The organism is Mycoplana sp. MJR14 (genome assembly GCF_029210525.1).
Taxonomy (GTDB): domain Bacteria; phylum Pseudomonadota; class Alphaproteobacteria; order Rhizobiales; family Rhizobiaceae; genus Mycoplana.
This window is the reverse complement of sequence record NZ_JARGEO010000001.1, coordinates 790,872-844,658: the sequence shown is the minus strand read 5'-3', so window position 1 is coordinate 844,658 and position 53,787 is coordinate 790,872. Positions and strand designations below refer to the sequence as shown.

Below are 53,787 nucleotides of genomic sequence, written 5' to 3'. Positions count from 1 at the left end.
TTTTCCCGCTGCGGCCGCGTCGATTCCTTTTTGCTTCCTGTTGCAGCCGTGTCATAAGGGCGCCCATGACCGAAGCCCACGCGACCCATCCGCTGCCGGACAAGGCCGAATTCGCCCATGTCAGGGACTGGGTGTTCGACCTCGACAACACGCTCTATCCGCATCACGTCGATCTCTTCGCCCAGATCGACGTCAACATGACCGGCTACGTCGCAGCCCTGCTCGGCCTGTCGCGCGAGGATGCCCGCGTCCTGCAGAAGCGCTACTACCAGGACCACGGCACGACGCTGAAGGGGCTGATGATCCACCACGGCATCGACCCGGTCGACTTCCTGGAGAAGGCGCATGCGATCGACTACGGCGTGCTGACGCCGGACCTCGCGCTCGGCGAGGCGATCAAGGCGCTGCCGGGGCGCAAGTTCATCTTTACCAACGGCAGCGTCAAGCACGCCGAGATGACTGCACGCGCGCTGGGCATCCTCGATCATTTCGACGACATCTTCGACATCGTCGCCGCCGAATATGTGCCCAAGCCCGCCGGCAGCACCTACGACAAGTTCATGGCGCTGCACCGGGTGGACACGACCCACGCCGCCATGTTCGAGGACCTGCCGCGCAATCTGCTGGTGCCCAAGGCGCTCGGGATGAAGACGGTGCTGCTCTTGCCGCGCGACGAGGGCCATGAGTTCACCGACGCCTGGGAGAAGCGCAGCGACGACGACGTGCACATCGACTACACGACGTCCGACCTCACCGGCTTCCTCGCCCGCCTGGTCGGCTGAGTTTGTGGCGCGACGGCCAATGTCGGTGCATCCTTTCCGTCATGCCGGACCCGATCCGGCATCCAGCGCGCGCAAGTCCTTGCGCGCAGGAAGTGCATCCTCTCACGCCGCCGACGCGGCGTGGCTGGATCCCGGCTCGGGGGCCGGGATGACGGTGGAGAGCGCGGCGGCGTCAGCGCATCTATAGAGGCCGGTGGTGCATTGCGCACGTCCGACAACGCGCCCGCCGTCACTTCGCGACCGCCACCGCCTCCGTGTCGAGCTTCTCGTAGAAGCTGTCGATGATCGCCCAGGCCTCCTCGGCGGTGTCGACGAAGTTCATCAGCTCGACGTCGCCGGGCGAGATCGTGCCGAACTCGGCGAGCGCCTCCAGGTTGATGATCGAGTTCCAGAATTCCTTCCCGAACAGGACGAGCGGCACCAGCGCCATGCGGCCGGTCTGCATCAGCGTCACCGTCTCGAACAGCTCGTCGAGCGTGCCGAAGCCGCCCGGAAAGACGGTCACGGCCTTGGCGCGCAGCAAAAAGTGCATCTTGCGCACGGCGAAATAGTGGAAGTTGAAGCTGAGTTCGGGGGTCACGTAGGCATTCGGCGCCTGCTCGTGCGGCAGCACGATGTTAAGCCCGATCGAGGGCGCGCCGACATCGGCCGCACCGCGGTTCCCCGCTTCCATGACGCCGGGCCCGCCGCCGGTGACGACGACGAATTCCTTGAAGCCGGTTTCCGCCGAGCGCTCCGAGCACAGCTTTGCGAACTTGCGCGCCTCGTCATAGTAGACCGACGCCGCCTCGAGGTTCTTGCGCTGCGTCTCGTTGCGGGCGGCCCATGCCTCCATGCCGGGGGCGGGGATGCGGGCGCCGCCGAACATCACGACCGTGGAATTGATGCCGCGCTCGGCGAGCATCATCTCGACCTTCAGCAGTTCGAGCTGCAGGCGCACCGGCCGCAGTTCCTCGCGGCAGAGGAATTCGTCGTCGACATAGGCGAGCCGGTAGGCGGACGACATCGATTGCGGTGTCTGGGGAACGACGGAAGCCCTGTGCTTGTCGAACGCGCTGTCTGCGAGCGGATCCCACACGCCGTCCTTGCGCCGCAGATTCTTCTTCTTCAGTCGTGCCATGTCGTTCTTCCATCATGCGGCCGGCGCCCGGTTGCGACCGTCGGCGCGGACCCGTTCTTCACTTTCGTTCGGGCGATGCCGGGCTGTAGCATCTTGCCGTCGCCGTCGCGACATCATCGGCCGGAAAAGGGCTTCAACTTTCCGGGATCATGCTCTAGGACTGCTGCCGACAATAGATGTGCCCCCTCCGGCGTCCCGATGGACCAGAATAGTGGTCGAAGTTTAAGGAATTCCGATGAACAGCTCCAATCTTGCCGCCCTGGAAACCACGATCGAACGCGCCTTCGAGGCCCGTGATCAGGTCAACACCTCGACGCGCGGCGAGGTTCGCGACGCCGTCGAAACGGCGCTGAACCTACTCGACAGCGGCAAGGCGCGCGTGGCGGAGAAAGGTGCGGACGGCAACTGGACGGTCAATCAGTGGCTCAAGAAGGCGGTGCTGCTGTCCTTCCGCCTGAACCCGATGGAGATCGTTCCCGGCGGCCCGGGCGCGTCCGTCTGGTGGGACAAGGTGCCCTCCAAGTTCGACGGCTGGAGCGTCAACGAGTTCGAGCGCGCGGGCTTCCGTGCCGTGCCGAACTGCGTCGTTCGCCACTCGGCCTACGTCGCCCCGAACGCCATCCTGATGCCGTCCTTCGTCAATCTCGGCGCCTATGTCGGCGAGGGCACGATGGTCGACACCTGGGCGACCGTCGGATCCTGCGCCCAGATCGGCAAGCACGTCCACCTCTCCGGCGGCGTCGGCATCGGCGGCGTGCTGGAGCCGATGCAGGCCGGCCCGACCATCATCGAGGACAACTGCTTCATCGGCGCGCGCTCCGAGGTCGTCGAAGGCTGCATCATTCGCGAGGGCTCCGTGCTCGGCATGGGCGTCTTCATCGGCAAGTCGACGAAGATCGTCGACCGCGCCACCGGCGAGATCACCTATGGCGAGGTCCCGCCCTATTCGGTCGTCGTCGCCGGCTCGCTGCCCTCCGACAAGGTCATGCCGAACGGCCAGCCTGCGCCGAACCTCTACTGCGCCGTGATCGTCAAGCGTGTCGACGCGCAGACCCGCTCGAAGACCGGCATCAACGAGCTGCTCCGGGACTGATGCATGAGCGATGACGCGGACCGGCCGCCAAGCCTCAGCTGGTTCTTTTTCGGCTGGTCCGGCCGCGTCTCCCGCATGCCGTTCGCACTTGGCTGGGGCTTCTGGCTCATGCTGGTGTCGGCCTTCCTGACCCGGCTCGTCATGACGCCGCAGGAAGAGCCGATGTTTGCCGTGTGGACCACGCTGTTCCTGGCCGTCGGCGTCGTTTCCTCCATCTCCACGGTCATGCTCAGCGTCAAGCGGCTGCACGACATGGCGCTGCCTTCGCCGCTGGTGCTGTGCCTGTTCGTGCCGGCCGTCTCGCTGTTCGCGCTGGTCGCCTTTCTGGTCTGGCCCGGCACGCCCGGCGCCAACGCCCATGGCGCGGTCACCAACCGGCCGAAAGAGTGATCCCAATTCGCGCCGGTATCGACCGAAGGCGTCGCTTTGATGGGTGATGACAGCGCTGGTCCGATAAGCTAGACCGGAAGGCGAGGCCGGCGACGCATTTCGCGCGTTGAACCCGCCGGCAGGCAGTCCATCCGATGACCACGATCGATCCCGTCGAAAATCTCGCCACCCTCATCCGCTGCCCGTCGGTGACGCCCGCCGAAGGCGGCGCGCTGGCGGCGCTCGAGGCCATGCTCGCCCCGCTCGGCTTCGCCGTCGAGCGCGTGGTCATGTCCGAGCCCGGCATGCCCGACATCGAGAACCTCTATGCCCGCATCGGCACGGATGGCCCGCACCTGATGTTCGCCGGCCATACGGACGTGGTCCCCGTCGGCGATGCGGCCGCCTGGACGCACGACCCCTTCGCAGCCGAGATCGCAGATGGGCAGATGTATGGCCGCGGCGCCGTCGATATGAAGGGCGGCATCGCCTGCTTCGTCGCAGCCGTCGCCCGCCACATCGAGAAGCATGGTCCGCCGAAGGGCTCCGTCTCCTTCCTGATCACCGGCGACGAGGAAGGCCCGGCGGTCAACGGCACCATCAAGCTGCTCGAATGGGCGGCCGCCCGCGGCGAACGCTGGGACGCCTGCCTGGTGGGCGAGCCGACCAACCCCGACACGCTGGGCGACATGATCAAGATCGGCCGTCGCGGCTCGGTCTCGGGCGCGTTCACCGTGTTCGGGGTACAGGGGCATGCCGCCTACCCGCACCTGGCCGACAATCCGGTTCGCGCCGTCATCGCGCTCGCCGATGCGCTGATGGATCCGCCCTTCGACGCCGGCACCGACGATTTCCAGCCCTCCAATCTGGAGGTGACGACGATCGACGTCGGCAATCCGGCCGTTAACGTGGTTCCCGCCAAGGCGCAGGCGAGCTTCAACATCCGCTTCAACGATCGCTGGACGGCGGACACGGTGAAGGCCGAGATCGTCCGGCGCCTCGACGCCGCCGCCGCCGACCAGCGCCTCAGGCCCGGGCGGGCGCCGATCCGCTACGAGATCCGCTGGGCCGAGCGGCCGAGCCATGTCTTCCTCACCCGCGACGACCGGCTGATTGCCTCGCTGTCCTCGGCCATCGAGGCGGCGATCGGCCGGGTGCCGAAGCTCTCCACCACCGGCGGCACCTCGGATGCGCGCTTCATCAAGGACTATTGCCCCGTCGTCGAATTCGGCCTCGTCGGCCAGACCATGCACATGGTCGACGAGCGCGTCGCCGTCGCCGATCTGGAAACGCTGACGGTCATCTACGAGACCTTCCTCGCACGCTGGTTTGCCAATGCCGGGACTTGACGAGGTCCTCTACTACCTGACCGGAATCTGGCATCTCGTCCGGAAGCGGCAGGACGGGTTCGGCTGGCTCGACCTCAGCTGGCGCGGCCTGGTGCGCTCGTTCTGGGCCTTCGTCTGGAGCCTGCCGGCGCTCGCCGTGATCTGGGCCTCGTGGCGGCTCTATTTCCTGGCCCGCATGCCGGAGGGAACGGGCGCGGGCATCGATTTCGTCTTCAAGATGTTCGTCATCGACGCCGTCGGCTGGATGCTGCCGCTGGCGCTCGTGGCGGTGCTGGCCCGCCCGTTGGGCTACGCCCATCAGGTGGCGACGATGATCATCGCCAGCAACTGGATCGGCGTGCCGTTTGCCTACGCCACCGCGATTCCCTTCGCCATATCGCTGGTGATCCCGGACTTTTCTGCCTTCTCGGGGCTTCTGCTCTACGCGGTCTTCGGCGCTTCCATCGCTTTGCAGTACCGGCTCCTGTGGATGTGCGTCGGCAAGCAGTCGCTGCTGGCAGCGACGCTGACCGCACTCTTCGTGCTGCCGCCGCTGCTCGCCGGGCAGGGCCTGCAGGTGCTGTTCGGCACCCTTCCCCCCTGAGGCCGGGCGGGTCCGCGGATCAGTAGTCGACCTGCAGGAAGTACAGGCCTTCCGGCGGCGCCACCGGCCCGCAGGCCTTGCGGTCGCGGGCTTCGAGCGCCGCGCGCACGTCCTCGACGCTCCATTTGCCCTCGCCGGCCAGCTTCAGCGTTCCCGCAAAGGAGCGGATCTGGTTGTGCAGGAAGCTCTGCGCGCTGGCGCGGATCTCGATCAGGTCGCCGGTCCGGGTCACGTCCAGCCGGTCGATCGTGCGCACCGGGCTGTTCGCCTGGCAGTGGGCGGAGCGGAAGGTGGTGAAGTCGTGCTTGCCGACCAGCACCTGCGCTGCCGCATGCATCGCTTCGTGATCGAGCGGCTTGGCCACGAACCAGGCGCGCTTCGCCTCCAGCGCCAGCGGCGCCCGGCGGGCGATGATCCGGTAGAGATAGTGCCGCCGCACCGCCGAGAAGCGCGCGTCGAAGCCCTCGTCCACCTGCGCGGCATCGAGAATGGCGACCCGCTCGCCGGCCTGCGCCAGATGCGCATTCAGCGCGTTGCGCAGCGTGTGATCCTTCCAGACGCGGGTCAGGTCGGCATGCGCGACCTGGCCCATGGCATGGACGCCGGAATCGGTCCGTCCCGCGCCGCGGATCGACACCGTCTCCCCGGTCAGGGACAGGATCGCTTTTTCGACCGCGCCTTGCACGGACGGCCCGTTCTCCTGCCGCTGCCAGCCGACATAGGGCGTGCCGTCATATTCGATGACGAGGCGATAGCGCGGCATCAGGCGATCACCGTGCCGGCGGGCACCTGAGTGCCGCGCAGGAAGTCGGCAACATCCATCGGCTTGCCGCCGGCCCTCTGCAGGCGCTTCAGCGCCACCGCTCCGTTGCCGCAGGCGACGACGAAGCCGTCGGACGAAAGCACCGTGCCGGGTGCGGCCATACCGTCGGCAAGGCTCGAGCCCAGCACCTTGATCCGCTCCGTCCCGCCGGCAGCCGGGAGTTCGAACCAGGCGCCGGGCAAGGGCGACAGCGCGCGGATGTGGTTATGCACCTCCGCGGCCGGACGCCGGAAGTCGATGCGGGTCTCGGCCTTGTCGATCTTGGCCGCATAGGTCATGCCGGCGTCCTCCTGCGGCGTCAGCGGCAGGTGCCCGGCCTCGAGCCGTTCCATCGCATCCGCCATCAGCGCGCCGCCGACCTGCATCAGCCGGTCGTGCAGTTCGCCGCCCGTCATGTCCCGCCCGATCGCGACACGTTGGGTGAGTGCGACCGGGCCGGTGTCCAGCCCCTTGTCCATCTTCATCACCATCATGCCGGTCTCGCTGTCGCCGGCCATGATCGCCCGCTGGATGGGGGCCGCACCCCGCCAGCGCGGCAGCAGCGAGGCGTGCCCGTTGTAGCAGCCGAGCCGGGTGCCGGTCAGGATCGCCTCGGGCAGAAGCAGCCCGTAGGCAACGACCACGGCGACGTCGGCATGATGCGCCCGGAAGGCGGCCCGATCCTCCTCCGCCTTGAAGTTCAGCGGCGTGAGGACCGGGATGCCGAGTTCCTCGGCGCGGCGGTGGACCGGTGATTTCTGCAGCTCCAGCCCCCGCCGCCCGGCGGGCCGTGGCGGCTGCGAATAGGCGGCGACGATCGTGTGCGCGGCCTCGAAAAGCGCGTTCAGCGTCGCCACCGAAAATTCGGGCGTGCCCATGAAGATGATACGAAGCGCCATGCCCCGATTCTCCCGTCAGGCGCATGGCCCGGGTCGGGTCCGTCGCCGGATCGGCGCATGCGCGGGTTCAAGTGTTACCGTGCCCCTTCAAACGGGTTTACGAGCTTCAGATCAAGCCCCTCGAAGTCTTTTACGTTGCGCGTCGCCAGCGTCGCGCCGTGATGGAGGCAGGTGGCGGCGATCATGGCGTCCGAGACGGCGATCGGCCGGCCGGCGCTTTCGCGCCGTGCCCGCAGCTTTCCAGTCAGGATTGCGGCATCGAGCGGCAGGCCGAGCACCCTGCCGCGAAAGAGGGCGAGCAAATCCGTCAGCGTGCGCAGGTATCGGTCGGAGCCGGTGCGGTGCAAGGTACGCTCTGCGCCGAAGCAAAGCTCCATCACCACGATGTCGCAGAGGAAGAGGTCCGTCTCGTTGGTCTCCTGCATCCAGAGGACAACTGCCGGATCGGGGCGTTCCTTAATGCCTTCCGAAATCACATTCGTGTCGAGCACGATCATTCCGGAAACTCGACCGCTCGCCCCGTATCCTTCTTCCGGTCGGCTTCGATCCCGCGCATGATCTCGGCGAACGCGTCATCCGATCCACCCGACATGGCGATTTTTCGAAGCGCCTCCCAGCCAGACCGCGCTCGGCTCCGCAGATCGGCCTGCTCCTGCCTTAGCCCTTGGCGAAGGAGGTCCTTCGCCTTGTCGGACAGGCTCACGCCCGCCCGCTCGGCGGCGGCCGCCAGTTCGTGTTTCATGGCATCCGGAATATTTCGCACCAGCAGGTCGCCCATGGGCAGCACCTCCGCCTTGATATCGGTGATATCATAGCGCCTGCGCGATCCGCTTTCAATGGCGCGTTCAGATCGCCTTGGCGCCGCGGGTCTTGGAGGCCTTGGTGAACTTGCGGATCACCATGTCGCGCTTCAGCTTGGAAATGTGGTCGATGAAGAGCACGCCGTTGAGGTGGTCGATCTCGTGCTGCAGGCAGGTGGCGAGCAGCCCGTCGGCTTCGATCGTCTGTCCCCTGCCGTCACGGTCGAGGTAGCGCACCGTGATGCCGGCCGGGCGCTCGACCTCGGCATAGTAATCCGGGATGGACAGGCAGCCTTCCTCGTAGACCGAACGCTGATCGGAAGAGGCAACGATCTCGGGATTGATGAACACCAAGGGCGTCTTCTCCTCGCCCTCTTTGGAGACGTCCAGCACCAGCATCCGCCGCGGCACGCCGATCTGGATCGCCGCCAGTCCGATGCCGGGCGCGTCGTACATCGTCTCCAGCATGTCGTCGGCCAGGCGCCGCGCCTCGTCGTTGATCGCCTCCAGCGGCTGTGAGACCTGGCGCAGGATGGGGTCGGGCAGGATAATCAGCGGTTTGATCGTCATGCGCCTCACTTAGCGGTTTGTCGGGCCGCTTTCAATTGTCTTGCGCCGCGCCGGGCCGGGAGGTCGGCGGCGGTTCGTTTGTTCACGTTATGATCTATCTTCCCCGGCAAATGCTGCTATGTTTGCCGCATGAATGCGGAACCTTCGCTCGACAACGCACTGATTCGGCTGGCAGACGCGCTGATGCGCGAGCCGGCGCTCCAGCTTGCGTGCATCATCGCGACCCTCGTCATCCTCGGCTGGGCGATCGCCGCCCGCCGCGCCGCCGTCCGCCAGCGCGAGACGGCGGCCGCCGCGGAGATGCGGCTTGGCGAGCTGTTGCGCGCACAGAACGAGATGCAGGGCCGCGTCGCGGCCATGGCCGAGGTCTTCGGGGCACGGCAGGCGGAGACGAACCAGGCGATCAACCAGCGTCTCGACGGGCTGACCCAACGGCTCGGCCAGTCGATCAGCGAGCAGACGCGCACGACCCACGAGAACCTGCGCCGCCTGCAGGAGCGGCTCGCCGTCATCGACACGGCGCAGGCCAATATCCAGTCGCTGGCGAAGGACGTCGTCGGCCTGCAGGCGATCCTCGCCAACAAGCAGACCCGCGGCGCCTTCGGCCAGGCGAGGATGGAGGCGATCGTCGCCGACGGGCTGCCGATCGGCGCCTACGAGTTCCAGGCGCAACTGGCAAACGGGATGCGCCCCGATTGCGTGATCCGCATGCCGAACGGCCAGCCGCCGCTGGTGATTGACGCGAAGTTTCCGCTGGAGGCCTGGAACGCCATGGGCGCCGCCGGCACGCCCGAGGCCGCCAAGGCCGCGGCCCAGCAGTTCCGCAGGGACATGGAGGTTCACATCCGCGATATCGCCGAGAAATACCTGCAGCCCGGCGAGACGCAGGATACCGCCTTCCTCTTCGTGCCCTCCGAATCGATCTTCGCCGCGATCCATGAGCGCTTCGAGGCGATCGTCCAGCGCGCCCATCGCGCCCGGGTCGTCATTGTCTCCCCCTCTCTGCTGCTCCTGTCGATCCAGGTGCTGCAGGCGCTGCTGAAGGATCAGCGCATGCGCGAGCAGGCGCATGTGATCCAGGGCGAGGTCGTGCGGCTGATGGAGGATCTCGGCCGCCTCGACGATCGCGTCCGCAAGCTGCACGGCCATTTCACCTCCGCCCAGAAGGATGTCGACCAGATCCTGACGTCGACGGAAAAGCTCGCCCGCCGCGGCGCGCGCATCGGCGAGATGGAATTCGAGGTCCTCGCCACGCAGGGCGCCACGGCGCCGTCGCCGCCGGTGGCCGAGCGTGCGGTCGAAAGCCGCACCGGCCAATTGAAGCTGAGAGTTGTTGACGAGGACTGAGGGCCTCAGGCAGTGTCGGCCGGAGCAATGCCGGAGGATACCTGCCCCATGATTACCGTCTTCGGATCCATCAACATGGATCTCATCGCCACGACCGCCCGCCTGCCGAGACCGGGCGAGACCGTGGCCGGACACAGCTTCACGACAGCAGCGGGCGGCAAGGGCGCCAACCAGGCGCTCGCGGCCAGGCGCGCCGGCGCCACGGTCCGCATGGCGGGCGCGGTCGGCGGCGACAGCTTCGCCGCGGAATCGCTGGTGCTGCTGACCCAGGCCGCCGTCAACCTCGATTTCGTCAAGATCGCCGACGAGCCGACCGGCACGGCGCATATCACGGTCGCCGACGATGGCGAGAACGTCATCGTCGTGGTCCCCGGCGCCAATGGCGACGTGACCGCGGCCGACGCCAGGGCGGCGGTGTCGCAGATGTCCGCCGGCGACGTCCTCATGCTGCAATTGGAAGTGCCGCCGGAGGCGGTCGAGGCAGCGCTGGATTCGGCAAGAGCGCGGCGGGTCACCTCCGTGATCAATCTCGCACCCTTCACCGCCGACGGCGCAAGGCTCGGCGCCAAGGCGGACATCGTGGTGACGAACGAGAGCGAATTCGAGCTCTTCGCCGGCAAGTCGGGCTTTTCCGATGCCCAGCGCGAGGCCGAGATGCGCGCCATTCACGAGCGGACCGGTCAGACCATCATCGTCACCCTCGGTGCCGACGGCGTCATCGCCATCCGCAAGGGCAACATCTTCCGTGCGCCCGGCCTGAAGGTCGATCCGGTCGACACCGTCGGCGCCGGCGACAGCTTCTGCGGCTATCTCGCAGCCTCCCTCGATGCCGGCCTTCCCTTTGCGGACTGCCTGCGCCGCGCGGCGGTCGCGGGTTCGCTCGCCTGCACCAAGCGCGGCGCCCAGCCCGCGATCCCGGATGCCGCCGAAGTCGACGCCCGCATGGAGGCGAGGGGCTAGGCGACGCCTGATCGGAGGCGCCGCCGGCACGGGCGGCGCCATCCGCATTGGACAGCCTCAGACACGCTCCAGCGCGATCGCGATGCCCTGGCCGACGCCGATGCACATGGTGGCGAGCGCCAGCCGGCCGCCGGTCAATTTGAGTTCGAGCGCGGCCGTGCCGGCGATGCGTGCGCCCGACATGCCGAGCGGGTGGCCGAGCGCGATCGCCCCGCCGTTGCGGTTCACGCGCTGATCGTCGTCGGCGATCCCCAGTTGGCGCAGCGTCGCCAGTCCTTGGCTGGCGAAAGCCTCGTTGAGCTCGATCACGTCGAAGCGGTCCTGCGTCAGGCCGAGGCGGGCCATCAGCTTCTGCGAGGCCGGCGCCGGGCCGATGCCCATGATCCGCGGCGGCACGCCGGCAGTCGCACCACCGAGAATGCGCGCGATCGGCGTCAGCCCATGCCTTCTGGCGGCCGCTTCGGAGGCGATCACCAGCGCCGCGGCGCCGTCGTTGACGCCGGAGGCGTTGCCGGCCGTGACCGTGCCGCCTTCCGCCCGGAAGGGCGTGCCGAGCCTGGCGAGCGCTTCCAGCGTCGTGGCGCGCGGATGTTCGTCCCGCTCGACCACGACCGGCTCGGCCTTGCGCTGCGGGATCGTGACCGGCGTGATCTCCCGTGCCAGCCGCCCGTTTGCCTGTGCTTCGGCCGCCTTCGCCTGGCTCCGAAGGGCGAAGAGATCCTGGTCCGCGCGGCTGATCTTGTAGTCTTCGGCGACATTCTCGCCGGTCTCAGGCATGGAATCGACGCCGTACTGCTTCTTCATCAACGGGTTGACGAAGCGCCAGCCGATCGTCGTGTCGTGGATCTCGGCCGTGCGGGAGAAGGCCGTCTCGGCTTTCGGCAACACGAACGGCGCCCGGCTCATGCTCTCGACGCCGCCGGCGATCATCAGGTCCGCCTCCCCGGCCTTGATGGCGCGGGCAGCGGTGATGACCGCATCCATGCCCGAACCGCAGAGACGGTTGATTGTGGTGCCGGACACGCCGACCGGCAGACCGGCGAGCAGCGACGACATCCGCGCGACGTTGCGGTTGTCCTCGCCCGCCTGGTTGGCGCAGCCGAAGACGACATCATCGACCGCCTCCCAGTCGACCGACTCGTTGCGCGCCATCAGCGCCTTGAGCGGGACGACGCCGAGATCGTCGGCACGCACGGAGGAAAGGGCGCCGCCGAAGCGGCCGATCGGGGTGCGGATATAGTCGCAGATGAAGGCTTCGCTCATGTCTCTCCCCTCAGAGCTCCGGCACGATGAGATCGGCCACGGTCCCTTCGACGTGCAGCGGGGCACCGGTCATGGACTGCAGCCTGTCGAGCGGCAGGCCCGCGAGCTTCTCGCGCAGCACGAACCGGCCGCCCCTGACGTCGATGACGGCGAGACTCGTGTAGATGCGGGTGATGCAGGCGACGCCGGTCAGCGGGAAGGTGCACGTCTCGACGAGCTTCGGGGCGCCGTCCTTGGTCACGTGTTCGGTGATGACGAACACCTGCTTCGCGCCATGGACCAGGTCCATCGCGCCGCCCACGGCCGGCACGCCCTTGCTGCCCACCCGCCAGTTGGCGAGGTCGCCGTTCTGGGCCACCTGGTAGGCGCCGAGGATGGCGACGTCGAGATGGCCGCCGCGCACCATGGCGAAGCTGTCGGCATGATGGAAGAAGGCGGCGCCCGGCTTCAGCGTCACGGCCTTCTTGCCGGCGTTGATCAGGTCCCAGTCCTCCTCGCCCGCGGGCGGCGCCTCGCCGAAGTCGAGGATGCCGTTCTCGGTGTGAAAGATCGCCTGCCGACCCGGCGGCTGGTAGCGCGCCACCATCTCCGGAAAGCCGATGCCGAGGTTCACATAGGCGCCATCCTCGATGTCCTGGGCAGCGCGCCAGGCGATCTGGGCGTTGGAGAGCTTGATGTCTTCGCGGGTATGGATCGTCATGCGTAGGCCACTCCTGCCCGGATGAGTTCTTCTTCCTGCTGCGGATCGGCGACCTCGACGACACGGTCGACGAAGATGCCGGGGGTGACGACGTGCTCGGGATCGATGCCGCCGAGCGGTACGATCCGCGAGACCTGGGCGATCGTCCTCTCTGCCGCCATGCACATCAGCGGATTGAAGTTGCGCGCGGCCTTGTTGTAGGTGAGGTTGCCGTGCACGTCCCCGACATGGGCCTTCACGAGGGCGAAATCGGCCTTCAGCCAGCGCTCCTGCACGTAGCTGCGGCCATCGAACGCCGCGATCGGCTTGCCTGCCGCCAGTTCCGTGCCGTAGCCCGTGGGCGTGTAGAAGGCGGGAATGCCGGCCCCGCCGGCGCGGATGCGCTCCGCAAGCGTCCCCTGCGGCACCAGCTCCAGCTCGATCTCGCCGGCCAGATACTTCTCGGTGAAGGCGCGCGGATCGGATGAGCGCGGGAAGGAGCAGATCATCTTCCGCACCATGCCGGCGTCGATCATCGCGGCAATTCCAATGCGCCCGTTGCCGGCGTTGTTGTTGATGACCGTGAGGTTTTTCGGCCCCCTGTCGATCAGCGCATGGATGAGCTCGATCGGTGCGCCGGAGCCGCCGAAACCGCCGATCATCACCGTGGCGCCGTCGCCGATCCCGGCCACGGCGTCCGCCAGGCGCGCGATTGTCTTGTCCATCTGGTTCTCCCGCTGTCGCGCCATCCGGCGCGGTCTCGAACGCCCTGTCGTCAAAACCGGGCGCTTCCCGTGCTTCAGACATAAGTCCGGGGGACCGAACCGGCAATCATTTTGTGCGATAATTGACATTTGTTCAAATATCGCACAAAATCGACCGATCATTGAGGAGAGGGCGACATGCGGGAAACGGACTTCGTCGGCGGCTTCGCCAAGGGCTTGAAGGTGATCGAGGCGTTCGACGAGGCGCAGCCGCGCCTGACGATATCGGATGTCGCCCGGACGACCGGGCTCGACCGGGCGACCGCGCGACGCTGCCTCTTGACGCTGGCCGAGCTCGGCTATGCGCATTTCGACGGCAAGTTCTTCGAGTTGACGCCGCGCATCCTCAGGCTCGGTCATGCCTATCTGTCGGCGACGCCGTTGCCGCGGCTGGTCCAGCCGCATCTCGACTGGCTGTCGGAGAGGGTGGGGCAGAGCGCGTCGGCCTCGGTTCTCGACGGCACCGAGATCGTCTATGTCGCCCGCGCGGCCCAGCGGCGGGTGATGTCGATCAGCCTCGTGCCCGGCTCGCGCCTTCCGGCCTATTGCGCCTCGATGGGACGGGTGCTGCTGGCGAGCCTGCCGGAGGCGGATGCGCGCGCCCGGATCGAGAACACCGACCGCAAGGCGAATACCGCGCACACGAAGACCGATCCGGACGAACTGATGGCGGAACTGGCACGCGTTCGCGCCCAGGGATTTGCCGTCATCGACCAGGAACTCGAAATCGGGCTGCGCTCCATTGCGGTGCCGTTGGAGAATGCCCGCGGCCGCGTGGTCGCGGCCCTCAACATCGGCGCACCGGCGGCGGCCGTGCCGGTCGAGGAGATGACGGCGCGCTTCCTGCCGGCCATGCGCGAGGTTCAGGCCACGCTCCGCTCGCTGTTGCCGTAGACCCTGCGCTTGACAGGCGTCAAGGGCCGGTGCTTGCTGCATCGCCGCAAGGAGAGCGACGATGGACGATGGTGACGGGGCTCCCGAAAGCAAGCTGACGCGGACCAAATGAAGCTGGGCCGAGCAGGGCAAGTTCCTGACCGGCCGCATCGTCGGACCGCAGACCGATCGCCTGCCGCCGGGCCAGCATCTGGTGAAAAACTGGCCGGTCCTCGATCTCGGCCAGCAGCCGGTGGTCCGGCCGGAAAGCTGGCGGCTCGACATCGCCGGCGAGGTGGAGAACCCGGTGTCGCTCGACTGGCGCGCCTTCCATGCGCTGCCGCAGTCCGACAGCCTGTCCGACATCCATTGCGTGACCACCTGGTCGCGCTACGACAACCGCTGGCAGGGCGTGTCCACCCGCGACCTGCTCGACCTGGTTATGCCGAGGCCGTCGGCCACCCACGTGATGCTGTCGAGCTACGACGGATACACGACCAATCTGCCGCTCGCCGATTTCGCCGTCGAGGACGCGCTGCTGGCAACCCACTGGGAGGGCGAGCCGCTGACGGGCGAACACGGCGGGCCCGTTCGCGTCGTCGTGCCGCATCTCTATTTCTGGAAGAGCGCCAAGTGGGTCAACCGCATCGAGGTCCTGACCGCCGACCGCGCTGGCTTCTGGGAGCGCAACGGCTACCACATGCGCGGTGATCCCTGGGCCGAGGAGCGCTACTCCGGCGACTGATCCGCCGGCTGCGCCCGCGGCGGCCTGTGCGCCTGTGCCTTGAGCCCCGCCATCGATGCCGCCTCCCGGATCGTCTGCATCAGGATCGACTGCGGCAGCGAGGGCACGGCGTCGGCGCGCACCGTCAGCCCCACCGGTCCCTTCGTCTCGCTGGTGTCGACCGAAAGCGCCGTCAGGTGCCCGGCCTCGATGTCGCCCGCCACCACCCCCGAAGAAATGATCCAGACCGCATCGCTCGCCTGCACGAAGGCGCGCCCGAAAGCGTCGGAGACGGTCTCGATCAGGTTCGGCAGTTCGGCGACGCCGTTTGCGATCAGCAGACGGTCGACGAAAGGTCGGATGATCGAGCCGCTGGTCGGCATCAGGACGGGAAAGTCGGCGAGCCCGGCGAAGACGGAGCGGCCGGGGGCCGTGAGCGGATGGCCGGCGCGGACGCAGAAGACGACCTGCTCGGAATAGAGATGTTCGAAGGAAAAGCCCGTCATCCGTTCCGGTGCCGCCAGCCGGCCGACGACCAGGTCTAGGTCGCCGACGCGCAACTGCTCCAAGAGCACCGCGTTCTCGCCGGTGACGATCTTGATGCGCACGCCCGTCTCCTCGGCCAGGAAGAGGGCGATCGCACGCGGCATGATCCGAGTCGAGACGGTGGGCAGCGCGCCGATGCGGATCGGCGGCGCCAGGCCGTGGCGCGCCTGGGAAACCGAATCGAAGCCCTGCCGGATTGCCGTCAGCGCCGCGCCGGCATGGCGCAGAAAGGCCTCGCCGGTGCGCGTGATCCGGATGCCGCGGCCGTCGCGCTCGAAAACCGCCACGCCCAGCACCTGCTCCAGTTCCCGAATGGTCTTCGTCACCGCCGGCTGGCTGACATTCAGCACGCCGGCCGCCTTCATCACGCTCTTCTGGCGGGCCACCTCGACAAAGGTCTGGAGATGGCGGAACTTGATGCGACTGTCGATCATCGCGCGCCTCGCTCAATGATAACCGTATGGTTATTCGGTTGCGCGGAAAATATCATTTTACCTAACCAGATCAAGAGATCACTCTGCGACGTCGGGAGGAGACACACTTGCAGTTCGCGCGCGTCAACGACATCACGCTCCATCACCAGGTCATCGGCGGTCCGGAAGGCCGCCCGGTGCTCGTCTTCATCAATTCGCTCGGGACGGACTACCGCATCTGGCGCGACGTCATCGTCCGCCTTGCCGGCGAGTTTCCGATGATCCTCTACGACAAGCGCGGCCACGGCCTCTCCGATGTCGGCCAGGCGCCCTATGCGATCGACGACCATGTCAGCGACCTCGCCGGCCTGCTCGAAGTCTACGCGGTGAAAAAGGCCGTCATCGTCGGCCTCTCCGTCGGCGGCCTGATCGCCCAGGGCCTCTATGCGGCAAGGCCGGACCTGGTGCGGGCGCTCGTGCTGTGCGACACCGCCCACAAGATCGGCACGGCCGAGCTCTGGGATGCGCGCATCGCCGCCGTCGAGCGCGACGGCATCGAGAGCATCGCCGACAATGTGATGGAACGCTGGTTCACGCCCGCCTTCCGGCGTCCGGAGAACACCGCCTATCACGGCTACTGGAACATGCTGGTCCGCCAGCCGGCGGTCGGCTACGCCGCGACCTGCGCGGCGATCCGCGATGCCGATTTCACCGAAGCCACTGCACGCATCAAGGTTCCGACGCTCTGCGTCGTCGGCGACCAGGACGGCTCGACGCCGCCCGACGTCGTCCTCGCCACCGCCAAGCTCATTCCGGGCGCGCGCTACGAGGTCATTGCCGGCGCGGGACACATCCCCTGCGTCGAACAGCCCGAGGCGCTGACGGCGATCCTGAGCGCTTTCATCGAACCGCTCGTCAAGGGAGAATAGCCACATGGCAGACGCGCAGGCTGGTTCCGACCGTTACCGCCAGGGCATGCTCACGCGCCGCAGAGTGCTCGGCGACAGCCATGTCGACCGCGCGCAGGCCGCCGCCACCGCCTTCGATCGTCCGTTTCAGGACCTGATCACCGAGGCGGCCTGGGGAACGGTCTGGTCGCGCCCGACCTGGACGCTGCGCGAGCGCTCCATGGTGACGATCGCGCTCCTGGCCGCCCTCGGCCAGGACGAGGAGGTCGCCATGCATGTGCGGGCCACGGTGAACACGGGCGCGACGCGCGAAGACATTCGCGAGGCGCTCCTGCATGTGGCAATCTATGCGGGCGTTCCCGCCGCCAATCACGCGATCAAGATCGCCAAGCGGGTCTTCGAGGAGATGGATGCCGCCGGGACGGCGAAGGACGAGACGGGGAGGTAGATGATGACGGACATCGCAAACCGCAGGCCGGAGACGGGGGCCTTCTTCCCGCGCGACCGCAACTGGCATCCGCCGGCCTTCGCGCCGGGCTACAAGACCACCGTCCTTCGCTCGCCGCAAAAGCCGCTCCTGTCCCTGGACGGAACGGTCTCGGAGATCACCGGCCCGGTGTTCGGCCACACGATCCTGGGCGAGCTCGACAACGACCTGATCCACAATTTCGCCAGGCCCGGCGAGAGCGCCATCGGCGAGCGCATCATCGTCCATGGCCGCGTCCTCGACGAGCGCGGCCGGCCGGTGCCGGGCGCGCTGCTCGAGTTCTGGCAGGCCAATGCCGGCGGGCGCTATCGCCACAAGAAGGAAGGCTATCTCGCCCCGCTCGATCCCAATTTCGGCGGCTGCGGGCGGGCGATCACCGACGAGGCGGGTGCCTATGCCTTCCGCACCGTCAGGCCGGGGGCCTATCCCTGGCCGAACGGCGTCAACGACTGGCGCCCGGCGCACATCCACTTCTCCGTCTTCGGCCACGGTTTCGCCCAGCGCCTGATCACGCAGATGTATTTCGAGGGGGATCCGATGATCTGGAAATGTCCGATCGTCATGACGATCCCCGACCGTGCGGCGGTCGAGCAGCTGATCGCGCCGCTCGACTGGGCCAACACCATCCCGATGGACGCGCGCGCCTACAAGTTCGACATCGTGCTGCGGGGCCGAAGGTCGACCCTGTTCGAGAACCGGCTGGAGGGCAACTGAAGATGGCACAGCCCCTGGACTACCTGAAGGAAACGCCCTCGCAGACCGCCGGGCCCTATGTCCATATCGGCCTCACCCCGAACGCCTGCGGCATCGAGGGGGTCTATGCCGAGGATCTCGGCGTCGCGATGGTCAACGACCGGACGCTCGGCCAGCGCATCACCATCACCGGCCGCGTGCTGGACGGGACGGGGACGCCGCTGAAGGACGCGCTCGTCGAGATCTGGCAGGCCGATGCGGCGGGCCTGTACAACAGCCCGTCGGAACTGCGCGGCACCGCCGATCCGAATTTCACCGGCTGGGGCCGCTGCGGCTGCGACGGCGTCACCGGCGAGTTCCGCTTCGAGACCGTCAAGCCCGGCCGGGTCCCCTTCAGGGACGGCCGCAAGATGGCGCCGCACGTCAGCTTCTGGATCGTCGCCCGCGGCATCAACGTGGGCCTCCATACGCGCATGTATTTCGGCGACGAGGAAGCGGCCAATGCCGAGGATCCGGTGCTGCTGCGCATCGAGCACCGCGTGCGCGTCCCGACGCTGGTTGCCGCCGTAGACGGATCGACCTATCGCTTCGACATCCATCTGCAGGGCGAGAAGGAAACGGTCTTCTTCGATATCTAGGCCGGCCCGCGGAGGACGCGAGACCGCATGCGCAGGGGACATCTTGATCGGCCGCAGCCATGCGCCATCTTTACCGAAAGAGCGCGCCTGGCGAAGCTGCGCAAGGCCGGTGGCTGAAACGACATTGTCAGGACGATAGCGATGACCGTATCTCCGTTCGACCACCCCTATCTCTCCGGCCTGTTGGGCGACGAGGAAATGGCGGAACTCTTCTCCGCAGCCGCCGAGCTCGAGGCAATGCTCGCCTTCGAGGTGGCGCTCGCCCGCGCCGAGGCGGCGGAGGGCATCATTCCATCGTCGGCGGCCGCAGCGATCGCCGAGGCGGCCCACCAGTTTTCGCCCGATGTCGTCCTTCTGCGCCAGGCCACCGCCCGGGATGGTGTCGTGGTGCCGGAATTCGTGCGTCAGCTGCGCCAGGCCGTCGGCGGCGAGGCGGCCGCCCACGTCCATTTCGGCGCCACCAGCCAGGACGTGATCGACAGTGCGCTGATGGTGCGCCTGACCCGCGTCGCCGCCATCCTCATCCACCGCATCGGCGCCATCGTCGACGAACTGAACGAACTCGAGGCCCGCCACGGCGGCCGCGTCCTGATGGGGCGCACCCGCATGCAGGCCGCCATCGAGATCGCCGTCGCCGACCGCATCGCCGCCTGGCGGCAACCGCTCGAGCGTCACTTCGAGGAGCTCGGACTTGCGGTCGAGCAGCGGTTCCCGGTCCAGTTCGGCGGTGCGGCCGGCACGCTGGACAGGTTCGACGACCGCGGGCCGGCGCTCCGCGCAAAACTGGCCGATGCGCTCGGCCTCGCCGACGTTCCGCAATGGCATAGCCAGCGCGACCGCATCGTCTCGTTCGGCGGCCTGCTGTCGCTGGTCACGGGCAGCCTTGGCAAGCTCGGGCAGGACATCGCGCTGATGGCCCAGGACGGCGGCGAGATTGTCCTTTCCGGGGGCGGGGCGTCATCGGCCATGGCGCACAAGCAGAACCCGGTCTCCGCCGAGGCGCTGGTGACGCTGGCCCGCTTCAACGCCACCGCGCTTGCCGGCCTGCACCAGTCGCTCGTCCACGAGCAGGAGCGGTCCGGAAGCGCCTGGACGCTCGAATGGATGCTCCTGCCGCAGATGGCCGTTGCTGCCGGCAGCGCCACGCGGCTTGCAGGCTCCGTCGTGCGGTCGATCGAGGACATGGGCAGCGTCCGATAGCGCCTTGTCCTGTCCCGGAAAATCCGCGGGGCATCGCCCGTTAGAGGTAGGCTGCCCTTCATCGACAGTACCGGCCGGCATCCGTATATTAGGCTTTCCTTATTGTTGGAGGATGGCCGATGGCAACCTACACGGTGTATTTTCCCGGCAGCAAGTATCCCCAGGGCTACAGCCCCGCGATTTCGGGCTTCGACTACAACCCGATGTTCGGCGAGCTCGTCGACTTCTCGCAAGCCGATGTGCTGAGCCGGTCGTCGAGCGTCTACAGCCTCAAGCTGGAGAACGGATTGAAGCTTCGCCTCGTCGGCACCGGCTTCACCTTCGACACGGCGGGGGCCGCGACGGGCGGGACGGTCACGCGGTTCGAACTGTTGAAATCGGACGGCACGACGCTCGTTTCGAAGCTGGAGGGCCTGAACCTGTCGCTCGAAGCGCTCGAGAACGCGGCCGACATCTACGATCCGTGGAACCTGCAGGCCTGGATCCTCAACCGCAACGACACGCTCAACGGGTCTGACGGCAATGACGACCTGGAAGGCTTCGGCGGCAACGACACGATCAACGCCAAGGGCGGCGATGACTTCGTCATCGGCGGAGAGGGCAGGGACAGCTACGACGGCGGCAAGGGCTGGGACAATCTCAGCTTCCAGGATGCCCGCCACAACCCCGATGCGTTCGGCGGCGTCGTCCTCGACGCGGCCGAGGGCAAGGTGAAGGATCCCTACGGCAACACGGAGGAGTTCCAGAATTTCGAGACCTTCCGCGGCACCCAGTTCAGGGACATCCTGAAAGGATCGGCACGGGACGAGGATTTCCAGGGGGTCGGCGGCCGTGACGCGATCGACGGCCGCGGCGGCTTCGACACGGTCAGCTATCACCGCGACGAGAACAACGGCGGCGCTGCCAAGGGCGTGACGGTCGATCTGAAGGACGGCACGGCCATCGACGGTTTCGGCAAGACCGATACCTTGAACAGCATCGAGGGGGTGCGCGGGACGGGCTATGCCGACAAGCTCACCGGCAGTTCGGGCGACAACTGGCTGCGTGGCGACGGCGGCAACGACACGATCGCCGGCGGTCTCGGCAACGATCAGCTCCGCGGCGATGCGGGCCAGGACTACTTTGTGTTCAACACCAAGCTCAGCACCAAGGACAACATCGACGAGATCGAGGATTTCAGCGTCGCCTCCGATACCATCAAGCTGGAGAACGGGATCTTCACCAAGCTGGTCGGAACCGGCACGCTGTCTGCGTCCCAGTTCGTGGCCAACGACAGCGGCACCGCCAAGGACAAGTCCGACCGCATCATCTACGAGAAGGACACCGGCAACATCTACTATGACAGCAACGGCAGCGCCTCCGGCGAGCGCAAGCTCTTCGCGATCGTCGCCGACGAGTTGAAGATCGCGGCCGACGACTTCTTCATCATCTGAGGATGCCGCCTGTCGGTTTCGCACGGCCCGGGGAGCCTCGTTTGCGCCCGGGCTACGCGCGGCCGCCTATGACGGCCATGGCGTCACTCGGCGAATGCGGTCTCGTAGGCATCCGGCTTGAAGCCGGCCAGCAGCTTTCCGTCGAGGTCGAGGATCGGCCGCTTGATCATCGACGGCTGCGCGAGCATCAGGGCCGTGGCCTTCGCTGCGTCGAGGTCGGCCTTGTCGGCCTCCGGCAGGGCGCGGAAGGTGGTGCCGGCACGGTTCAGCACCGTCTCCCAGCCGAGCGCATCGATCCAGCGACGGAGCGAGCCTGCATCGATTCCCTCCGCCTTGTAGTCATGGAAGCGGTAGGGAATGTCGCGGCTGTCCAGCCAGGCCCGGGCCTTCTTCATCGTGTCGCAGTTCTTGATGCCGTAGATCGTCACGGGCATGACGCTCGTCCTTTCGATTGCTTTGACCGGCATGCCGGCGCCGGTCAGAGGCTCAGAAATTTCTCGACGACGGTGTCGACCTCGGCCGTCTTCAACCCGGCGATGTTGATGCGGGCGGAGCCGGGCATGTAGATCCCGTGGTCATGGCGAAGCCGCAGCACGTCGGCCTCCGCGAGCGGCAGCAGCGAGAACATGCCTTCCTGCTCCGCCATCGCCGTCAGCACCTGCCATCGGCGCGCGAGGCCCGCCGCCAGCTTCTCCCTGATCGAGGCGACGCGGCGCCGCATCGTCTCAAGTTCGGTCATCCAGTCCGCCTTCAGCGCCTCGTCGCCGAGAATCGTGCTGACGATCGCAGCACCGTGATCCGGCGGCATCGAATAGTTGGCGCGGGCGAGGCTGACGAAATTGGTCCGGACCGTCTCGGCCGCCTCCTTCGAGGCGGCCACGCCATAGACCGCCCCGGTGCGCTCGCGGTAGAGCCCGAAGTTCTTGGAGCAGGAGACGGCCACGAGCGCCTCGGGGACGGCGGCGAGCACGCCACGGAGCCCCGCCGCATCCGCGTCCAGTCCCTTGCCGAATCCCTGGTAGGCGCTGTCGATCAGCGGAATCAGCCCGCGCTCGGCCATCAGCGCCGACAGCGCGGCCCACTGCTCCGGCGACAGGACGCCGCCGCTCGGATTGTGGCAGCTCGCATGCAGCAGCACCGCATCGCCCGCTTCTGCCGCCTTCAATGCCTCCGTCATCTGCTCGAACAGGATCGCCTGCGACGGCACGTCGAAATAGGGGTGCGTCGCGACTTCCAGCCCGGCCGCCTTGAAGATTGCCGGATGGTTCGGCCAGGTCGGAAGGCCGAGCCAGATGCGCTTGACGCCCATGCGCGCCAGAAGGTCGGCAGCCAGCCTGACGGCACCGGAGCCGCCCGGCGTCTGGATGCCGGCGACCGGCCGCTCCCGCGCTGCGGGGCCGGCGGTCAGCTCCCACAGGCGCTCGACGAAGACGGGGTCGCCCTCCGGGCCGACATAGGCCTTGGTCGCCTGGTTCTGCAGCAGCCGCTGCTCGGCCGCCTTCACCGCCCGGAAGATCGGCGTGGCGCCGTCTTCGTCGCGATAGACGCCGACGCCGAGGTCGACTTTGCCCGCCCGCGCGTCCGCACGGTAGAGGCCGATCAGGGCGAGCAGCGGATCGTCGGGCTGGCGTGTGAGCTTGTCGAACATGGCGGTCCTCCTCCTAGGCGTTGCGCTGGGTTTAGGCGAAAACGCGCGCGAATTCGAGCCCTGGTGCAGGCCGCCAGCGAATGTGTGACCAGAAACATTGCTGTGGGTTGGCACAAACATTCTTTCGCGCAGCCAAAGATTGATGGAAATCGTTTATGCAACTGTATTGTGTGAGTAAGGATTATGTGTTTTGATCCGCCTCGAAGGGGAAATCCGATCGGCTGCCGACAGGGCTCACGCGTTGTGAGAACGCATGCTCATGCCCGCAGGACCGATCGCATGAGCCGGCGCGGTACACGGCCCGCCGGGAGGGGCAGGATGCGGTATCGAGCAGGTATCATCTCTTTGTTGTTTCTGTTGACGGGCTGCGGGACCGGGCCGAGCACGAAGGACGTCGCAGCCTTCGGGGCCGCAACGGCAAATGCCGTGTCGGTCATTGGTGAAACCGCCAGCTTGGAACAGGATCTGGCCGTTGCCTATGCCACGGAGGTCAATGCCTGCCGTTACCTTCAGGGCCGGCCCTACGTCGTCGGGTCTCTCCGCATCGTCCCTCCTGTGCCACGCTTGGCGGAGCAGAAAAAGTTCCTCGCAGCACTGACCCGGTATGCGACAGCCCTTTCCAAGGCGACCGACCCCGCCGCAGTGGCCGAGCTTGAGGCTGCGGCCGGCAAGCTCACCGAGAGCGCATCGAGCCTCATCGCTGCTGCCACTCCAGCAAATGCTGTGGCCGCACCCGTGGTCAAGGCTGCGGTCAAAGGCTTGGTCTTCCTGTCCGAACAACAGCGCATGCAGAAAATCCGCACGATCATTGCCGATACTGATCCGTGGCTCTTCGACGCGATGTTCATCCTTCTGGAAAACGACGAGAACGATCGGGACCTGCTGGACCGGCGTCTTCGGGAATGGGAAGGGGCGGCGCGATGCACCATGCGTCAGGTCCAGCCCGCACGCGCCGGAGCCTACCAGCAGTTCATGGCGTCTGACAAAGCGAAGCGAGAATACCTGGAACGCGAACGTGCCGCCAATAGGCGTGTCCTTGCGGTAGGAACGCTTGCGGAAACGCACCGGCAGCTCGCGAGGGGCCAGATCGATCTCGCGGCGGCCACGGCCCAGATCAACAGTCTTCTGGATATTGTCGGCAGCCTCGAGGCGATCCGCACAGAGGAGGAGACCCAGTGACGACCAACGGCAACGCAGCAGAAGCGGTACGGGATGCAATCATGAAATTGGTCCTTGTCTATGATGGTGCCACCGGCAAGGAACGGCGGGCCCGCATCAAGGCCGTGCTGAAAAAGCTGAAAGCTGAATACGATGCTTTGAGGCATCGACAACCGGCCACCACCTACGTTGAAATCACAGGTGGAATTTCCAAGGCGGCCGATCGCCTTGAGGAAATTCGAAATGAGAGGGAGTCGCTGAAGAACAGCTTTGTCAGCGCCGCCGAGATCCTAGCGGTGGTCACGAGGGTGCTTGGCCTTCTTCAGGGCTAGGAGTGGAACCAACCTTTCCGTGAGACGGTTGCAGGGCGGGGGCGGGTCCCCTATCTTCCCTGCGCACAGTCGTGCGAGGGAAGGGTCCTTGAGAAAGCTGAACGAGAAGGTGAGCGCCGCCGCTCTGTCTGCGATCCGCAATCGGCGCGGGCACAGGCCGTTCTCCGCCAATCGTGACGGCGGCGACACCGTCATCGCGTCCTACAACGTCCACAAGTGCGTCGGCGTCGACCGCAGGTTCGACCCGGAGCGCGTGGCCGAGGTGATCTCCGAGATCGACGCCGATGTGATTGCGATCCAGGAGGCCGACAAGCGCTTCGGCGATCGCTCCGGCCTGCTGGACCTGGCCTCGCTCGAGCGCGACTGCGGGCTGGTGCCGGTGCCGATCACGACGCTCTCTTCCGGCAGCCACGGCTGGCACGGCAACATGCTGATGATCCGCAAGGGCACCGTGCAGAACGTGCGCCAGCTGAAGCTGCCGGGCGTGGAGCCGCGCGGCGCTCTCGTCGTCAATTTCGAGTTTCCGACCGGCCGGCTGCGGGTCGTCGCCGCCCATTTCGGCCTTCTCAAGCGATCGCGGGAACTGCAGGCGAAGGCGGTTCTGGCCTCCGTGGCCCAGGAGGAGGAGATGCCGACGGTGCTGATCGGCGACCTCAACGAATGGCGGGTCGGCCGCAAGTCCTCGCTGTCGCCGCTCTCGCCGGTCTTCGATCCGGCCTCCGGTGCGGTGCCGAGCTTCCCCTCGCGGTTTCCGGTGCTGGCCCTCGACAGGGTGCTCGGCCACCCGCACGACCTCGTGGCCGCGGTCGCGGTGCACGACAGCCCGCTGGCCCGCATCGCCTCCGACCATCTGCCGATCAAGGCGCACATCGATCTGCAAGCGATCTGGGAGCGATCCTACGGCAGCGATGCTCAGGTGAGGATGACGGCCGTTTCGTCGTAGGCCGCGGCGGGCTCTAGAGATAGGGCGAACCGAGCCAGGTGATCCGCTCGACCAGCCTGCGCGAGAAGGGGCGGGCGCGCAGCGCCTGCAGGTCCACAGGCTCGGACGACTTCAGCGTGCGGCCGATCTTTTCCTCGATCTGCGCTGCGAAGAAGGTGTCGAACACCTCGATGTCGATCTCGAAATTCAGCCGCAGCGACCGCGGGTCGAGGTTCGACGAGCCGATATAGGACCAGACGCCATCGACGACCGTGAGCTTGGAGTGGTTGAAGGTTCCGCCGGCCCGCCAGATCCTGCAGCCGGCCTTCAGCAGCTGGTCGAACTGCGCCGTCATCGCAAGATCGACGAGCTTGAGGTTGTTGGTACCGGGCACCACGATGTCGATGTGCACGCCGCGGCGTGCCGCCGTCGCCAGCGCGCTGATCAGGTCGCGCTCGGGCAGGAAATAGGGCGACATCATGCGGATGTGGTTCTTGGCGATCGAAATCGCCCCCATCAGCATGCGCTGGTTGGCCTCCAGGTTGCGGTCCGGCCCGGAGGCGACCGCGCGCGCCAGCAGGGCGGCGTTCGGCGCGGCCGCCGGCGCCTCCAGCTGCCAGGCCTCGCCGTCGAGCGCGGCCCCGCCGGAGAACCGCCAGTCCTCGTAGGCGACGTGGAAGATGTCGCCGACGATCGGTCCCGTCACGCGGAAATGCGTATCCTTGGCGACGCCCTCGCCGGAGAACTCGGTGGTGAAGGCGGCGCGGATGTTCAGGCCGCCGGTGAAGGCGATGCTGCCGTCGACGACGAGGATCTTGCGGTGGGTGCGCAGGTTGGCATAGGGCAGCCGCAGGCCCATGACGATGTTGCCGTTGAAGACGCGCGCGGAGACGCCGCCCTGGCGCAGCGTCTGCATGATGCTGGGCGTCGAATAGCGCGCCCCGACGGCGTCGATCAGCACATGCACCTCGACGCCGCGGGCGACCGCCGCCGAAAGCGCCTCGGCAAAGCGCATGCCCATGCCGTCGCGATCGAAGATGTAGGTTTCCAGCAGGATGCTGCGCCTGGCCCCCCTGATCGCCTCCAGCATGGCGGCATAGGCGGTATCGCCCGTCTCCAGCATCAGGATCGTGTTGCCGGAGGTCATCGGGAACCGGGAGACGGTGTCGCCGAGGTGCTTCATCGCCGTCAGCGCGCCGCCGTAGCGGCTGTGCACGATCTCGTCGGAGACGTCGTGGTGGACGGTATGGTGCCGCCCCTTCTTGGCGATGGGGCCGGCGCGCTGCAGCGTCAGCGTCTTCCGGCGGATGCGGTTGATGCCGACGACATAGTAGAGCACCGCGCCGATGACCGGCGAAAGCAGGATGACGCCGACCCAGCCGATCGCCGCCCGCACCTCGTCCTTGGTCATTGCGGCATGGATCGCCGCCGGCGTGCCGAGCAGTATCGAAAGCACGATGAGGACATGTGGCCAGTAGGCGGAGAAGGTCTGCAGCATGCCGCTTCCGTCGAGCACCCCTTGATCGTTGGACGGGATTTCCGTTCACCTTAGCGCATATCCCGCAAGACGAGTATGGGCTTTCCGAACGGATTGCACGCAGATTCAAGGCTTTATATCGGCGCGGATCTGTCGTGCCTCAGCGCCGGAAGCAGCCTCAGTCCTCCAGCGTGCCGGGCGCGCGGTCGAGCCGGATCCGGTCCTTGCAGACGATCTTCATCAGGTCGTCGCCGCGGCGGACGAACCGGTCGGAGGTCCGGGTGGCGACCAGCCCGCTCCGTTCGGCGCGCATCTCGAAGAGGCCGTCGTCCAGCCCCGGACGGGTGATGATCGTCGCGAGCATCTCGCCGGCCTCGACGGCGTCGCCGATGTCCTTGTGGAACAGCACCGTTCCCGGTTCCAGCGCCCGCACCATGTCGATGTTGTCGAGCGGAACCGCGGGCCCCGTGAAGGCCGGCGCGTGTGGTTCGGAGGCGCGCACCACGCCACGCGCGGCCAGGAAGCGGAACAGGCCGTCTGCATCCGCCTTCGCGGTGTCCGGGTGGACGTCGCGCCGCCCCCGCAGCTCCACCGTGACGGCGAGCCTGCCCGGCACCTTGGCGAGCTTGCCCGCGCCGCGGTGCTTGAAGGCATGGCCGACCGCCTCCTCGAACGCCGTGCTCTCGCCGTCGGAGAGGAAGACCGCCGCCATCGACAGGGACGAAGCGAGATCCGCGGCCTCCGGCCAGAAGGCCTCGTCGATATAGGCGTACTGGATGGATTCGTCGTCGCAATGCAGGTCCAGCACCAGCTCGGCGCCGAGCGCCAGGTGCAGCAGCCTCCGCTTCAGTCGCTTCACCGCCGTTTCCCGGTCGAGGTCCGCCAGCAGCGCGTCGCGCTCGGCGAGCGTGACCAGCGGAAAGTCCCGGTTGAAATTCGTACGGGAGGCGAGATCGAAGCGACCCTGCATCTCGCCGAAATGCGCCTGCGCCGCCCCGATCGGGTTGGCCTGCGGAACGATCGTCACGTCGCCGGCAAGCGCGCCCTCGGCCTCCGCCTTGCGGAGCCTGTCGCACAGGAAATGAAGCACCGCCGTGCCCGGAAGTTCGTTCGCATGCAGCGCCGCCTGCAGGTAGACCCTGGGCGCCGTCTTCGTGTCGCCGCGAAAATGCAGCACGGGCAGGCGCCATTCGACGCCGGGCGTATCCCCGGCAATGGTGATTTCCGATTGCTCCATGTCGTCTCCTCGCCTTTTCTCCGCTGACCGCGGTTTATGCGGACTGCGCGTGATAGGCGCAAGCCCGCAATTGCGGCAGGGTCGGCGGAAAACGGGTTGAAATTCGCCCCGCGAACCCCGATTCTGTCCCGGACGGAGGGCGAACGGGAGCTGCGCCATGGCGGATACGACCGGCTATCTGATCTTCGAGACCGAAGGCGGCTTCTGCGGCATCGCCTGGAACGGGGCCGGCGTGGCGCGTTTCCAGCTTCCGGGCGGGGATGCGGCGACCACCCGCCGCCTGCTGCTGCGCCGCATGCCCGATGCGGTGCCGCGCGAGCCGCCCGATTTCGTCGTGGCGGCGGTCGAGGCCGTGCGGCGTTATTTTGCCGGCGAGCCGGCGGATTTCTCCGCCGTGCCGCTCGATCTTTCCGGACAGGACGATTTCTTCAGGGCGGTCTATGACGCGGCCCGCAAGGTGCCATGGGGCCGGACCACCACCTATGGCGCGCTTGCCCGCGAGCTCGGCGCCGGGCCGGAGGCGGCCCGCGACGTCGGCCAGGCCATGGCGAAGAACCCCGTGGCCCTGATCATCCCGTGCCATCGGGTGCTGGCCGCCGGCGGCAAGGTCGGCGGCTTCTCCGCCCCGGGCGGCACGACATCCAAGCTGCGGATGCTGGCGCTGGAGGGCATCTCCTTCGAGCCGCCGCCGCCCACCCAGCAATCCTTCGGCTTCTAGCCGGCCCAGGGCGTTACCAACGGTCGGGCATTGACGCTCTCCCTACTAGTTGGTAGGGAAAGGCATGAACACGCCATCGACCAAGGCCGACGACATTCTGCGTTGCGCGCGCGCCCTCATCGTCAGGGGCGGCTACAACAGCTTCAGCTATGCCGACATCTCCGGCGTGGTCGGCATTCGCAACGCGAGCATCCACCACCATTTCCCCAGCAAGGCGGACCTGGTCCGAAGGCTTGTGGCGCAGTACCGGCAGGAGGCGGAAGCCGGGCTCGCCGAACTGGAACGGAACGTCGCCGATCCGCTGGAGCAATTGCGCGCCTATGTCGGCTATTGGGAGGGGTGCATCGCCGACGCGAGCCACCCGTTCTGTGTCTGCGCCATGCTCGCCGGCGAGATCCCGGTTCTTCCCGAAGCCGTCGCCGTCGAAGTCCGCGCCCATTTTCGAAGGCTCTCGGCCTGGCTCGCCTCCGTCCTGGAGCGGGGCGTCGCAGAGGGTCGCCTCACCCTGACCGGATCTGCCGGCGACAACGCCGAGATCTTCATGGCCACGGTGCATGGTGCGATGCTCTCGGCGCGCGCCTATGGCGAGCCCGGGATGTTCGGCGCGATAACCCGCCCCCTTCTGCAGCGTCTCGCGGCCTGAATGTGAGCGCGTCAGGGAGGGCAACCACGACCATCAAGCCTACCGATTAGTAGATAGACAACAGCAGCCCCGGATTGGTCGGCCGCGGCCTGCCGGCTCGAACAACCCCAGATGAGAAAGGCACCCTCGCATGTTCGGAATTTCTCCGCTTGGCTGGATCCATACCCTCGGCAGCCTGCCGGCCATCCCCGTCGCCTTCTACATGTTTGCCCGCCACGGCCGGATCGTCCCGCGCTCAACGCTCGGCGTCGTCTATCTCGTTTCCATGCTCGTCGGCGCCAGCACTGTCTTTCTCGTGACACATCAGCCGGTCGGCTACGGCCTCGGCGCCGTGACGATTCTGCTCCTGCTTGCCGGCTATGGGATCGAACCCATTCTTGGACAGGCGCGCCCGGCCCGATACATCGAAACCGTCTGTCTGAGCCTGACCGCGTTTCTGCTGATGCTGCCGACCGTCACCGAGATCCTGCGCCGTGTTCCGGACGGCCACCCTTTCGTCACCGACCTCAGCTCGCCGCTGCTTCTCGGTGCCCAGGGGACGCTGCTGGCCATCCTCGTGGTCGGCCTGACCGCCCAGATTGTCTCCCTGGCACGGCGGGGCAAGAAAGAAGCGACCGGCAACCTAAGGGGCCTGCCCTGACCAACGCCGAGTTTACCGCCCTTGGAGGCTTGCCGAGATAATGGATGTGCGCACCGGCCTGTTGAGCAACTGCTTTCTTCGACAGGAACGCGTTTCTTGTCCCCGGTCGCGCCGATCACCCCGTTCGACCTTTCGGGGACCTCTGCATGAGACCTGGTCCCCGCTCGCGGGCGAACGAGGACCAGCGGCAGGCGAAGCGGCTCAGGCAGGTGCCTTGGCCAGGCTGCGCAGCGCCGGCAGCAGCTCTTCGGGATCGGGGCGCACCGTGTAGTCGGGGTTCACCTCGGCATAGGCGATCACGCCATCCTGACCGATCAGGAAACGGGCCGGCATGGGCAGCGTCCAGCTTGCATCACCGTTGACGACAGAAAGGTCGTTCTTGAACGCGTCTCTGTAGAGGTCTTGCAAGTAGTCCGGCAGGGTGAAGCGCAGGCCGAAGCTGTCGGCGACGTCGTTGTGCGTGTCCGAGAGGATTGGGAAGCTCAGCTTGTTCTCGCGCATAGAACGGCGGCTGTTCGGGGCCGTCTGCGGCGAGATCGCCACGAGATTGGCGCCGAGCCCCTGGAAGGTGGGGAGTACCGCCTGCAATGCCTGTAGATCCATGTTGCAGTAGGGGCACCATACGCCGCGATAGAAGGTCACGATCAGCGGCCCCTTGGCGAGAAGCTCGTCCGACGAGACAGCGTGGCCTTCTGGATCGTTCAGGACGAACGACGGGGCGGACTCTCCGGCCTTCCTGGCGCCGGCGGCGGCGCCCGAGGCGATGAGTTCGTCGGTCGCGCGATGCATCGGCTCATGTATCCAGTTCGGGGCGTTGTAGGGAGGCCCGCCGGCCTCAAAGTTCGCTTTAAATTCTGCGAGTTTTTCACGAAGGCCCATTGTTGATCTCCTTGTCAGGGCGCTGTTCGGCCTGCCTCGGTGGCGCGCCGGAACGAGAGACTGTCTCCCGTCAGAGCCAGACTTAGACATGTTGGTTTCCTGCCAGAAGTGATGCTAAAAGCATAGTATTCATGCGCATCAGGAATGAATGGAGGATGAAATGGATCTCTACCAGGCCATGGCGACATTCGTGCGGGTGGTAGAAACCGGCTCCTTCTCCGCCGCCGCCAGACATCTCGGCGTCGGTCAGCCATCGGTCTCCAAGACAATCGCCCAGCTCGAGGACTGGCTCAAGGTCGCCCTGCTCATCCGCTCGACACGGCGATTGACCCCAACCGAGGCCGGCCACCGCTTCTATGAGCGGGCGTGTGCGGCCATCGAGGAGGCGGACGAGGCAGTCCTGGCAGCGCGTGGAGCGGGTGCCGGACTGGCAGGGCGCCTGCGCATATCGGCGGCGACCACTTTCGCACGGCTCCACATCGTACCGCTGCTGCCCGAGTTTCTTGCTCAGCATCCCGCCCTGGAGATCGATGTCGTTCTCGACGACCGGGTTATCGACCATGTCGCTGAGGGGATTGATCTCTCGTTCCGTATGGGACCGATGCCCGACTCGTCCGCCGTCGCACGTAAGATCGCGCGCGGGCATCTTTGCGTCGTTGCTACACCGGCCTATTTCGATCGAATGGGCCGCCCGCAACATCCTGCCGATCTCGCTGCGCACGAAATGATCGTCTACACGCAACTGCCGACCACCTGGTCGTTCGAGCGCGGTGGCGCTCAGACGTCGATCGTGGCCACCGGGCGACTGAGAATGAGCGCGGCCGAAGGGGCCCGCGAAGCGGTACTCGCGCACATGGGTCCGACAATCGGTTCGACCTGGATGTTCTCACCCGAATTGGCGAGCGGCGCGGTTGAGCAAGTCTTGGCCGAGTGGTCTATTAGGGACGTCGACGTCTGGGCCGTGTTTCCCGTAGGCCGCATGCCGACCGCCAAGGCGCGCCAGTTCGCCGCCTTCATCGAGGCGGCTCTGGGTCGAAGTCGTTGAAGGATACCAGATCGCGGCCGCATTCGTCATCCAGGCGACAGGAGCGGTCTTCGCCTATCGGAGGCCCGCACGCGGCCCAGTACGGTCAATGGGCCTGCCGTAAAGATGTAAGTTCAACGCTATAGCGTTCCAGGCTCTGCTCCCCCGTCACTCCCACTCGATCGTGCCGGGCGGCTTGCTCGTCACATCGTAGACGACGCGGTTGATGCCGCGCACCTCGTTGATGATGCGGGTCGCCGTGCGGCCGAGGAAATTCATGTCGTAGGGATAGAAGTCCGCCGTCATGCCGTCGACCGAGGTGACGGCGCGTAGCGCGCAGACGAAGTCATAGGTGCGGTAGTCGCCCATCACGCCGACCGTCTGCACCGGAAGAAGGACGGCGAACGCCTGCCAGATCGTGTCGTAGAGGCCGGCCTTGCGGATCTCGTCGAGATAGATCGCATCCGCCTTGCGCAGGATGTCGAGCTTCTCGCGGGTCACTGCACCGGGGCAGCGGATGGCGAGGCCCGGGCCCGGGAAGGGGTGGCGGCCGATGAAGCTCTCGGGCAGGCCGAGCTCGCGGCCGAGCGCGCGGACCTCGTCCTTGAAGAGCTCGCGCAGGGGCTCCACGAGCTTCATGTTCATCCGCTCGGGCAGGCCGCCGACATTGTGGTGGCTCTTGATCGTCACCGACGGGCCGCCGGAGAAGGAGACGCTCTCGATGACGTCCGGATAGAGCGTGCCTTGCGCCAAAAACTTCGGCGCACCCTTGCCGTCGGCGGCGATCTTGCCGGCTTCGGCCTCGAACACCTCGATGAACAGACGGCCGATCGTCTTGCGCTTGACCTCCGGGTCGGTGACGCCGGCAAGTTCGGTGAGGAACAGGTCGGAGGCGTCCACGTGCACGAGCGGGATGTTGTAGTGGTCGCGGAACATGCCGACCACCTGCTCGCTCTCGCCCTGGCGCATCAGGCCGTGGTCGACGTAGATGCAGGTCAGCTGGTCGCCGATCGCCTCGTGGATCAGGACGGCTGCGACGGAGCTGTCGACGCCGCCGGACAGGCCACAGATGACGCGCTCGCTGCCGACCTGCTCGCGGATCTTGCGGATCATCTCGGCGCGGTAGGCGGCCATCGTCCAGTCGGACTTCAGCCCGACGATCTTGTGCACGAAGTTGGAGAGCAGCTTGGCGCCGTCCGGGGTGTGGATCACTTCCGGATGGAACATCGTCGTGTAGTAGCGCCGGCCCTCGTGGACCGCGATCGCGTAGGGCGCGTTCTCGGAGGTGGCGACGACCTCGAAGCCTTCGGGGAGCTGCGTGACGCGGTCGCCGTGGCTCATCCAGACAGGGTAGCGTTCACCGACGGCCCAGAAGCCCTCGAACAGCGGGCTGGTCTTCTTGATCTCCACGTCGGCGCGGCCGAACTCCGCCGCATGGCCGCCCTCGACGACGCCGCCGAGCTGCGTCGCCAGCGTCTGCTGGCCATAGCAGATGCCGAGGATCGGAATGCCGGCATCGAACACCGCCTGCGGGGCGCGGGGACTGCCTTCCGTCGTGACCGAAGCCGGTCCGCCGGAGAAGATCACGCCCTTCGGCTGCAGCTTCTCGAAGGCCGCGGCGGCGTTCTGGAAGGGATGGATTTCGCAGTAGACGCCGGATTCGCGGATGCGCCGGGCGATCAGCTGCGTCACCTGGCTGCCGAAATCGATGATGAGGATGCTGTCTGGATGAGCTGTCTGGGTCATGGCGAGCCTTTAATGAAATTTGCTGCCCTGCGCAACGGGTCACGCGGCAAAATCCGGGGCTTGCGGCTGCAGCTCAGAGTGCGACCGTGCCCTCGGCCACCGCCTTTTCCAGCTGTGCTATCGCGTCAGCCAGCTTTTCGTCGATGACATGCAGATACTCGGTCCAGTCGCCGACATGCTTGAGCTCGGCCTTGCCGTCGGAAATGCCGCGCAGGCCCACGAGCGGGACGCCGAACGCCTGGCAGGCGCGCAGGATCGCGAACGTCTCCATCTCCACCATGTCGGCGTCGATGCCGTCATAGGCGGCGCCGGAGACGATGTTCGCCCCGGTCGAGAGCCGGGCCGTGGCGATCCCCGGCACCGTGATCGGCAGGGGCACGACGACGGGCAGGTCGAGAAACGGCGTGGCGCCCTTCGCAAAGCCCAGCGGCGAGGCGTCCATGTCGCGGTAGGAGACGGAGGATGCCTGGTAGACGGCCGTCTGCTCCAGGCTCGCCGATCCGGCCGAGCCGAGCGAGACGACGAGGTCCGGCAGGCTGCCCTGCGCCTCCAGACGGGTGAGCGCCCGCGTCACCTGCACCGCCGCCTCGACGGGGCCGACGCCCGTCATCAAGGGCGAGATCCGCGCGCGCAGGTGCGCGCCGTACTCGGCGTCCACCGCCATCACGTAGAGCAGCCGCTTGCCGCCCACCGGCTTGAGTTCGTAAGTCATCGGCTCGCTGCTCATCCGGCGACGTCCTCGCGGCCGCGCACCACCATCATCGTTCCCGTCATCGAGGCGATCAGCTTTGCCGGGCCGTCGCCGACTGCGTAGGCGCGGCCGTCGGCGACGATGATGTTAGAGCCCGGCTTCGTCACCTCGCCGCGAAAGAGAAAGCGCTCGCCGCGGCCGGGCGACATCAGGTTGACCTTGAATTCGATCGTCAGCAGCGAAGCGGCCGGATCGATGATCGTATAGGCGGCATAGGTGCAGGCGGTGTCGAGCGCGGCCGATATGACGCCGGCATGCAGGAAACCGTGCTGCTGGGTCAGCTTCTCGTCGAAGGGCAGCTCGATCTCCACCGTGCCGTGTTCGATCCGGGTCAGCTCGGCGCCGATCAGTCGCATGGCCGCCTGCCGCTGGAAGCTTGATGTGATGCGTTCGCGGAAATCCGCAGGCGGTCGGTCGGTCATGTCTCGTTCGGTTCTGCTGGGCTGGGCGACAGGACCGAGACCCTCGCATGCGCGCGCTCATGCTGCAAGGCATCAATTGAGCGCGACGATCGCGGCGTTCAGGACCGAGGCGAACGACGTCCAGGCGAGGTAGGGCAGAAACAGGATCGCCGACATCCTGTCGCTTCGCCATGAAAAGGCGATGAAGAGCAGGATCGCCACGATGAGGCCGAAGATGACGATCATCGCCAGGGCCGGTTCATGCAGGCCGAAGAACAGCGGCGACCAGGCGAAGTTCAAGAGCAGCGCCGCCCACCAGAGCCGCATCGCGGCGCTCCCGCGATGGTCGATGAAAATCCGGGCGCCGGCGATGGCGATCATCACGTAGAGCGCCGTCCAGACCGGGGCGAAGATCCAGTTCGGCGGCGTGAAGCCCGGCTTGGAAAGCGACAGAAACCAGTCGTCCGGACGGTTCAGGACGCCGATCAGGAGACCGCCGCCGACGACGAGGACGAGGAAGCAGAGGTGGGTTGCGGTTTTGCGCATTGCCGTCTTGCTGTTCATCGCCCTCCACCTAGGGCGGAAAGCTGCCGCGTCCACCCGCGCCGGCGAGCATTGTCTGGCTCGTCTCGCCGCCCTACATCCTTGTCATGGTAGCTGGAATCGAGATCAGAAAGGGCCGGACCGCCGATGTGTTCGCGATCGGCCGGGTGCTCGTCGAAACCTGGAGGGCCACCTTCCGGGGCCTGCTGGACGACGGCTTTCTCGACCGGATGTCGCCGGCCGAGCAGGCGCTGCGCCACATGGAGCGGCGCAATTCTCTGGGCGTCGGCCACTTCGTCGCGATCGACCGCAACACCGGCGCACTCGTCGGCTTCGCCAATTTCGGGCCGGCACGCTACGCAACCCCCACGCCGGTCGGCGAGATCTATGCGCTCTACGTCCTTCCCGCCTATCAGGGGCGCGGCATCGGCGAGGCGCTGGTCCGCGCGGTCGCCCGCTGGATGGTCGAGGGCGGTACGGTGACGCTGCTTGCCTGGGTGTTGTCCACCAATCCCAACCGCGCCTTCTACGAGCGTCTCGGCGCCACGCCGGTCGAAACCGGCATGGTCGGCATCGGTGGACACCGCTATGAGCAGGTCGCCTATGCCTGGCGCGACCTGCACCTGCTGATCGCCCGCGACGCGGGCGCGGTCTGAGCCTCCATGTCAACGCAGGCTGGTGTCAGAGCCTTCCAAGACGGATGATGTGCTGGTCCCAGGCGACGTCGGCGGTGCTGCGCTCAAACCGCCCGTCATAGGAGGAGACGGCGAAACCCTGCGGCGAGGGCGCGATCCCCGCCGCGTCGCTCACGCGCGTCTCGCCGGTCACCCGGCCGGTTGCGGCGTCGATCGTGACGGCATACCCGCCCTTGGGCGAGGTCAGCCCGACGAGCCCCTGCCCGCGATTGACGGCGATGGCGCCGACATAGTTCGCAAGCCGCAGCGTCGTCTGCTCCGGCAGGTCCAGGAAGCGGATGTCCTCGCCCTTTGCGAAGTGGCCGGCGAGCGGCGGCAGGTCGTTGCGCGGCCCCTCGTACTGGCAGGCGAACCACACCCGGCCCCTGGCGTCGATGTCGACGTGGCGGGTGGAAAGCTGCCGCAGCGCCGGCGGAAGCGCATGTCGCTCGATCAGCGTGCCCGTGGCGGCGTCGACCAGCGCCAGCGATGGCTCCATATGGTCGAGGTTCAGCTTGGTGCGGCCGAAATCGGGATGGGTCTCGATGCCGCCGTTGGCGATCACCAGCATGCCGCCGTCGTCCGACACGGTCATGTCGTGCGTGCCGATCCCGTGGGTGTCGAATTCGCCGATGCGCCGGTAGCCGTCGGTCGCGTCGTAGAGGCCGATGACGCCGCGATTGGCCTCGAAGTCGTTCTCGCTCGCATAAAGCAGCCGCCCGTCCGGGGAGAAGCTGCCATGCCCGAAGAAGTGCCGGTCCTCGCCGGCATGGATGATGACGGGCTCCTGCCTGTGGCGCGTGTCGAAGACCAGTGCGAAGGTGCCGGGCCTGCGGGCGAAGGCGACGGCACGGCCGCTGGCGGCGCTGTAGGCCATGCCATGGCTTCTGGCCGGCAGCGCCACCCGCTCGATGATCGTCCCGTCCTCGGCGAGGATCGCCATCCCGAAGCGCCCGTCGTGCGCCTTGAAGCCGGAGGCAAAGACGGCCTCCGCCCGCTCCAGCGCATGCAGGGAAGCCGGCGCCAGCGTCGCCGCCCAGGCGGCACCCGCCATCCGCATGAAGCTGCGGCGGTCGAGAAGCGGCGTCCTCATCGCTGATCCCTTTCCCTTAGTCCCGGCCGCGCCGGCCGATCAGTCGCCGTCGGCAAAGGAGAACCCGGCGCCAAGCCCGATTGCCCCGCCATACTGGTCGCTGAGCCGCAGCACCAGGTCGCGCGCGTTGATGATGAGAAAGTCCATCTTGTGCCGTTCCGAGGGATCGCCGACGGCTTTCTCGATATCCGGATCGACGTTCGCCACGACGCGCTCGAGCGAGGCGATGACGAATTCGACCGAGCCGGCGATCGAGGCCTCGGCCGGGTCCAGCAGGTCCTCCATCCCCGACGTCCGAAACAGCGTCCGCAGGCCGTCGAGATTGCCCTTGATCGAGTTCCAGGTGTTGCCCGAGCGCCAGTAGATGGCCGACTTCGGCCGCGCCGGGACGTCCTCGCCCTTGTAGAAGGCCTCGATCCGCTGGTCGCGCACCGTCTCGGCGCCGTGGACGAGAATGCCGAGCAGGGCGGTGATCGCCTCCTTGCCGTCGCGGAAGGCGGGGTTGTCGGGACCCGGATGCTTCCAGTCGCGCTGCACGCCGTCCGGCTTCTCCCAGTCGGCGCTCAGCGATGCCGCGGTCGCGGCGATGTTCTTCGCCACCGCCGCACCGTAGCGGCAGCGGAAACTGTCCTTCTGGCCGTCGAGGGTTTCGGCGCCGGTCCCGAACAGCACGTATTCCAGCGCGCCCAGCCCCTGCACGGCGACGCTCTTGCCGGGCAGCGCCGCGGCGGTGGCGTCCTTCTCGTCCTGCTTGACCAACAACGCCTGCACCTGCTTCAAGCCGGTGCTCTTGCGGTCGGGATAGAACAGGATGCGTTCGAAGCGGTTCTCCTGCAGCACCGGCCCGTCACGCACGATCTCGATGAAGGACCATTTGGCCACCGTGTCGTTGAGGGCGGCATGGGCGGTCGCCCGCGTGTATGGGGAGGGCGCGGCGCAATAGGCCGAGACCGCATCCGCAAGCCGCGTCGCAGACGCGTGCATGTCACGGTAACCCGGCCGGATCACGTCGTCGACGGCGCGGGTCATGACCGCCGAGATCGCCTCCTCCGTGAGGACCACGGGCGGCAGCGGATTGGAATCCTGTGCCGATCCCGGCAGGGCCCCGATCGTCATCGCGGGAAGGAGCGCCAGGCCGAAAAGGGCGGAGCGAAGTCTGGAACGCAACAGGCAAGGCATCATAGGGACTCCAGGAAAGTCAGAAGCGCGTCACGGTCGGCCGCTTCCAGATCGGCAAATCGGTCCCGGGCGGCCTGCGCCTCGCCGCCGTGCCAGAGGATGGCTTCGGTCAGGTTGCGCGCGCGCCCGTCATGCAGAAAGAAGGTGTGGCCGCTGACGGTCTTCGTCAGTCCGATACCCCATAGCGGCGGCGTGCGCCACTCCTGCCCGTCCGCGAGCCCCACCTGCTGCCCGTCCGCCAGGTCCTCGCCCATGTCGTGCAGCAGGAAATCCGAATAGGGCCAGATCAGCTGGAACGACTGCGCCTTGTCGCGGGCGTCGCGGCGGGTGACGAACTTCGGCGTGTGGCAGGCGGTGCAGCCGGTCTCGTAGAACAGCTTCTTGCCGGCAAGCGTCTCCCGGGCGCTGGTACTGCGTCTGGCCGGAACGGCGAGATTTTCGGCATAGAAGGTGACGAGGTCCAGCACCGGATCGGGCGCCTCCGTGTCGCCGAGGCGCTTCTGCACCCCGTCCGGCATGTCGAGACAGGCCCTCTGCGCGGTCGTGCAATCGCCCTGGCTTGCCGGCGCAAGCGGATTGGAGATCCCGATGTCGTTGGCAAAGGCCTCCGCCGTCTGCCGGCGCACGCTGGCGTTCTGCGCCTTCCAGCCGAAGCGGCCGAGTTCCAGCCGCCCGGTGGCGGGGTCGCGGACCAGCGCCGCCTTGCCGCTGGTGCCGTCGCCGTCCGCGTCGTCCGGATCGGCCAGCGCCATGATGTCGGCCTCGTGGATCGCCTCGACCAGTCCGAGCCCGATCATCGGCGGGGTCATCCGCGGCGAGATCGTCGTCGTCGCATCCATCGGCCCGAAGGCGAGCGCGCCGACGCTGTAGTGCGGCCGGCGCAGCAGGACGGTCTCGCCGCCCTTCAGCCGCACCGGCTCCTCCGACCAGTCGACCTGCATCCGGCCCTCGGCGGCAAGGCCGGGGACGGCGAAATCCTGCAGCTGGCCGCCATAGACGGGATCGGGAAAGTTCGCCACCGCCAGCGTCTCGAGCCTTTGCCGTTCCGCGTCATTGGCGGGCGGGCGGGCGAGCCGCAGGAAGGTGGTGCTGGTGTCGTCGCCGGGCTGCGGCGGATGCCCGCGCCCGTCCTTCAGGTGGCAGTTCTGGCAGGCGCGCGCGTTGAACAGCGGTCCGAGCCCGTCGGAAGCCTGCGTGGAGGAGGGGGAGGAGACCCAAACCTTGCGAAAGAGTGCATTGCCGAGCTTGAAGCCCTCCTCCTGCTGGAAGGTCAGGTTCTCGGAGAAGTGCGAGAAGCTGTCGTTGACGGCGGCCGTCGAGGTCGCCGCACCGCCGGACATCGCCTCGTATGGCTCCGCCTTGGAGAAGTCCGTGGTGGGGCGGGTCACCGCCGCGACCCTCGCCCTGTCCCTGTCGGAAAGATCGGTGCGGCCTTCGCCGCCCGGCAGGGGTTCGGTTCCGGCAGCGCCGGCGCCAAGCAACAGCAGCACACCTCCGAGAGCGGACAGCAGGCTTGAGGAAGGCGCTCGCTTCATGTCGGGACCGGGCCGCGTTCGAGGGAACGCGGCCCGCCTTTGCATTCTTACTGGAAGACCGCGTTGGGATTGTCTAGGCTGTCGGACCCTTCGAGCTCGATCTGGCCGAGGTCCAGCGCCGAGATGACGCGCTCGATGGACTTGGTCTGGGCGACCAGGCCTTCGACCGCCGCCTGCACCACCGCATTGCCCTCGGTGTTGCCCTCGCCGATCATCTGGTCGTAGGCCTCGACCGTCTCGCCGCGCTTCACCATCGCCTGCATGGCGGCGATGGTGGCGTCGAGCTTGCCCTTCACTTCCGTGTCGAGCGCCGCATCCTTGGCGGCGACCAGTTCCGAAAGCGACGCGCCGGTCATCTTCGTGCCGTCGGGGCGGACATACTCGCCGGTATAGGCGCTCTGGATGCCCAGCGCGTCGTAATAGTGCGAGTTGTACGTATTGTCGGAGAAGCAATCATGTTCTTCTTCCGGATCGTGCAGCAGCAGGCCGAGCTTCATGCGCTCGCCGGCGAGTTCGCCGTAGGAGAGCGAGCCCATGCCGGTCAGGATCGTCGAGATGCCGGCCTTCGGATCGGCGCTCACGGTCTTGGCGGCGCCGCCGTCGGGCGCCCACTGCGCGACCATCTCTTCCAGGTCGGAGACGAGCAGGTCGGTCGCGGCCTTCAGGTAGGCGACGCGGCGGTCGCAATTGCCGCCCGTGCAATTCTTGGTGTCGAAGTCCGTCGCCGGGCGGTTGCCGGCGCCCTTGCCGGTGCCGTTCAGGTCCTGGCCCCACAGCAGGAATTCGATCGCGTGGTAGCCCGTCGCCACGTTCGCCTCGACGCCGCCGGCCTCCTGCAGCGTGCCCGCCAGGAATTCCGGGGTGATGTCGGTCGCGTCGATGTCCTTGCCGTCGATCTTGATCTTCGGGTTGGCGATGACGTTGGCGACGAACAGCGCGTTCTCGTCGCTCTCGGTGCCGTAGCCGGCGTCGACATAGTCGATCAGGCCTTCGTCCAGCGGCCAGGCGTTGACCTTTCCTTCCCATTCGTCGACCGCGGCATTGCCGAAGCGGTAGACTTCCGTCTGCTGGTAGGGCACGCGCGCCTTGATCCAGGCTGCGCGGGCCGCCTTCAGCGTGTCGTCGGTCGGATTGGCGATCAGCGCATCGACGGCGGTCGCAAGTTCCTTGGCTGTCGCAAGCGAGTCCGAATACTTGGCATAGGCGACATCGACATAGTGCTTGACGACGGCGGCCTCGTCGGTGGCGGCGAGCGCCGGCTGGACGGCAAGCGCGCAGGTGGCGGTCGAAAGCGCCAGCACGGCCGCGCGAAGGAAGGAGGTCTTCATGTTGTCTCCTGGGGTCCCACTAGAGTTCATCACCTTCCCGGCGCCCCTCTCCCCTTGGGCGATGATGGCCGGGACCTCGCCCGGAGCCGGGCGACGGAAATTTTCAGGCGCGCTTGTCTTCGCGCAAAAACAAACTGGTGTCAAAGCGTATAGTTTAGAATAATTCGATACTTGCAACCGTGCCCGCGCCGCAGGCAGGGCGCAGGCCGGGCGACGCCGCCCGGTGCGCCGGCTAGCCTATGCCTTGCGCTCCATGGCGCAGAAGAAGAAGCCGTCCGTTCCGGTCGAGGCCGGTGTCAGCGTCACCGTCTTCATGTCCGCCGACCAGGGCTTCGGCTTGTCGGTGCCGAAGAGGTCCTCCCAGGCTTCCGCCGCCGACAGAATCTCGAATTCCGGGTTGTCCTCGCAGAAGCTGTAGACCTGGTTCTCGTTCTCCTCCGGCAGCACCGAACAGGTCACGTACAGGAGATAGCCGCCGGGACGGACGAAGGTCGCAGCACTCGCAAGCGCCTCTTCCTGCTGCGACAGGCGTTCCTCGAGGTTCTTGTCCGTCAGTCTCCACTTGGTGTCCGGGCGCCGCCGCCAGGTGCCGGTGCCGGTGCAGGGCGCGTCGACCAGCACCCGGTCGAACCGGCCGGCGAAGGGGGACAGGGACGAAAGGTCGTCATGGACCTGGACATTGCGCGTGCCGGCCCGCTTCAGCCGCTCGATGATCGGCGCCAGCCGCTTGCGGTCGGCGTCATAGGCGTGCACTTGGCCCTTGTTGTTCATGGCCGCGGACATGGCGAGCGTCTTGCCGCCGCCGCCGGCGCAGAAGTCGAGCACCTGCTCGCCCTCCTGGGCGAAGACGAGGTCGGCGACGATCTGCGAGCCCTCGTCCTGCACCTCGAACCAGCCCTTCTGGAAGGAGAGCTCGGCGGTGACGTTCGGCAGCCGCGAAGGGCCCTCGCCGGCGGGAATGCGGATGCCGTGGCGGGCGATCGTCGTCGGCTCGGCGCCGGAGCGCTCCAGCGCCTTCAGAACCTTCTCCCGCGATGCCTTCAGCGTGTTGGCGCGCAGGTCGAGGGTCGGCCGTCCCGTCAGCGCCTGCGCCTCGGCCAGCCAGTCTTCGGAAAAATTCTCTTCGAACGAGGGCTGCACCCATTCCGGGATGTCGCCCTGTACATGCAGCGGCGCATCCGCGAGGCGGCGGCCGGCAAAGGCCTTCAGGCGTGCAGCGGGGATGTCCGGGGCAAATTTGTCGCCTTCGAGCTCGCGCGCGAGGCTTTCCGGCGTCAGGCCCCATTGCCTGAGCATCACGCCGAGCGCGAGCGAGGCCGCGCCGTCGTCGTCCATCAGATAGGCGTGCGACAGCTTCATCCGCAGCGCGTCGTAGACGATGTTGCCGATCGCCGCCCGGTCGCCGGATCCGGCAAAGCGGTGGGCGAGGCCCCAGTCCTTCAGCGCGTCGGCGACCGGACGCTTGCGCGTCTCGATGTCAGCCAGAACCTCGATGGCTCCGGAGAGCCGTCCACCCAATCGCATTGCTCATCTCCAGTTTGCCGCCGTGGTAGCGGCGATGGGCGGCAAGAGCAAGCCGGCGGGCGTCAAATAGGCTGGCGCGGTTTCAGCTGGCGAGGATCTGGTAACAGACCTTGGCGTGGCCGGAGCGGATCATGCCGATCTCCGAGGCCGCCGCCTTGGAAAGGTCCAGTACCCGGCCACGGATGAACGGACCGCGATCGTTGATGCGGACGACGACGCTCTTGCCGTTGCGGGCATTGGTGACCTTGACCTTGGTGCCGAAGCGCAGCGTCTTGTGCGCCGCCGTCAGCTTGGCCGGGTTCATGCGCTCGCCGGAAGCGGTTTTCGAGGTGAGCGCGTACCAGGATGCACCTCCGCAGCCGGCGGCCTCGGCGGTGGATGCGAAGGCAACGGGCGCAGCGATGATGAGTGCGGCAAGCGCCGCAGTAGAGGACTTGATAGACATGTTGACCCCTCAGTGCTGAAGTCCAGTTTCTTCTGACAGGTCTGTCTATTGGGACGAAAAATGGCGAAAAATGGCCTTGTCCAGCCCTGACTATTTCACAAACACATTCGAAATAGTTTGCATAGAATGCGATCGATCTTGGCGGAATCGCAAGTCCGTCCGGAAAAGGCCTTTAGAATCAGTGCTGATCTTGAAAGCTTGACAAGCGTGGAATTTTCGGCTGCGGACTGCCGAAAAAGCTGAAAAAAAGTTGCGCCTAGACCGAAAAGACTACGCCAAAGTCCATCGGTTTCCGGGGTTGATCGCGTTCAGGTTGTAGAAAATTGACGAAACTTTGGCGAGCATGGCCGCAGTTTCGTAACCTCTCGTTAACCAGACGGTCCGTCTCACCCCCGCCAGTCGTCGTCGGCCCACATCTGCGCCAATGACATGCGGTAGTTCGGGTAGCGGAAGTCGAACCCGAGCGACCGGATCCTGGCATTCGAGACGCGCTTGTTCTCGCCGTAGAAGGACCGCGCCATCGGGGAAAGTTCGGCGGTTTCGAACGGGACCTCCGGCGGCATGTCGGCGCCCATCAGGCGGGCGGCTTCGGCGACGACGTCCTGCGGCGGTCCCGGCTCGTCGTCGGTGATGTTGAACACCCCGCCATGCCCGCCTTCGGAGAGGAAGAGCGCCGCCGCCCCGATATCCTCGACACGGATGCGATTGAACACCTGGTCCTTCTTGACGAGCCGCCTGGCGGTGCCTTCGGCGACATTGCGCAGCGCGTTGCGCCCGGGGCCATAGATGCCGGCAAGCCGCAGGACGGCGACAGGCACTCCGCTCGTCTGGGAAAAGGAAAGCCACTTGCCCTCGGCCTCCATCCGCTCCACCGAGCGGGCCGAGACCGGATGGACCGGCGCGTCCTCGTCCACCCAGGCGCCCATGTGGTCGCCGTAGACGCCGACGGTCGACAGGTAGCCCGCCCACCGCAGATCCGGCATCAGGTCCGTGATCGGCGGCACCCCGGCGCGAAAGAGCGGGTCCCCGCTCTTGCCGGGGGCGATCGACTGCACGAGATGCGTCGCCTGCCGCATCGCAGCCATCAGGGCATCCGAGATCGTCTCGCCATCATAGAGGATCGCCTCGATGCCGCGGGCGGACAGCGCGTCTGCCTTCTCCTGTGATCGCGTCGTGCCGGCGACGGCATAGCCGGCCGCCTTGAAAGTCTCCGCGATCGCGCGGCCGGAAAAGCCCGCTCCCAGAACCAACAGCCGCATCAGGCACCTCCCATCGCTGCATCATATTCCGCACGCACCTCGGCGTCGGTCTCTCCCGCAGAGCGGGCCAAGGCCTGGAACGCGTCTTTCCCCATCAGCTGCGACAGTGCCCACACGGCCATGCCGCGCACGTTCGGCGAGGGGTCGCCGGCAAGCCGCCGACAGATCGGCACGAGCGTGGCGTCCCCGCTGTTGCCTGCCGCAATCAATACGTTGCGAACGAAACGGTCACGGCCGATCCGTTTGACAGGCGAGCCGGAGAAATGCGCGCGGAAGGCGGCGTCGTCCAGTTCGAGCAGGTCCGCGATCCGGGGCTCGCGCAGGTCGTTGCGGGCATGGAACTTCATCTCGGCGGCGGTGGCGGCGAATTTGTTCCAGGGGCAGGCGGCAAGGCAGTCGTCGCAGCCGTAGATGCGGTTGCCGATCAGCGGGCGCAGCGCGCGGTCGATCGGGCCCTTGTGCTCGATCGTGAGATAGGAGATGCAGCGCCGCGCATCGATCCTGTAGGGTGCCGGGAAGGCGTTCGTCGGGCAGGCGTCGAGGCAGGCCCGGCAGGAGCCGCAATGGTCGCGCTCCGGCGGGTCCGTCGCGAGGTCGGCGGTGGTGAACAGGCTGCCGAGGAACAGCCACGAGCCGAACTCGCGGCTGACGATGTTGGTGTGCTTGCCCTGCCAGCCGAGGCCCGCCTGCATGGCGAGCGGCTTTTCCATCACCGGCGCCGTATCGACGAAGACCTTCACGTCCGCGCCGGCGCGCGCGGCAAAGCGGGTGGCGATCTCCTTCAGGCGGCCCTTGATGACGTCGTGGTAGTCGCGGTTGCGTGCATAGACCGAGATCGCGGCGCGGTCGCGGCGCGCAAGCACCGCGCGCGGATCTTCGTCCGGCCCGTAGTTCATGCCGAACAGCACGATCGAGCGGACATCGCTCCAGAGCACGCGCGGATCGGCGCGGCGCGCGCGCGTCTCGTCCATCCAGTCCATGGTGCCGTGGTAACCGGCTGCGAGGAAGGCCTCAAGGCGCGCCGGCGCCTCGGGGATCGCATCCGGGGTGGTTACCCGGCAGACGTCGAAACCCTTGTCGCTCGCCTCCGCCAGCAGGAACGCCCGGAGTTTCTCCCGCTGCCGCTCGCTTCGCTTTTCCATGTCGGCGGCGACGGACATGGCTTGTGCCCTAGAAGTCGAGGTCCGCATAGTGCGAGACCGGGGTGACACCGCGAACGCGCTCGGCCAGAAGCGGGCGGAACGCGGGCCGCGACTTGATGCGCTGGTACCAGTCCTTCGCCTGCGGCGCGTCCTGCCAGTTGATTTCGCCGAGATAGTCCAGCACGGAGATGGAGGCGGCGGCGGCGAGGTCGGCATAGCTCAGCCGGTCGCCGGCGAGATAGGTGCGCGAGCCGGCGAGCCAGGAAAGATACTTCATGTGCTGGCGGATGTTGGCGCGCGAATTGCGCAGGATCTTGCTGTCCGGCGGTCCCCCGCCCTGGTCCGGCGTCATCTGCAGCTTGAAGATGCGCTCGCGCACCAGCGGCCGCGTGACGTCCTGCTCCATCTTCTGCAGGAACCATTCGACGAGACGGCGGATCTCCGCCCGCTGGAACGGGTCCTCCGCCAGAAGGCGCCGGTCGCGCTTCAGCACGCCATGGGTCTCGTCGACATATTCGGAGATGACGGTCGCACCGCAGAGCGCCCGCATGCTGTCGTCGACATAGACGGGCAGGGTCCCGGCCGGGTTCAGCGCCAGGAAGTCGCGCCGGTTCTCCCAGGGCTGCTCCTCGGCAAGGTCGGTCTGGTAGCCGTATTCGCTCAGGATCAGGCGAACGAAGCGCGAGGCGGAGGACATCGGGTGATGGTAGAGGGTCGGCATTGATGCGCTTTTCTTCAAGTGATTGTCGGAGGAAGTGGGGTCGGCCGCCGGCCGGAAACACGGATTGCGCTTTTCACGACTCCTGACACAAAGCTATAGGAAGATGGCAAGGCAAAAACAAGCGAATCGGTTCGTGATGTTCCCTCCCAACATCACCTCTTCAAGGATTTTCAATGGCCGACCAGTCGATTGTCAGCGCCCTCGTACTCGGATTGATCGAGGGCCTGACCGAATTCATCCCCGTGTCCTCCACGGCCCATGTTCTGCTCGCCGGACACTTTCTCGGCTTCAAGTCTCCCGGCAACACCTTCGCCGTCCTCATCCAGTTCGGCGCCATCCTGGCGATCCTTGCCGTCTATGCCGGCAAGCTGATCCATATCGCCATGGCGCTGCCGGACAGCGCGAAGGCGCGGCGCTTCGTGCTCTGCGTGCTCCTGGCCTTCCTGCCGGCCGCCGTGATCGGCGTGATCGCGCATGACTTCATCAAGACGGTGCTGTTCGAGACGCCGCAATTGATCTGTGTCGTGCTCATCGTCGGCGGTATCCTGCTCTATGCGATCGATCGCCTGTCGCTGAAGCCGCGCTACACGGACGTGATGGACTATCCGCCGTCGCTCGCCTTCAAGATCGGCCTTTTCCAGTGCCTGGCGATGATCCCGGGAACCTCGCGCTCGGGTGCGACGATCGCAGGCGCCCTGCTGATGGGCACCGACAAGCGGTCTGCCGCCGAGTTCTCCTTCTTCCTGGCCATGCCGACCATGCTCGGCGCCTTCACCCTCGATCTCTACAAGAACCGCGACGCGCTCAGCTTCGACGACGGGATGATCATCGCCGTCGGCTTCGTGGCCGCGTTCGTCTCGGCGCTGCTGGTGGTCGGCTCGCTTCTGAACTTCGTCTCGCGGCGCGGCTTCGCCCCCTTCGCCATCTGGCGAATCCTGATCGGACTGGCCGGCCTGGTCGGGCTGGCGATCTGGGGATAGTGGCTGGGCCCGCAAGGGGCCCGCAGCGATGAAACGAAGGGCGCTTCGGCGCGATTTTCAGGGGGCCGGGCGTCAGCGTCCGGCCCTTTGCGTCAGCGGCCGATCGACGCGGTCGTGCAGGGGTCGACACCATAGGCCGGCGCGCATCCGTGCTTGCCTGCGGCGACCGTCGACGGGGCCACGAAGGAGCCCGCCAGGATCACCAGAGCTGCGCAGCCGAAGAAGAGTGCAATTGCCTTGCCCATGTCGAAGAGTGCCCCTGAGGAAGTGTCTGCGCCGGTCAGCCGTTGCGGCCCTGTTGCGCGAGGCGGTGTGTATGCGCCGCCCTGAGAAACATCAATAACCCGACATGCTGAATCCCGCGTAAATGGCGCGCTGATTTTGTCCACTGCGGCACAACTGCAACGATCCGCTCGGCCGGGTCGTGGGCGCGCGCCGGAGCTGCCTGTCGGGGTGTGACGGGACGTTGCAGATGGCTCGAATGAAACGGCCGCCCGGAAGGCCGGGCGGCCGGATCTGATGCCCCTCTGGGCGAACGACGGACGGCGCTGCCGGCCTCAGGCCGTGCCGCGGGTGAACTGGCCCTGCGGGCGGTAGCGGACGAGATAGGACGGCAGGATCGCCTCTGCCAGCGCCGGGGTGATTCCGAGCGCCTGGATCGTGCGCCCGTCCTTCTTGGCCGCGTCCGAGACGATGTTGTCGGAGCGCAGCAGCGTCACCTGGTCCGGCGTCAGCGGCGGATCGACGAAGGGAACGAGCGAGGCGAACGAGCCGATCATGGAGGCGATGCCGAAGGGCAGGGACACCAGCGCCCGCCTGCGGTCGATCACCTCCAGCATCAGTTCGAGACACTGGCGGAAGGACAGGACTTCCGGGCCGCCGAGTTCGTAGGTCGTGCCCTTCGCGGCCTGGCCGTCGACGGCGCGGGCGACGGCTTCGGCCACGTCGGTCACGTAGACCGGCTGGAACTTGGTGTGGCCGCCGCCGACCAGCGGCAGGGCGGGCGCGAAGCGCGACATGCTGGCGAATTTGTTGAAGAAGCCGTCCTCCGGCCCGAAGATGATCGAGGGACGCAGGATCACCGCCTCGGGCAGAACCTGGCGGATCCCGTCCTCGCCGCGGCCCTTCGAGCGGGCGTAGTCGGACGCCGAGTTGGCGTCCGCGCCGATGGCGGAGATATGGGTGAGGGTGGCGCCGCGGGCGCGGGCGGCTTCCGCCACCGCGCGGGCGCCGAAGTCCTGCACCGCGTTGAAGCGGTTGCGACCCTTTTCGAACAGGATCCCGACGCAGTTGACGACGTGATCGGCGTCATGGACGGCGCGGTCGATCGAATCCCGGTAGCGCAGGTTGGCCTGGACGAAGGAAATCTGCCCCAGCCCGCCGATCGGCTGCAGGAAACCCGCCAGGTCCGGCCGCCGCACCGCGACCCGGATGCGATAGCCGCGCTTCGCCAGGGCCCTCACCACATGTCGGCCGACAAAACCGGAGCCGCCGAACACGGTGACCTGTGGTGGAAGGTTGGAGAGGGTCATGCGGAATGCTCCTGGAAAAGGCGAAGGTGGGTGAGGCCTACATAGCCGAAAGAGCCGGGCAGGTGAAGGCGTCTCCTGCGCGCACCCCGCCGCATCGCCAAACCGTTTCCGGGAGCCGGTTTCAGACGCCCTCGACCACCACCATCTCCGCGTCCGCCACCTCCTGGCGGATGGCCGCGGCGATCTGGTATTCGGGGGAATTGTAGCAGTCGATCGCCGCCTGCATCGACGGGAACTCGATGACGACGTTGCGCGCGCGCACCTGTCCTTCCAGCTTCTGGAACGGGCCGCCGCGGGCGAGGAACGTCGCGCCGTATTTCTCGAAGGCGGGCTTTGCCGCCGCGACATAGTCCTTGTAACGCTCGGGATCGCGAACATCGACGCGAGCGATCCAGTATCCCTTGGCCATCGTCTCCTCCTTCGGTCGTCGGTCTATGCCGCGCGTGCGCCGGCCATCTCGGCAAGGATCGCCTCGGCGGCGGCGCGGGGGTCGTCGGCCATGACGATCGGCCGGGCCACGACGAGGTGGCTCGATCCGGCCCTCAGCGCCTCCGCGGGCGTCATCACCCGCTTCTGGTCGCCCTTCTCCGCGCCGGCGGGCCGGATGCCGGGCGTCACGACCGCCATGTCCGGCCCTGTGATCTTGCGGACGGCCGCGGCCTCCTCGGCCGAGCAGACGATGCCGCCCATGCCGGCGGCGCGCGCCTGTTCCGCCCGGCGCAACACCAGCGTGCGCGGGTCGCAGTCGTAGCCGGCCTCGGCGAGGTCGTCCTTGTCCATGGACGTCAGCACGGTGACGCCGAGCAGGCAGAGGCCGGAGCCGCGCGCCGCTTCGACCGCAGCCCGCATCGCCTTCGGATAGGCGTGCAGCGTCAGCATCGACATGCCCATCCTGGCGATGTTCTCGACGCCCTTGGCCACCGTGTTGTCGATGTCGAGCAGCTTCATGTCGAGGAAGACCTTCTTGCCGTCCTGCGCGAGCTCGCGGGCGAACTCCAGCCCGCCGGCAAAGACCAGCTGGTAGCCGATCTTGTAGAAGAGCACGCTGTCGCCGAGCGCGCGAACCTTCGCCTCCGCCTCGGCCACGGTCGGGACGTCCAGCCCGACGATCAGGCGCTCGCGTGCATCCATGTTCAGATCCCCTTCCACGACTCCATCGCCGTCCAGTCGCATGTGACGGTGCGATCTTCAAGCCGGAAGGCGAAAAGATTGCCGCCGCTTCCGGGCTGGTCGTGGCTGCGCGCGATCGGCAGGCCCTGCAGGTGGCATTTCAGCAGCGTCCCGACGCCGCCGTGTCCGACGAAGGCGATCGGTTGCCTCTCATCGTGGTTGTTCAGCACCTCGTCCACCTGCGCGACGATCCGCGCCTGCGCGTCGACCGCCCGTTCCCAGCCGCGGAAGCTCTCCGTCGGATGGGCGAAGAACCAGTCGGCCGCTTCCTGGAAACGGTCGGGCGGAAGGAAGCCGGTGGCGCTGCGGTCGTTCTCGCCCATGCCATGGGCGATCTCGACCTTGATCCCGGCTGCAGCCGCCAGGATTTCCGCCGTCTCGACCGCCTTCACCTCGTCGCTGGAGACGATCCGCCTGAGCGACCGGACCCAGGCCGACCCGGCCGCCTGCTCGGCGCGCTGGCGGCCGATCTCCGACAGTCCCCATCGGGGCACCGGCACGTCGGGTTCGATCCGGATCTGCGGATGGGTGATGTAGAGGGCGAACACGGCCGTCGCTCAGTTCGTCTTGCGGTAGGTCCACAGCTGCGCCGGTGGAATGTTGCGCACGACGAAGTCGAGGTGGCTGATCTGGTAGCGATCCGGCATTGCCGTCACCGGCGACACGGGCCCGTAGGAGATCTGTACGACCGGGCGGCCGGCCGGGATGCGCCGCAGAAGGTCCTCGATCAGCGCGACGCGGCGATGCATCGGGAAGTTCAGCAGCGGCACGGCCGAGACGACGCTGTCGAACTGCACGTCCTTCAGCGGGCCGAGCGTGGCATCGAGATCGAAGGCGTCGCCATTGATGAAGTTCACGCCCTCGAAGCGTTCGACGAGATGGTTGTAGAAATCGGTGGAGTATTCGACCGAGACGATCCTTTCCGGTGCCACGCCCGCCTCGAGAATGGCCTTGGTGATGGCGCCCGTGCCCGGGCCGAGTTCGAGGACGGGGAGGTTCGAATGCGGATCGACCACGCTCGCCATCCGGCGCGCGGTCACCGAGGAGGTGGGGATGATCGAGCCGACAGCGCGGGTATTGCTGATCCAGCCCTTGAAGAAGCGGATCTCCTCGTCAAACTTCCTGCCGAGCCGTTCCTTCACCTTCACACGCAAACTCATGTCGTCCCCCGGTGTGGCCGTCAAGGAAACCGACCCGGCGCCCGTGCGGACCGGATCCCCTGAACCGTGTCTATTCGATGGCACACTATGTGTAGCCGTTTGCGTCAAAAACAAGTCTGTTCGCGCCAGATCAACAGCTTGTCACCGGAAAGCGAAACGGCGGGCCATCCGACCCGCCGCTTTGATCTCACAGCCGACCCCGCATCCTAGACGCGCATCGGCATCAGCACGTAGAGCGCGTCGTCGCCGGCGAGATCGCGCACCAGTGTCGGCGAGCCCGGATCGGCCAGCATGAACACGGCCTCCTCGCCGGACAGCTGCGCGGTGATGTCGAGCAAATATTTCGCGTTGAAGCCGATCTCGAGCGGGTCGCTCTCGTAGCCGACCGGCAGCTCTTCCGTGGCGCTGCCGGAATCCGGATTGTTCACCGTCAGCGTCATCTGCCCCTCGCTCAGCGCCAGCTTCACCGCGCGGCCGCGTTCGGACGAAATGGTGGAGACGCGGTCGACCGCCTGGGCGAAGGACTGGCAGTCGATCTTCAGTTCCTTGTCGTTGTTGGCGGGGATGACCCGCTGGTAGTCGGGGAAGGTGCCGTCGATCAGCTTGGAGGTCAGCACCACCGAACCGATGGTGAAGCGGATCTTCGCATCCGAGACCTCCACGGTGACGACGAGATCCGGATTGTCGACCAGCTTCTGCAACTCGCCGACCGTCTTGCGCGGGATGATGATGCCGGGCATGCCCTCGGAGCCGGACGGGGCTTCGACGTCGGCGCGCGCCAGCCTGTGGCCGTCGGTCGCCACCGCGCGCAGCTTCAGCTTGCCGTCGCTTTCGATCGTGTGCACGAAGATGCCGTTCAGGTAGTAGCGCGTCTCCTCCGTCGAGATCGCGAACTGGGTGCGGTCGATCAGCATCTTCAGCTCGGTCGCCTTCAGCTTGAAGGTATGGCTGAAGCTGCCGGCGGTCAGGTCCGGAAAATCGGACTGCGGCAGGCACTGCAGCGAGAACTTCGAGCGGCCCGATGTCACCGTCATGGCGCCGCCATCCGGCGTGTTGGAGAGCTGCACCTCGGAGCCGTCGGAGAGCTTGCGGACGATATCGTAGAGCAGGTGGGCGGGCACCGTCGTCGCCCCGGCCTGCTCGACCTGGGCCGGCGTCGCCTCGGTGATCTCGAGGTCGAGGTCTGTCGCCTTCATCTCCAGGCTGCCGGCGTCCGCGCGCAGCAGCACGTTCGAAAGGATCGGGATCGTGTTGCGCCGTTCGACCACGCGATGGACGTGGTTCAGCGACTTCAGGAGGTTGGACCGCTCGATGGTGATGCGCATTGGAGTATCGCTTTCGACCGCTTGCCCGCCGGCGGCGCCGGCACGGCGTCTTCTTGTTTGCCGGCTGGCGCCGGAAGGATGTGGACGGGCAAATTGGCAGATTTGACCGGCGGAATGCAAGAGGCATGGCGATCGTGACAGGGGATACCGCGGCATGCCGATGCACCCGCGCCCTTGCGGCCCGTCCTTGCCTCGCCCATAAGGAGACGAAGACCGCCCCGAGGTCCGGAGGCGGCGGCAGGAATGTAAGCCGAGAATGCAGGAACAGCCGCACAGGGAGGCAGCGCCGGCTGCCCGCCACTACCGCGTCCACGGCGCGCTCGTCGCCGCCCGCCCGCTGGAGCCGGCGCTCTATCTCGTCGCGACCCCGATCGGCAATCTGGGCGACATCACCCTGCGGGCGCTGGAAACGCTGGCCGGCGCCGACGTGCTCGCCTGCGAGGACACCCGTGTCACCCGCGTGCTGCTCGACCGTTACGGCATCGCCACCCGTCCTTATGCCTATCACGAGCACAACGCCGACGAGGTCGGGCCGAGGCTGGTTGCGGCACTCGACGAGGGCAGGTCCGTGGCGCTCGTCTCCGATGCCGGCACGCCGCTCGTCTCCGATCCCGGCTATCGCCTCGGCCAGCTCGCGCTGGCGGCCGGCCACAAGGTGGTGCCGATCCCTGGCGCCTCGGCGCCGCTGGCAGCCCTCGTCGGCTCGGGCCTGCCCAACGACGCCTTCCTGTTCGCGGGCTTCCTGCCGACGAAAGACAAGGCCAGGCGGGACCGCCTCGGCGAGCTCGCCACGGTTCCGGCGACGCTCGTCTTCTTCGAATCCCCGCATCGCATCGGCGCCACGCTGGCCGCCGCCGCCGACGTGCTGGGCGCCGATCGTCCCGCCGCCGTCTGCCGCGAGCTCACCAAGGCCTTCGAGGAATTCCGCCGCGGCACGCTCGCGGGGCTCGCCGCGCATTATGCGGAAAACCCGCAGGTGAAGGGCGAGATCGTGCTGGTCATCGGCCCCCCGACGGAGCAGGCACCGCCGGAGGCGGCCGACGTCGACGCGCTGCTGGCAGGGCTGGTGCGCGACATGCCGGCCGGCAAGGCCGCGACGGAGGCGGCGCGCCTCACCGGCATGAACCGGCGCGACCTCTACCAGCGCCTGCTCGAACTGAAGGCCGGCGATGGACGATGAGGCCGGCAAGAGGCTGCGCCGGAAGGCCTTCCGCCGCGGTCACCGCGCCGAGATGGTCGCCGCCCTCTACCTGTTCGCCAAGGGCTATCGCATCGTCGCGATCCGCTATCGGACGAAGGTCGGCGA

Annotated in this window: 60 protein-coding genes and 1 pseudogene (1 of these 61 cut by a window edge); 26 read left to right on the top strand and 35 right to left on the bottom strand. The window is 66.8% G+C overall.

Features of this window, described 5'->3' with window-relative positions; all coding sequences use genetic code 11:
- The first annotated feature begins 65 nt into the window (after window positions 1–65).
- Window positions 66–782, top strand: a complete 717-nt coding sequence (locus P0086_RS04180; RefSeq protein WP_275782701.1) for a pyrimidine 5'-nucleotidase — start codon at window positions 66–68, stop codon at window positions 780–782.
- Window positions 783–1,011: 229 nt separating this feature from the next.
- On the opposite strand, the gene P0086_RS04175 is transcribed toward P0086_RS04180, so the two are convergent.
- The gene (locus tag P0086_RS04175) at window positions 1,012–1,902 is read right to left on the bottom strand and encodes an LOG family protein (RefSeq protein WP_112600088.1); all 891 of its coding nucleotides are present in this window, start codon (window positions 1,900–1,902) and stop codon (window positions 1,012–1,014) included.
- A 235-nt stretch (window positions 1,903–2,137) separates the two neighbouring features.
- On the opposite strand from P0086_RS04175, the gene dapD reads away from it, so the two are divergent.
- The 4 genes from dapD (at window position 2,138) to P0086_RS04155 (ending at window position 5,296) form a co-directional block, all read left to right on the top strand.
- Window positions 2,138–2,995, top strand: coding sequence for a 2,3,4,5-tetrahydropyridine-2,6-dicarboxylate N-succinyltransferase (gene dapD, locus P0086_RS04170; protein WP_148651341.1), 858 nt, complete (start codon window positions 2,138–2,140; stop codon window positions 2,993–2,995).
- Window positions 2,996–2,998: 3 nt separating this feature from the next.
- Window positions 2,999–3,385, top strand: a complete 387-nt coding sequence (locus P0086_RS04165) for a DUF805 domain-containing protein (protein ID WP_112608993.1) — start codon at window positions 2,999–3,001, stop codon at window positions 3,383–3,385.
- Window positions 3,386–3,519: 134 nt separating this feature from the next.
- The gene (gene dapE, locus P0086_RS04160; RefSeq protein ID WP_275782695.1) at window positions 3,520–4,713 is read left to right on the top strand and encodes a succinyl-diaminopimelate desuccinylase; all 1,194 of its coding nucleotides are present in this window, start codon (window positions 3,520–3,522) and stop codon (window positions 4,711–4,713) included.
- Window positions 4,700–5,296 carry a hypothetical protein gene (locus tag P0086_RS04155; protein WP_112600084.1) on the top strand — a complete coding sequence of 199 codons (597 nt, stop codon included), beginning with the start codon at window positions 4,700–4,702 and terminating at the stop codon, window positions 5,294–5,296. Before dapE ends, P0086_RS04155 begins: the two co-directional genes overlap by 14 nt.
- A 19-nt stretch (window positions 5,297–5,315) precedes the next feature.
- Here the strand turns inward: P0086_RS04155 and truA are convergent, their stop codons facing one another.
- From truA to def, 5 genes are all read right to left on the bottom strand, one after another.
- A complete protein-coding gene (gene truA / locus P0086_RS04150) occupies window positions 5,316–6,059 on the bottom strand; it encodes a tRNA pseudouridine(38-40) synthase TruA (RefSeq protein ID WP_112600083.1) in 744 nt (247 codons plus the stop codon).
- Window positions 6,059–6,997 carry a methionyl-tRNA formyltransferase gene (gene fmt / locus P0086_RS04145; protein WP_275782691.1) on the bottom strand — a complete coding sequence of 313 codons (939 nt, stop codon included), beginning with the start codon at window positions 6,995–6,997 and terminating at the stop codon, window positions 6,059–6,061. The genes truA and fmt overlap by 1 nt, the downstream gene beginning before the upstream one ends.
- Before the next feature lie 74 nt (window positions 6,998–7,071).
- The gene (locus tag P0086_RS04140; protein ID WP_275782689.1) at window positions 7,072–7,494 is read right to left on the bottom strand and encodes a type II toxin-antitoxin system VapC family toxin; all 423 of its coding nucleotides are present in this window, start codon (window positions 7,492–7,494) and stop codon (window positions 7,072–7,074) included.
- Complete coding sequence (locus P0086_RS04135; protein WP_275782687.1) at window positions 7,491–7,775, bottom strand: plasmid stabilization protein; 285 nt, start codon at window positions 7,773–7,775, stop codon at window positions 7,491–7,493. Before P0086_RS04135 ends, P0086_RS04140 begins: the two co-directional genes overlap by 4 nt.
- Before the next feature lie 67 nt (window positions 7,776–7,842).
- Entirely contained in the window at window positions 7,843–8,367 is a 525-nt protein-coding gene (gene def, locus P0086_RS04130) for a peptide deformylase (RefSeq protein WP_148149352.1), read from the bottom strand.
- Between the two features lie 129 nt (window positions 8,368–8,496).
- On the opposite strand from def, the gene rmuC reads away from it, so the two are divergent.
- A complete protein-coding gene (gene rmuC / locus P0086_RS04125; protein ID WP_275782683.1) occupies window positions 8,497–9,714 on the top strand; it encodes a DNA recombination protein RmuC in 1,218 nt (405 codons plus the stop codon).
- Between the two features lie 48 nt (window positions 9,715–9,762).
- Entirely contained in the window at window positions 9,763–10,674 is a 912-nt protein-coding gene (locus tag P0086_RS04120; RefSeq protein WP_112609003.1) for a ribokinase, read from the top strand.
- Between the two features lie 57 nt (window positions 10,675–10,731).
- Here P0086_RS04120 and pcaF read toward each other — a convergent pair whose 3' ends face one another.
- From pcaF to P0086_RS04105, 3 genes are read right to left on the bottom strand one after another with little or no spacing between them, the layout of a single operon-like run.
- On the bottom strand, window positions 10,732–11,937 hold the full coding sequence (gene pcaF, locus P0086_RS04115; protein ID WP_275782680.1) for a 3-oxoadipyl-CoA thiolase: 1,206 nt from the start codon (window positions 11,935–11,937) through the stop codon (window positions 10,732–10,734).
- A gap of 10 nt (window positions 11,938–11,947) precedes the next feature.
- Window positions 11,948–12,637, bottom strand: coding sequence for a CoA transferase subunit B (locus tag P0086_RS04110; protein ID WP_112609007.1), 690 nt, complete (start codon window positions 12,635–12,637; stop codon window positions 11,948–11,950).
- Window positions 12,634–13,341, bottom strand: coding sequence for a 3-oxoacid CoA-transferase subunit A (locus P0086_RS04105; protein ID WP_275782676.1), 708 nt, complete (start codon window positions 13,339–13,341; stop codon window positions 12,634–12,636). Before P0086_RS04105 ends, P0086_RS04110 begins: the two co-directional genes overlap by 4 nt.
- A 177-nt stretch (window positions 13,342–13,518) precedes the next feature.
- On the opposite strand from P0086_RS04105, the gene P0086_RS04100 reads away from it, so the two are divergent.
- On the top strand, window positions 13,519–14,274 hold the full coding sequence (locus tag P0086_RS04100; protein ID WP_112600074.1) for an IclR family transcriptional regulator: 756 nt from the start codon (window positions 13,519–13,521) through the stop codon (window positions 14,272–14,274).
- 61 nt (window positions 14,275–14,335) lie between these two features.
- Window positions 14,336–14,998 (top strand): annotated as a pseudogene (locus P0086_RS04095) (sulfite oxidase-like oxidoreductase).
- Here the strand turns inward: P0086_RS04095 and pcaQ are convergent.
- Window positions 14,983–15,957: a pca operon transcription factor PcaQ gene (pcaQ, locus tag P0086_RS04090; RefSeq protein WP_275782673.1), complete on the bottom strand. Its 975-nt coding sequence runs from the start codon at window positions 15,955–15,957 to the stop codon at window positions 14,983–14,985. The pseudogene P0086_RS04095 and the gene pcaQ overlap by 16 nt on opposite strands.
- A gap of 107 nt (window positions 15,958–16,064) precedes the next feature.
- On the opposite strand from pcaQ, the gene pcaD reads away from it, so the two are divergent.
- From pcaD to P0086_RS04060, 6 genes are all read left to right on the top strand, one after another.
- Window positions 16,065–16,865, top strand: coding sequence for a 3-oxoadipate enol-lactonase (gene pcaD / locus P0086_RS04085; protein WP_112600071.1), 801 nt, complete (start codon window positions 16,065–16,067; stop codon window positions 16,863–16,865).
- Window positions 16,866–16,869: 4 nt separating this feature from the next.
- Window positions 16,870–17,292 (top strand): 4-carboxymuconolactone decarboxylase, encoded by a 423-nt coding sequence (gene pcaC / locus P0086_RS04080; RefSeq protein WP_275782670.1) that lies wholly within the window; start codon window positions 16,870–16,872, stop codon window positions 17,290–17,292.
- 3 nt (window positions 17,293–17,295) lie between these two features.
- Window positions 17,296–18,045: a protocatechuate 3,4-dioxygenase subunit beta gene (pcaH, locus tag P0086_RS04075; protein ID WP_112609513.1), complete on the top strand. Its 750-nt coding sequence runs from the start codon at window positions 17,296–17,298 to the stop codon at window positions 18,043–18,045.
- Between the two features lie 2 nt (window positions 18,046–18,047).
- A complete protein-coding gene (gene pcaG / locus P0086_RS04070) occupies window positions 18,048–18,662 on the top strand; it encodes a protocatechuate 3,4-dioxygenase subunit alpha (RefSeq protein WP_275782666.1) in 615 nt (204 codons plus the stop codon).
- A 141-nt stretch (window positions 18,663–18,803) separates the two neighbouring features.
- A complete protein-coding gene (locus P0086_RS04065; protein WP_112615950.1) occupies window positions 18,804–19,862 on the top strand; it encodes a 3-carboxy-cis,cis-muconate cycloisomerase in 1,059 nt (352 codons plus the stop codon).
- A 119-nt stretch (window positions 19,863–19,981) separates the two neighbouring features.
- On the top strand, window positions 19,982–21,295 hold the full coding sequence (locus tag P0086_RS04060) for a calcium-binding protein (RefSeq protein WP_275782661.1): 1,314 nt from the start codon (window positions 19,982–19,984) through the stop codon (window positions 21,293–21,295).
- 83 nt (window positions 21,296–21,378) lie between these two features.
- On the opposite strand, the gene P0086_RS04055 is transcribed toward P0086_RS04060, so the two are convergent.
- Window positions 21,379–21,729 (bottom strand): ArsC family reductase, encoded by a 351-nt coding sequence (locus P0086_RS04055; protein WP_275782659.1) that lies wholly within the window; start codon window positions 21,727–21,729, stop codon window positions 21,379–21,381.
- A gap of 44 nt (window positions 21,730–21,773) precedes the next feature.
- A complete protein-coding gene (locus tag P0086_RS04050) occupies window positions 21,774–22,943 on the bottom strand; it encodes an amino acid aminotransferase (RefSeq protein ID WP_275782657.1) in 1,170 nt (389 codons plus the stop codon).
- A gap of 318 nt (window positions 22,944–23,261) precedes the next feature.
- Here P0086_RS04050 and P0086_RS04045 point away from each other — a divergent pair, with 318 nt between their 5' ends.
- The 3 genes from P0086_RS04045 (at window position 23,262) to P0086_RS04035 (ending at window position 25,376) form a co-directional block, all read left to right on the top strand.
- Window positions 23,262–24,122 (top strand): hypothetical protein, encoded by an 861-nt coding sequence (locus P0086_RS04045; protein ID WP_275782655.1) that lies wholly within the window; start codon window positions 23,262–23,264, stop codon window positions 24,120–24,122.
- Window positions 24,119–24,433 (top strand): hypothetical protein, encoded by a 315-nt coding sequence (locus tag P0086_RS04040; protein ID WP_275782652.1) that lies wholly within the window; start codon window positions 24,119–24,121, stop codon window positions 24,431–24,433. The genes P0086_RS04045 and P0086_RS04040 overlap by 4 nt, the downstream gene beginning before the upstream one ends.
- Window positions 24,434–24,521: 88 nt before the next feature.
- The gene (locus tag P0086_RS04035) at window positions 24,522–25,376 is read left to right on the top strand and encodes an endonuclease/exonuclease/phosphatase family protein (protein WP_275782650.1); all 855 of its coding nucleotides are present in this window, start codon (window positions 24,522–24,524) and stop codon (window positions 25,374–25,376) included.
- 13 nt (window positions 25,377–25,389) lie between these two features.
- Here P0086_RS04035 and P0086_RS04030 read toward each other — a convergent pair whose 3' ends face one another.
- Entirely contained in the window at window positions 25,390–26,853 is a 1,464-nt protein-coding gene (locus tag P0086_RS04030; protein ID WP_275782647.1) for a phospholipase D-like domain-containing protein, read from the bottom strand.
- 157 nt (window positions 26,854–27,010) lie between these two features.
- Window positions 27,011–28,069, bottom strand: coding sequence for a succinylglutamate desuccinylase/aspartoacylase family protein (locus P0086_RS04025; RefSeq protein WP_275782644.1), 1,059 nt, complete (start codon window positions 28,067–28,069; stop codon window positions 27,011–27,013).
- Window positions 28,070–28,226: 157 nt separating this feature from the next.
- Here P0086_RS04025 and P0086_RS04020 point away from each other — a divergent pair, with 157 nt between their 5' ends.
- The 3 genes from P0086_RS04020 to P0086_RS04010 all read left to right on the top strand — a co-directional run bounded on the left by P0086_RS04020 (window position 28,227) and on the right by P0086_RS04010 (window position 30,070).
- Entirely contained in the window at window positions 28,227–28,787 is a 561-nt protein-coding gene (locus P0086_RS04020; protein WP_275782642.1) for a methylated-DNA--[protein]-cysteine S-methyltransferase, read from the top strand.
- Between the two features lie 64 nt (window positions 28,788–28,851).
- The gene (locus tag P0086_RS04015) at window positions 28,852–29,430 is read left to right on the top strand and encodes a TetR/AcrR family transcriptional regulator (protein WP_275782640.1); all 579 of its coding nucleotides are present in this window, start codon (window positions 28,852–28,854) and stop codon (window positions 29,428–29,430) included.
- A 130-nt stretch (window positions 29,431–29,560) separates the two neighbouring features.
- Window positions 29,561–30,070 (top strand): hypothetical protein, encoded by a 510-nt coding sequence (locus tag P0086_RS04010; protein WP_275782637.1) that lies wholly within the window; start codon window positions 29,561–29,563, stop codon window positions 30,068–30,070.
- Window positions 30,071–30,271: 201 nt separating this feature from the next.
- On the opposite strand, the gene P0086_RS04005 is transcribed toward P0086_RS04010, so the two are convergent.
- Window positions 30,272–30,949: a peroxiredoxin-like family protein gene (locus P0086_RS04005; RefSeq protein WP_112609035.1), complete on the bottom strand. Its 678-nt coding sequence runs from the start codon at window positions 30,947–30,949 to the stop codon at window positions 30,272–30,274.
- Between the two features lie 160 nt (window positions 30,950–31,109).
- Here P0086_RS04005 and P0086_RS04000 point away from each other — a divergent pair, with 160 nt between their 5' ends.
- On the top strand, window positions 31,110–31,994 hold the full coding sequence (locus tag P0086_RS04000) for a LysR family transcriptional regulator (RefSeq protein WP_112609037.1): 885 nt from the start codon (window positions 31,110–31,112) through the stop codon (window positions 31,992–31,994).
- Window positions 31,995–32,141: 147 nt separating this feature from the next.
- Here the strand turns inward: P0086_RS04000 and guaA are convergent, their stop codons facing one another.
- The 4 genes from guaA to P0086_RS03980 form a co-directional block, all read right to left on the bottom strand.
- Window positions 32,142–33,719 (bottom strand): glutamine-hydrolyzing GMP synthase, encoded by a 1,578-nt coding sequence (guaA, locus tag P0086_RS03995; RefSeq protein WP_275782631.1) that lies wholly within the window; start codon window positions 33,717–33,719, stop codon window positions 32,142–32,144.
- 73 nt (window positions 33,720–33,792) lie between these two features.
- On the bottom strand, window positions 33,793–34,431 hold the full coding sequence (locus tag P0086_RS03990; protein ID WP_148178311.1) for a 5'-methylthioadenosine/S-adenosylhomocysteine nucleosidase: 639 nt from the start codon (window positions 34,429–34,431) through the stop codon (window positions 33,793–33,795).
- Between the two features lie 11 nt (window positions 34,432–34,442).
- Window positions 34,443–34,892: a PaaI family thioesterase gene (locus P0086_RS03985; protein WP_275782629.1), complete on the bottom strand. Its 450-nt coding sequence runs from the start codon at window positions 34,890–34,892 to the stop codon at window positions 34,443–34,445.
- Between the two features lie 72 nt (window positions 34,893–34,964).
- Window positions 34,965–35,417: a TspO/MBR family protein gene (locus P0086_RS03980; protein WP_275782626.1), complete on the bottom strand. Its 453-nt coding sequence runs from the start codon at window positions 35,415–35,417 to the stop codon at window positions 34,965–34,967.
- A gap of 104 nt (window positions 35,418–35,521) precedes the next feature.
- On the opposite strand from P0086_RS03980, the gene P0086_RS03975 reads away from it, so the two are divergent.
- A complete protein-coding gene (locus P0086_RS03975; RefSeq protein WP_112609041.1) occupies window positions 35,522–36,070 on the top strand; it encodes a GNAT family N-acetyltransferase in 549 nt (182 codons plus the stop codon).
- Window positions 36,071–36,095: 25 nt separating this feature from the next.
- On the opposite strand, the gene P0086_RS03970 is transcribed toward P0086_RS03975, so the two are convergent.
- From P0086_RS03970 to P0086_RS03930, 9 genes are all read right to left on the bottom strand, one after another.
- Window positions 36,096–37,181 carry a DUF1513 domain-containing protein gene (locus tag P0086_RS03970; protein ID WP_275782621.1) on the bottom strand — a complete coding sequence of 362 codons (1,086 nt, stop codon included), beginning with the start codon at window positions 37,179–37,181 and terminating at the stop codon, window positions 36,096–36,098.
- Between the two features lie 39 nt (window positions 37,182–37,220).
- On the bottom strand, window positions 37,221–38,348 hold the full coding sequence (locus P0086_RS03965; protein WP_275782618.1) for an imelysin family protein: 1,128 nt from the start codon (window positions 38,346–38,348) through the stop codon (window positions 37,221–37,223).
- Window positions 38,349–38,359: 11 nt separating this feature from the next.
- Entirely contained in the window at window positions 38,360–39,940 is a 1,581-nt protein-coding gene (locus tag P0086_RS03960) for a di-heme oxidoredictase family protein (RefSeq protein ID WP_275782616.1), read from the bottom strand.
- Window positions 39,941–39,942: 2 nt separating this feature from the next.
- Window positions 39,943–41,223, bottom strand: a complete 1,281-nt coding sequence (locus P0086_RS03955) for an imelysin family protein (protein ID WP_275782613.1) — start codon at window positions 41,221–41,223, stop codon at window positions 39,943–39,945.
- Between the two features lie 237 nt (window positions 41,224–41,460).
- The gene (locus tag P0086_RS03950) at window positions 41,461–42,747 is read right to left on the bottom strand and encodes an RsmB/NOP family class I SAM-dependent RNA methyltransferase (RefSeq protein WP_112615978.1); all 1,287 of its coding nucleotides are present in this window, start codon (window positions 42,745–42,747) and stop codon (window positions 41,461–41,463) included.
- Between the two features lie 82 nt (window positions 42,748–42,829).
- Window positions 42,830–43,192, bottom strand: a complete 363-nt coding sequence (locus tag P0086_RS03945) for a septal ring lytic transglycosylase RlpA family protein (RefSeq protein ID WP_112609053.1) — start codon at window positions 43,190–43,192, stop codon at window positions 42,830–42,832.
- 386 nt (window positions 43,193–43,578) lie between these two features.
- The gene (locus P0086_RS03940) at window positions 43,579–44,451 is read right to left on the bottom strand and encodes an SDR family oxidoreductase (RefSeq protein ID WP_275782609.1); all 873 of its coding nucleotides are present in this window, start codon (window positions 44,449–44,451) and stop codon (window positions 43,579–43,581) included.
- Entirely contained in the window at window positions 44,451–45,611 is a 1,161-nt protein-coding gene (gene queG / locus P0086_RS03935) for a tRNA epoxyqueuosine(34) reductase QueG (protein ID WP_275782606.1), read from the bottom strand. The genes P0086_RS03940 and queG overlap by 1 nt, the downstream gene beginning before the upstream one ends.
- Before the next feature lie 10 nt (window positions 45,612–45,621).
- On the bottom strand, window positions 45,622–46,314 hold the full coding sequence (locus tag P0086_RS03930; protein WP_112600049.1) for a glutathione S-transferase family protein: 693 nt from the start codon (window positions 46,312–46,314) through the stop codon (window positions 45,622–45,624).
- Between the two features lie 173 nt (window positions 46,315–46,487).
- Here P0086_RS03930 and P0086_RS03925 point away from each other — a divergent pair, with 173 nt between their 5' ends.
- Window positions 46,488–47,294 carry an undecaprenyl-diphosphate phosphatase gene (locus P0086_RS03925; RefSeq protein WP_275782603.1) on the top strand — a complete coding sequence of 269 codons (807 nt, stop codon included), beginning with the start codon at window positions 46,488–46,490 and terminating at the stop codon, window positions 47,292–47,294.
- 92 nt (window positions 47,295–47,386) lie between these two features.
- Here P0086_RS03925 and P0086_RS03920 read toward each other — a convergent pair whose 3' ends face one another.
- From P0086_RS03920 to dnaN, 7 genes are all read right to left on the bottom strand, one after another.
- Window positions 47,387–47,539 carry a hypothetical protein gene (locus P0086_RS03920; protein WP_112600047.1) on the bottom strand — a complete coding sequence of 51 codons (153 nt, stop codon included), beginning with the start codon at window positions 47,537–47,539 and terminating at the stop codon, window positions 47,387–47,389.
- Between the two features lie 312 nt (window positions 47,540–47,851).
- Entirely contained in the window at window positions 47,852–48,826 is a 975-nt protein-coding gene (locus P0086_RS03915) for a complex I NDUFA9 subunit family protein (RefSeq protein ID WP_112600046.1), read from the bottom strand.
- A 121-nt stretch (window positions 48,827–48,947) separates the two neighbouring features.
- The gene (locus P0086_RS03910) at window positions 48,948–49,235 is read right to left on the bottom strand and encodes a DUF1330 domain-containing protein (RefSeq protein WP_112615986.1); all 288 of its coding nucleotides are present in this window, start codon (window positions 49,233–49,235) and stop codon (window positions 48,948–48,950) included.
- Window positions 49,236–49,258: 23 nt separating this feature from the next.
- A complete protein-coding gene (pyrF, locus tag P0086_RS03905; protein ID WP_275782597.1) occupies window positions 49,259–49,957 on the bottom strand; it encodes an orotidine-5'-phosphate decarboxylase in 699 nt (232 codons plus the stop codon).
- 2 nt (window positions 49,958–49,959) lie between these two features.
- Window positions 49,960–50,544 (bottom strand): histidine phosphatase family protein, encoded by a 585-nt coding sequence (locus tag P0086_RS03900; protein WP_275782595.1) that lies wholly within the window; start codon window positions 50,542–50,544, stop codon window positions 49,960–49,962.
- A gap of 9 nt (window positions 50,545–50,553) precedes the next feature.
- A complete protein-coding gene (pmtA, locus tag P0086_RS03895; RefSeq protein WP_148178300.1) occupies window positions 50,554–51,156 on the bottom strand; it encodes a phospholipid N-methyltransferase PmtA in 603 nt (200 codons plus the stop codon).
- Window positions 51,157–51,362: 206 nt separating this feature from the next.
- A complete protein-coding gene (dnaN, locus tag P0086_RS03890; RefSeq protein WP_112600041.1) occupies window positions 51,363–52,481 on the bottom strand; it encodes a DNA polymerase III subunit beta in 1,119 nt (372 codons plus the stop codon).
- A gap of 256 nt (window positions 52,482–52,737) precedes the next feature.
- On the opposite strand from dnaN, the gene rsmI reads away from it, so the two are divergent.
- Window positions 52,738–53,661 (top strand): 16S rRNA (cytidine(1402)-2'-O)-methyltransferase, encoded by a 924-nt coding sequence (gene rsmI, locus P0086_RS03885; protein ID WP_275782590.1) that lies wholly within the window; start codon window positions 52,738–52,740, stop codon window positions 53,659–53,661.
- Window positions 53,651–53,787 carry the 5' portion of a YraN family protein gene (locus tag P0086_RS03880; protein ID WP_275782587.1) on the top strand. Its footprint extends 232 nt past the window's final position, so 137 of the gene's 369 nt are visible here — the first part of the coding sequence; the start codon lies at window positions 53,651–53,653; the stop codon falls past the right edge of the window. Before rsmI ends, P0086_RS03880 begins: the two co-directional genes overlap by 11 nt.

Excerpts from the sequence above, each read along its gene's own strand:
- queG (WP_275782606.1), bottom strand. The coding sequence starts at position 45,611 with ATGTCCGTCGCCGCCGACATGGAAAAGCGAAGCGAGCGGCAGCGGGAG.
- P0086_RS03925 (WP_275782603.1), top strand. The coding sequence starts at position 46,488 with ATGGCCGACCAGTCGATTGTCAGCGCCCTCGTACTCGGATTGATCGAG.
- P0086_RS03970 (WP_275782621.1), bottom strand. The coding sequence starts at position 37,181 with ATGAGGACGCCGCTTCTCGACCGCCGCAGCTTCATGCGGATGGCGGGT.
- def (WP_148149352.1), bottom strand. The coding sequence starts at position 8,367 with ATGACGATCAAACCGCTGATTATCCTGCCCGACCCCATCCTGCGCCAG.
- P0086_RS04180 (WP_275782701.1), top strand. The coding sequence starts at position 66 with ATGACCGAAGCCCACGCGACCCATCCGCTGCCGGACAAGGCCGAATTC.
- P0086_RS04030 (WP_275782647.1), bottom strand. The coding sequence starts at position 26,853 with ATGCTGCAGACCTTCTCCGCCTACTGGCCACATGTCCTCATCGTGCTT.
- P0086_RS04100 (WP_112600074.1), top strand. The coding sequence starts at position 13,519 with ATGCGGGAAACGGACTTCGTCGGCGGCTTCGCCAAGGGCTTGAAGGTG.
- guaA (WP_275782631.1), bottom strand. The coding sequence starts at position 33,719 with ATGACCCAGACAGCTCATCCAGACAGCATCCTCATCATCGATTTCGGC.
- P0086_RS04165 (WP_112608993.1), top strand. The coding sequence starts at position 2,999 with ATGAGCGATGACGCGGACCGGCCGCCAAGCCTCAGCTGGTTCTTTTTC.
- P0086_RS04055 (WP_275782659.1), bottom strand. The coding sequence starts at position 21,729 with ATGCCCGTGACGATCTACGGCATCAAGAACTGCGACACGATGAAGAAG.
- pcaH (WP_112609513.1), top strand. The coding sequence starts at position 17,296 with ATGACGGACATCGCAAACCGCAGGCCGGAGACGGGGGCCTTCTTCCCG.
- P0086_RS03950 (WP_112615978.1), bottom strand. The coding sequence starts at position 42,747 with ATGCGATTGGGTGGACGGCTCTCCGGAGCCATCGAGGTTCTGGCTGAC.
- P0086_RS03940 (WP_275782609.1), bottom strand. The coding sequence starts at position 44,451 with ATGCGGCTGTTGGTTCTGGGAGCGGGCTTTTCCGGCCGCGCGATCGCG.
- P0086_RS04020 (WP_275782642.1), top strand. The coding sequence starts at position 28,227 with ATGGCGGATACGACCGGCTATCTGATCTTCGAGACCGAAGGCGGCTTC.
- pcaG (WP_275782666.1), top strand. The coding sequence starts at position 18,048 with ATGGCACAGCCCCTGGACTACCTGAAGGAAACGCCCTCGCAGACCGCC.
- dnaN (WP_112600041.1), bottom strand. The coding sequence starts at position 52,481 with ATGCGCATCACCATCGAGCGGTCCAACCTCCTGAAGTCGCTGAACCAC.
- P0086_RS04000 (WP_112609037.1), top strand. The coding sequence starts at position 31,110 with ATGGATCTCTACCAGGCCATGGCGACATTCGTGCGGGTGGTAGAAACC.
- P0086_RS04120 (WP_112609003.1), top strand. The coding sequence starts at position 9,763 with ATGATTACCGTCTTCGGATCCATCAACATGGATCTCATCGCCACGACC.
- P0086_RS04005 (WP_112609035.1), bottom strand. The coding sequence starts at position 30,949 with ATGGGCCTTCGTGAAAAACTCGCAGAATTTAAAGCGAACTTTGAGGCC.
- P0086_RS04045 (WP_275782655.1), top strand. The coding sequence starts at position 23,262 with ATGCGGTATCGAGCAGGTATCATCTCTTTGTTGTTTCTGTTGACGGGC.
- P0086_RS03920 (WP_112600047.1), bottom strand. The coding sequence starts at position 47,539 with ATGGGCAAGGCAATTGCACTCTTCTTCGGCTGCGCAGCTCTGGTGATC.
- P0086_RS03955 (WP_275782613.1), bottom strand. The coding sequence starts at position 41,223 with ATGAAGACCTCCTTCCTTCGCGCGGCCGTGCTGGCGCTTTCGACCGCC.
- P0086_RS04050 (WP_275782657.1), bottom strand. The coding sequence starts at position 22,943 with ATGTTCGACAAGCTCACACGCCAGCCCGACGATCCGCTGCTCGCCCTG.
- pyrF (WP_275782597.1), bottom strand. The coding sequence starts at position 49,957 with ATGGATGCACGCGAGCGCCTGATCGTCGGGCTGGACGTCCCGACCGTG.
- P0086_RS04110 (WP_112609007.1), bottom strand. The coding sequence starts at position 12,637 with ATGACGATCCATACCCGCGAAGACATCAAGCTCTCCAACGCCCAGATC.
- dapE (WP_275782695.1), top strand. The coding sequence starts at position 3,520 with ATGACCACGATCGATCCCGTCGAAAATCTCGCCACCCTCATCCGCTGC.
- P0086_RS03910 (WP_112615986.1), bottom strand. The coding sequence starts at position 49,235 with ATGGCCAAGGGATACTGGATCGCTCGCGTCGATGTTCGCGATCCCGAG.
- pcaQ (WP_275782673.1), bottom strand. The coding sequence starts at position 15,957 with ATGATCGACAGTCGCATCAAGTTCCGCCATCTCCAGACCTTTGTCGAG.
- P0086_RS04065 (WP_112615950.1), top strand. The coding sequence starts at position 18,804 with ATGACCGTATCTCCGTTCGACCACCCCTATCTCTCCGGCCTGTTGGGC.
- P0086_RS04105 (WP_275782676.1), bottom strand. The coding sequence starts at position 13,341 with ATGGACAAGACAATCGCGCGCCTGGCGGACGCCGTGGCCGGGATCGGC.
- P0086_RS03945 (WP_112609053.1), bottom strand. The coding sequence starts at position 43,192 with ATGTCTATCAAGTCCTCTACTGCGGCGCTTGCCGCACTCATCATCGCT.
- truA (WP_112600083.1), bottom strand. The coding sequence starts at position 6,059 with ATGCCGCGCTATCGCCTCGTCATCGAATATGACGGCACGCCCTATGTC.
- pcaF (WP_275782680.1), bottom strand. The coding sequence starts at position 11,937 with ATGAGCGAAGCCTTCATCTGCGACTATATCCGCACCCCGATCGGCCGC.
- rmuC (WP_275782683.1), top strand. The coding sequence starts at position 8,497 with ATGAATGCGGAACCTTCGCTCGACAACGCACTGATTCGGCTGGCAGAC.
- P0086_RS03990 (WP_148178311.1), bottom strand. The coding sequence starts at position 34,431 with ATGACTTACGAACTCAAGCCGGTGGGCGGCAAGCGGCTGCTCTACGTG.
- dapD (WP_148651341.1), top strand. The coding sequence starts at position 2,138 with ATGAACAGCTCCAATCTTGCCGCCCTGGAAACCACGATCGAACGCGCC.
- P0086_RS04010 (WP_275782637.1), top strand. The coding sequence starts at position 29,561 with ATGTTCGGAATTTCTCCGCTTGGCTGGATCCATACCCTCGGCAGCCTG.
- P0086_RS03960 (WP_275782616.1), bottom strand. The coding sequence starts at position 39,940 with ATGCAAAGGCGGGCCGCGTTCCCTCGAACGCGGCCCGGTCCCGACATG.
- P0086_RS04060 (WP_275782661.1), top strand. The coding sequence starts at position 19,982 with ATGGCAACCTACACGGTGTATTTTCCCGGCAGCAAGTATCCCCAGGGC.
- P0086_RS03985 (WP_275782629.1), bottom strand. The coding sequence starts at position 34,892 with ATGACCGACCGACCGCCTGCGGATTTCCGCGAACGCATCACATCAAGC.
- P0086_RS03980 (WP_275782626.1), bottom strand. The coding sequence starts at position 35,417 with ATGCGCAAAACCGCAACCCACCTCTGCTTCCTCGTCCTCGTCGTCGGC.
- P0086_RS03930 (WP_112600049.1), bottom strand. The coding sequence starts at position 46,314 with ATGCCGACCCTCTACCATCACCCGATGTCCTCCGCCTCGCGCTTCGTT.
- P0086_RS03975 (WP_112609041.1), top strand. The coding sequence starts at position 35,522 with ATGGTAGCTGGAATCGAGATCAGAAAGGGCCGGACCGCCGATGTGTTC.
- P0086_RS04175 (WP_112600088.1), bottom strand. The coding sequence starts at position 1,902 with ATGGCACGACTGAAGAAGAAGAATCTGCGGCGCAAGGACGGCGTGTGG.
- P0086_RS04025 (WP_275782644.1), bottom strand. The coding sequence starts at position 28,069 with ATGGAGCAATCGGAAATCACCATTGCCGGGGATACGCCCGGCGTCGAA.
- fmt (WP_275782691.1), bottom strand. The coding sequence starts at position 6,997 with ATGGCGCTTCGTATCATCTTCATGGGCACGCCCGAATTTTCGGTGGCG.
- P0086_RS04140 (WP_275782689.1), bottom strand. The coding sequence starts at position 7,494 with ATGATCGTGCTCGACACGAATGTGATTTCGGAAGGCATTAAGGAACGC.
- P0086_RS04155 (WP_112600084.1), top strand. The coding sequence starts at position 4,700 with ATGCCGGGACTTGACGAGGTCCTCTACTACCTGACCGGAATCTGGCAT.
- rsmI (WP_275782590.1), top strand. The coding sequence starts at position 52,738 with ATGCAGGAACAGCCGCACAGGGAGGCAGCGCCGGCTGCCCGCCACTAC.
- P0086_RS04135 (WP_275782687.1), bottom strand. The coding sequence starts at position 7,775 with ATGGGCGACCTGCTGGTGCGAAATATTCCGGATGCCATGAAACACGAA.
- P0086_RS03915 (WP_112600046.1), bottom strand. The coding sequence starts at position 48,826 with ATGACCCTCTCCAACCTTCCACCACAGGTCACCGTGTTCGGCGGCTCC.
- P0086_RS04015 (WP_275782640.1), top strand. The coding sequence starts at position 28,852 with ATGAACACGCCATCGACCAAGGCCGACGACATTCTGCGTTGCGCGCGC.
- pmtA (WP_148178300.1), bottom strand. The coding sequence starts at position 51,156 with ATGAGTTTGCGTGTGAAGGTGAAGGAACGGCTCGGCAGGAAGTTTGAC.
- pcaC (WP_275782670.1), top strand. The coding sequence starts at position 16,870 with ATGGCAGACGCGCAGGCTGGTTCCGACCGTTACCGCCAGGGCATGCTC.